The sequence below is a fragment of the Amycolatopsis sp. NPDC101161 genome, from assembly GCF_044768185.1.
Lineage (GTDB): Bacteria > Actinomycetota > Actinomycetes > Mycobacteriales > Pseudonocardiaceae > Amycolatopsis.
This window is the reverse complement of the sequence record NZ_JBIWPI010000001.1, coordinates 2,011,010-2,064,312: the sequence shown is the minus strand read 5'-3', so window position 1 is coordinate 2,064,312 and position 53,303 is coordinate 2,011,010. Positions and strand designations below refer to the sequence as shown.

Sequence of the window (53,303 nt, the reverse complement as noted above, 5' to 3'; positions counted from 1 at the left end):
GTTTCATCGGGGGGGCGGAGGGGGGGGGGGGTTTCTGGGGGGGGTGCGCGCCGGGGCTTAGTTGGTGGGGGGGGGGGGGGCGGGCCCGGGGGGGGGCCGGCCCCGCACCGCCGGTTCGCTCGTCGAGTCGTCCCGATCACCCGCTCCGTGACAGAATCGCGACTTTCGGGGGTATGGCGGTTTTGTCCCCGCCGACACACTGTGCGTGCCGGTCCGGTGACCACGGGTGCCGACCGAGCCTCCATCCGTGCGGCGTGAGGAGATCCCCGATGGCGTCAAGGTCCCTGTCCCGGCTCGCCCTCGCGGCGACCGGGGTCCTGCTCGCCTCCCTGCTCGGCGGTACCGCCACCGCGCAGGCGGCCGACACCCCGGTGTTCTGGCGCGTCCCCGCCACCGCCGCCCAGGCGCAGGCCCTCGAGGCGGCCGGGTTCGACGTCGAGGAAGGGGACGCGGGCGCCGTCCTCGTCGTCGGCGGGCAGGCCGTCGCGAACCAGCTGCGTACCCGCGGCTTCACGCCGTCCTTCCACGACACCGTCTACAAAGAACTCCCCGCGCAGCGGAATTCCTTGGCGGCGGACACCTTCTACGGCGGGTACCGCACGGTCACCGCGCACGAGAACCACCTCACCGCCGTCGCCGCCGCGCACCCCGATCTGGCCACCAAGTACACGATCGGCCAGTCGTGGAAGAAGACGAAGGGCCAGGGCGGCCACGACATCCAGGCCTCTGCCTCACCAAGAAGCAGACCGGCGACTGCACGCTCTCGACGACGTCGCCGAAGCCGAAGTTCTTCCTGATGGCCCAGATCCACGCGCGCGAGCTGTCGACCGGCGAGCTCGCCTGGCGCTGGATCGACTACCTCGCCGACGGTTACGCCACCGACGCCACCGCCAAGTCCATTTTGGACACGACCGAGGTCTGGGTGGTGCCGATCGCCAACCCCGACGGCGTCGACATCGTCGCGTCCGGCGGCAATTCCCCGAAGCTGCAACGGAAGAACGCCGACAACTCCCGTGGGAGCTGCACGGGCACGAACATCGGCGTCGACCTCAACCGCAACTCCACGTTCAAGTGGGGCGGCGACTCGAACTCCGCGTGCGCCGAGACCTACCAGGGCGTGAGCGCCGGCTCCGAGCCCGAGGTGCAGGCGCTGGAGAAGCTGGCCCGCGCGATCTTCCCGGACCAGCGCGGCACCGGGAACAACGACCCCGCGCCGTCGACGGCCAAGGGGACGATGATCACGCTGCACAGCTACGGCAACGACATCATCATCCCGTGGGGCTTCACGCAGGCCACCTCGCCGAACGACGCGCAGTACCGGCGGCTGGGCGCGAAGTACTCGGCGTCGAACGGCTACCTCGTCGGCACCAACGAGGAGACCGTCGGCTACGACACGAGCGGCACCACCGACGACTTCACCTACGGCGAGCTCGGCGTCGCCAGCGTGACGTTCGAGGTCGGCGGCTCGAGCGGGACGTGCGGCGGCTTCCTGCCGCGCTACACCTGCGTCGACAGCACGTTCTGGCCGAAGAACAAGGGCGCGCTGATCACCGCCGCGAAGGCGGCGGCGGCGCCGTACCAGCAGTGAGGTTCGGCCGACAGACGTAGTCCTTTTCGTGCGCCGGGCGGATCGTCCACTTCGGACGATCCGCCCGAACGCTCTCAGTCCTCGTCCTCCAGGCCGGCGTCGGCGAGCACCGAGTAGACGCGGCGCCGCGCGTCGGCGAGGATCTTCTTCACCTCGGCGACCTGCGCGTCCGTGCCGCTGTAGCCGACCTGGGCGGCCGCGCCGGACAGCTCGCCCAGCGCGTGCCACAGGACGGCGAAGCGGTCGGCGTTGGGCGCCTCCTCGGGTTCCGCCCAGAGGGCGGTGAACTCGTCCTCCCGCCCGGCGACGTGCTCCCGCCCGGCATCGGTCAGCTCGGCCACGCGACGGCCGCCGGTCTCGGCGGTGTGCACCAGACCTTCGTCTTCCAGCTGCTGCAGGATCGGGTAGATCGACCCGGGGCTGGGCCGCCACCGGTCGTGGGTGCGACGCCGGATTTCCTGGATGAGCTGGTAGCCGTGCATCGGTTCTTCGGCGAGCAGCGCGAGCACGGCCGGCCGCACCGGACGGCTCGGCCCGCGTCCGCGGAACTCCTGGACCCGCTGGAAGGGACCCGCCCCGCCGAACCAGTTCCCGGGCCCGCCGAAGGAGCCGGGACCGCCGGGAAAGCCGGGGAACCCGGGCCCACCCGGCGCTCCGGGCGGTCCCGGCGGCTGGGGTGGGTGCGGCGGGTGGGGCGGGAAGCCACCGCGGGCCAGGTCGGGGCCGGGGTCGAAGTCCTCGTGGCCGGGGAACCCGTGGTCGTTGTCGTGGCCGTGACCGGGGTGGCCGTGACCGGCTGGCCCGTGGCCGCCGAAGAGTCCGCCCCCGAAGCCGCCGAACATCCGGCCCGCGCCTGCGCTCATCTCCATGCCTATCTCCTTCGTTCGCCGTATCGCCGACACTACGACGATATATCGCCGTTGGATCGACGGCAACCTACGGCTTGGATCGAGACAGCCCACCGGCGGCCGCCGGCTCGGCCGGGGCGGGGATCGCCACTCGCTGCGCCTTGGCTGGCCTCACGCGGCCACTCGGCCCCGCACACCCGGCCGCCCCCCCACTCAACCCGGCCGCCTCCGCACACCCGCCCCGCCGACCTCACGCCCGCTCAACTCCCGCCGAACCCCCACATCCGACAAGCCCAGCTCCCGTCCTCAGGCGGCCCCGGACTTGACCGCCAGCGTCAGCAACTCCGCGGCCGGCCCCATCAACCGCCTCCCCGACGGCCACACCGCCCGCAGCACCCGGCCCAGCTCCACCCCCGCCACCGCCACCGGCACCAACCGCCGCCCCGCGACCTCGCGCACCACGTCCAGCTCGCTGATCACCGCCGGCCCGGCGCCCGCGATCACCGCGTTCCGCACGGCCGATGCCGACCCCAGCTCCAGCAACGGCGTCACCGGCCCCGCCCCCGCCCGGCGCAACGCCGCCTCGACCGTGTCGCGCGTCCCCGAGCCCGGCTCGCGCACCACCAACGGCGTCGCCGCGAGTTCCGCCGCGGTCAGCGGACGGCGGCGCCGCGCCCACGCGTGTCCCGCCGGGACCACGACCACCAGGCGGTCCGTCGCGACCCGGCGCGTCGCCAGGCCCGGCCACGGCCCCGGCGACTCGACGAACCCCAGGTCCACGCGCCCCCGCGCGACCAGGTCCGCGACGTGCTCGGAGTTCACCACCTCGAGCCCGACGTAGGTGTCCGGCCCGGTCCGCTTCACCTCGCCGATCCACGCCGGGACGAAGTGCTCGGCCAGCGTCATGCTCGCCGCGACCCGCAGCTTCGCGCCGCGCTGGGTCCGCAGCGCCTCCGCGCCCGTGCGCAGTCCGTCCACTTCGGTCAGGACGCGGTGCGCCCAGCCGGCGATCACCCGGCCGTCCGGGGTAAGCGCGGAGCCGCGCCGCGTCCGGTCCACCAGGGACAGTCCCAATTGTCTCTCCAAAGTGGACAACCGCTTGCTCGCCGACGGCTGGGCGATGCCGAGCGCGCCGGCCGCCTGGCCGATGCTGCCGAGGTCGTCGACGAGCACCAGCAGGCGCAGCGAGTCCAGATCCGGTCCGGTCATAGCCCCAGTCTATGACCTCCTGCCGCACTGACGGCTACCGCGCGCCCGCGAACCGCGCGACGCTGGAAGCATGGCAATGACGTCGGCGAAAACCTCGGGCCTCGCGATCACCGCACTCGGCGTCGCGGCGGCCTACGCGCTGAGCACGGCCTGGCCGGTGGCGGGCGCGCTCACCGTGGCCGTCGTGCTGGGCATCGTCGCCGGCAACACGCCCGTGCTCACCGATGAGCACCGCAAAGCCGTGGCCGGGCTCACGAGACGCCTGTTGCGCGCGGGCGTCGTCCTGCTCGGGCTGCAGCTCGCCGTCCCGGCTGTGCTCGCGCTCGGCGCCGGCACGCTCGCCGCCGTCGTGCTGACGGTCACCGTCACCTTCCTCGGCACACTCGGCCTCGGCCGGCTGGTCCGCGTCCCCCGCGGCCTCGCCCTGCTGGTCGCCACCGGGTTCTCGATCTGCGGCGCGTCGGCGATCGCGGCGATGGAAGGCGTCGTCGAGCGCGAGGACGAGGACGTCGCGACCGCCGTCGCGCTCGTCACCTGCTACGGCAGCCTCGCGCTCGGCGTGCTCCCCCTGCTGGCGCACGTCCTCGGCCTGGACGCGACCCGGACCGGCAGCTGGGCCGGGATCTCGGTGCACGAGGTCGCGCAGGTCGTCGCGGCGGCCGGGCCGGCGGGCGCCGCGGCGGTCGCGGTCGCGATCGTGGTCAAGCTGAGCCGCGTCGTCCTGCTCGCGCCGGTGGTGGCGCTCGTCGGCGCGGCCGAACGCACCCGCCGCGGCGGGCACACGCCCCTCGTCCCGCTGTTCGTCCTCGGGTTCCTCGCGATGGTCGCGGTCCGCAGCACCGGGCTCGTCCCCGCGTTCGCGCTCGACGTCGCGAAGACGGCGTCGACGCTCCTGCTCGCCGGCGCGCTGTTCGGCCTGGGCTGCGCCGTCCGCCTCGGCTCCCTGCTCCGGGGCGGCGGCCGGGCACTGCTCCTGGGTCTCCTGTCCACGCTTCTCGTGCTGGCGACCGGCTTCGGCACGTTGGCCGCGTTCACCTGATGTTTCCTGCCCGGCCATGAATAGTTCGTTATACGCCGGGTTGTACGGGTCTTGTACGGGCCGCGTCGACGCTACCGCCGAGACGTAGGACGTAGAACGAATCCGTAGGGAGCTTTCACCGTGAAGATCACCCGACTCGCCCAAGGCCTCCTGGCCGGGCTGCTGGGGTGCGCCGCCGTCGCCGTCCCGGCGGCCGTGGGCGCCGCCACCGCGTCGGCCGACGTCGCCAGCACGCTGGTGTTCACCAAGAACACCGAGGGCCACGACTGCTACCGCATCCCGACCATCGTGAAGGGCACCAACGGCGACCTGCTCGCCTTCGCCGAGGGCCGCAACGGCGGCGCCGCCACCTGCGCCGACCTCGGCGAAATCGACCTCGTCATGAAGCGGTCCACCGACGGCGGCAAGACGTGGAGCGCGCTGCAGCCCGTCATCAAGGCCAACGGCGACACCAAGGGCAACCCGGCGCCGATCGTCATCCCGGGCAGCAGCCGGATCGTGCTGCTGTCCACCATGCAGTGCTACACCAACCCGTCCTGCGGCCGGATCCCGCGCGTGTCGATCAGCGAGGACAACGGGAAGACCTGGGGCGCGCCGAGAGTCCTGACCACCGAGCTCGGGTTCGCGAGCGCGCCGGGCTGGCTGGCGACGGGCCCGTCGCACGGCATCGTGCTCACGCGCGGCGCGCACGCCGGCCGGATCGTCGCCGGGATGAGCTACACGATCGGCGGCAAGAACACCGGTTCACTGGTCTACAGCGACGACCAGGGCGCGACGTGGCACCGCGGAGCGACTGACACGTCCACTTCGGACTTGATGAACCCGCAGGAGATCAGCGTCACCGAGCTGAAGGACGGCCGCGTCTACGCCGCCGCGCGCAACGACGCCAACAACGACAACAAGTGCCTGTCGGACGGCACGCACAACCGCGCGTTCGCGATCAGTTCCGACGGCGGCGCGACGTTCAGCTCGAAGTTCGCCTTCGCGACCGACCTGGTCACCCCGACCGTCGAGGGCTCCACGGCGCGGATGAGCGCGACCGACACGGGCGGCAGGTACAACCGGATCGTGTTCGCGGCACCGTCCACTTGCGACCGTCGCAAGGAGCTGCGGATCCACTCGTCGTTCGACGAGGGCGCCAACTGGACGGGAACGGCGGGCAGCCTGCTCGTGTGGGGCCAGGACGCGGCGTACTCGGACATGGTGCAGCTGTCGCAGGCATCGGTGGGCGTGCTGTTCGAGGCGGGCCCGGAGTACCACGCGAACGACACGATCCGCTACGCGGCGGTGTCGGAAACGCAGCTGGGCGCCCCGGCGTGCGGCGGCGGCTACGACGTGATCGACCAGGCCCCGCTGGGCACGGCGGGCACGGCGTACTTGTCGTACAACGCGTCGAACGGCAAGAACTGCGTCAGCACGATGAAGAGCGCGTCGGCAGGAACGGCAACGCAGACGTCGGCGTACTTGGAGGTCCAGGGATCAACGCGGACGACGGACTCGGGAGCATTCTCGTACTTCGCGGGCCCGGTATCAGCAACGGCGGCGGCCAAGTGCGTCAAGTGGGGCGGCGCAGTGGACGGCCAGGCGTACAACAGCGGGTTCGAGCACTGCGGCTGAGTTCGACGGGGCGACTGGGCTTCCGGTCGCCCCGGCTTGACGTCAGCACGGCTAGCTCGCACGGGAAATCGAAATCGGCTCCGGCCCGTCCAAGTAGACCAGGAAACCCGCTTCTTCGTCATCCTGGAAATCCCCGACCGGGACCACGGACAGGCCCACCGTCGGCCGAGGGAGCCACCCGACATCACGCGGTGGGTCAAACTGCCGAACCGTTCGCACCACAACCTCCAGACTCGGGATCCCGACCAGGCACACATCTCCGGCGGACAAGTCTTCCGGGTCGGGTTCGAGTCGCCACGGCGTGTTCGTCCATTCAAAGTGATTCACGTCGACAGGAAAAGCGACTTGACCATTCCATGAAACCCTGGAAATAGGGTCAATCCGACGCCACGGCCACTGAAGATAAATGTATCCTGACGCAATTTTCGCAACCACGGCATCAGCCGGAGCACAGTCGAGGACTAAACGCTGTCCCGCTTGCATGCCGTCACTGAGCAAGTTCGAATCCCCTTCAGAGACCGGGTGCTTCTTTCACCCAGTAGTCTACTACCCGGCATCCGAGGGCTCCAACCAGACGCCGAACCTCACCTAATGAGAATAGGAGCGGAGTCAGCAACGATCAATCGGACCAGAGCTTGATTGATGTCGTCTCCCAGCTTCAAAACTTGGAAGGTCGTCTCGGCGTAGACCTTTCCTTCCGCCCCGACGAGGACGATGTATTCACTCAGCCACTCGCCTATCGGACACAGGCGGTCACCGACGACGCGCTCCCGATCGGCAATTCGCTCGGATTCGCCTTTCGCAGCCCACAGCGGATCGATCTTCAGTTCACATGTGCCGAACACGGCCTTGATCGACTTCGGTGGAACCACGGTCAACCCGCCTAGCAGCTCCAGAACGCAGATGCCGGCAGAATGAACCGAAAAGCCCTCGTCCCGGAGCCGATCAACCCAGCCGGAAGGGTCGAACCGGTACTCAGGCGTCCACCCGCTTTCCACCAGAGTGGCATGCACCACCGAGTTGGTCACCGCCGGAATCAAGTCGATCATTTGCCGACAACTCCCAGCTCGTCCAGCACAACCTCGCACGACCGACACGACGGGTTCAGCGTCCCATGCTGCTGCAAGTTCGTCCTCGCACGCCGCCTGAGGAGCCGCCGACACCATCGCACGACCACCGCCAACTCTTGCTGGCGACCAGCCCGAACTGGATAAGATCATGGCGAGCTGCTCGTCGCTCACGTCAGCACTCATGAACCAGGAGTTACCTCTCTCGCTCCGCCCGGACCGCCAATCGACACGGGCGACGGACTCGGGAGCGTTCGCGTACTTGGCGGGCCCGGTATCGGCGGACAAGTGCGTCGAGTGGGGCGGCGCCGTGGATGGCCAGGTGGACAACAGCGAGTTCGAGCACTGCAGCTGATTTTGGCGGGGCGGCCGGGCTTCCGGTCGCCCCGGCTCGGTGTCACTGTGGATCGTGTTCCTGTTCGAAGGCGTGCCTGATCGCGGAGATCAGCGCGATCAGCACGGCCTCGATCTCGCCGGCCGGGACGCGGACGTGCTGGAACTGCCGGTACTTGTCCCGAATTTCAGCCACAGGGCCCCGCCGCCTGATCGTCACCGCGGTGAGGTTCACCGAACCTTCGCCATCACCCAGCGCCCGCCAGGCGGCCAGTACCTGCTCGACCGGCCAGGAGGTCGTGCGGAACTGCAAGGCGAGCGTCTCGACGGCAGTCAGCAGGTTCTGGTCAGCCCGAGGAATCCTCGAAGGGACCCAGTAATCGCCAAGGGTGAACTCCCACCGCGGCGCGGCCACGTCAACCAGGTCGACCATGGTTCCGTCGTCTATTCGCTGTCGTCGAGTTGATTCAAGCGTGCGCGCAGGCGCCGAACCTCGGCCAGCAACGCAGGCACAATCTGCCGCGACTCGGCGACGAAGCGGGCGTTTTCGTCCCATTTCCCGTCCGAAATGTCGACGTACTTCGGGTGTTGGACCAGCGTGGCAGCGACCAGCTCGGACGAGTCGAATCCCGGAAATCGCCGGCCATTCTCGCCGGCGACAGTGCCCACCGCGACGAGGTTCATTGCCGCGTCGTCGTCGAACACCCGGACGTGCCATGGACCTGGCGTGGCTGACCGCACCAACTCTTCGATCTCGGCCAGTTGCGCCTCATCGAGGCTTTCTCCACTCATAGTCGGCTCGTCCCGATCGCAGTTACCACGGCAGCAACTCTCGCGCAGAGGCCCGGGCGATCCACCTCAGGTCCTCCTCGATGTGCTCAGCCGATCGGCCACGCGATCTCAAGCTCCACGAGCCACACCTTATCCGCCAAGCGGCACCCAGCTCCAAGCCGGGTCCCGAGCGAACCTCGCCAGGACCTCACCGTATTCGAGGAGTTCGCCGCAGTTCGTGTCGAGCACTCCGGGAAGCCCGTCCAGAACAGCTTGCAGCAACGACCAGACACACGCGATACCCAAGTACTCGACGAGAACCGGCTCGACCCGTCCCAAGCGCTCGGCGAGTTCTGCCTTCTCGTTCTCGTCATAGTCGTGTAGCACGTCGCCGGACAAGTCGATGCCGAACCAGCAGTCCCCCACCTCGAGACGGTCGAACACATCACCGTCCGCGTAGGTGCCCAGGCCACGCAACCGATCCTCGATCTCCCGGCGCGTATCCGGATCGCTCAACAGCACAATCGTCGGCCGCACGATCACCTTCCTCTCGACCGACCCGGCCTACCGGGCGCCGGGTTCGCTCGGCCAACGCTTACCGATGTCCGTTTCCGCGATCCAGAAACTGGCCTCTGACATCGACGTCGATACAGGTTGACCGGACACGCTCAGCGCACGAAACTGCCTCCGTAGCCGCCACAGCGAGAGCGCCCGCGCCGTCGTCCGTGACCCTCTGAGCATCCCGCCACCACGAACGGTCCTCCAGCTTGGCGAGGCCGCTTTCCACCTGATGACTGTATTCACTGTCGACCAGGTACAAGGCGTCGAACACCCGCTCACTGCAACCCGCGAGGGAATTGACATCCATCCTTTCGAGCGCATCGGCGAGAACCTCGCCCAACTCCAGCAGAAACGCGGCCAAATCAGCCTTCCCTGGCAACGCGGAACTTCCCCTTCGAGCACGGTCGCCACCACCAAGGCGTTCGATGCTGGAAATAATGTTCGCGATGTCCCGCAGAACATCACGCCCAGCCCCCTCGGTTGAAATCAGTCCGGCAAGACGCTGAGAATCGCTCATTTTCCCCGCCAGCACAGTCACCAACGGCTCAAGGCGCACCAGGGACAAGGCCAACCAGCTCAACTGAAGATCACCAGGAAGAGGCCGGATGAGGTCGCGCTTCTGCCGCATGAACGCCGGGTACCGGACCCGCGGAACGGAGCCGATCAGCCACAGCCTGGCGACCCGCTCATCGATGAAACGCCAGTGCGCGGAAGCAGCCTCGACGCGCATCGGCTCCGGCAGCGAACTGTCGTAGTCGCAGATCATCTTCAAGATCCCCGGCCGCGAAAACTCGAACTGGACCTGCATAGCGTCCAGAGAATCCTGTACGGGCAGCAACTCGAGCCCTTTCGCCAATTCCTGCGAAGGAACTTCGTCAAGCGTCCGGAGATCCCATTTCGCCCGTTCGCGGCCGCCTCCGAGGATCTCCGAGGACGGCCAGAAGACAACGCTGACCCTCGTGGACGTCGAGCCCTTCCAGTCGAAGTTCATTGTTGTCCCCTGTATGAGTGCTTACGGGGTGCGCCGCTGGCTGGATCACCCGTCGGTACGCGAATGACGCCGTCAACGCGGCCGCGCGGCTCACCACCGCCGGCCGGGTCGGCGAACTAGCTGCGGCCAGAGGGTTTCGTGCACGTAATCGCGTTCTTAAAAGGCCTAGGCGAGCTTAAGTTCACCTGGGACGTCGGCCACCCTGCCACTCAAAGCAACTCAGCGAGTTCATCCATCTCGGACTGCGGGTACGGGTGGGAAGGCCATGATTTACGGAACTCGTCTCTGCCGATTCTTTCGAGCAAGTCACGCGTCGAAAAAAATACGTTCTCGGCAAACTGCTTCAGGTCAACTTCGCTTGCTTCCCATCTTTCCTCGCCGACACCTCGACCCCATTCGGGGCGAAACGACACACGAATTTTCAATACCGAACCCTGCGACTGGAACACCCACCAAATCTCTCCGGGCTCGTTGTCGAAGGAAACATCTTGCCGAGACTCGCCGCGAAGTAGCTCGCACACTGCCGTGACCAGACTCTTCAACACATCGGTCGAGTCGCTTACGGTCGCGCGATAAGCAGCCCCGGCTCCGGCGGCGGACAATTCGAACGAGGCCCACCCGTGCCGCACCTCTCCCCACTGGAAAATGCGTTCTGACATCCCACCACCTCGTTCTATTCAACTCGTTACTTCGGGTATGCAGTCCAAATTCTGCCATCCCGGACGACGATCTCGGCGACCGAAGTCTCTTTGCCGGCTCCGTTCACCCCGATCGGCCGGCCGAAGTCAGCCTGATGCAGGTGCCCCGGACCGTTGGGGTTTCTGAGTTCCGGAGAGGTGTTGGCGCCGTCGACGAGGTTTTGCCGAAGGACGTGGTCATCACCGTTCCATATGAAGTCATCGTTGAACTCCCCAGGCAAGTCGGTCTCGCCTGCTGCTATTGCCTGGTCGCGCGCGCCGGGGCCATGACGATACTCAATATGAGCAAGTCGCTGGTCGGTCACATTGGCGTCGCCGCCGCAGTTGTGGACCAGGACCGGAGTGTCCCCGGCCAGCACATAGTACGTGTGCAGCTCGTGGATCGTCAGGTCGTACGTGACCTCCGTCGAGTGGTACGGCGTCACCTCCTCGACCGTCGCCTCGCCACCATCGGCCGTCTGCAGGCGGTCGCCCACCTGCAGGTTCACCGCTTCGACGAACTCGCCGCGCGTCACGTCGTAGAACGGGTGGTGATACGTCGTGGTCACCGTCGCCGGAGCCGCCGATGCCGTGGCCGCACCTCCTGTCACCACGGCAGCGGCCACCGCCAACCCCGCTACTGCCCGGCCCACCGCACGGCGGACCCCGCTCGGCTTCACCTTCACGTCCACGAAGTCGTGGTCCGTCTCGGTCACGATCACCCGGTCGATCCGATGCGCCTCCAACCCCGGCTTGCCCGGCTGCGAGTTCGCGACGCGCTCACCCACCCGAAGCGACGAGATCGGCTTCGAAGAACCGTCCGCCAACAGGACCTTCGTCGACGCGAGGAAGCTGTGCGGCACCGAGCACGAGGTCGGCTTCTCCTCCGAAGCACTCCGGCCCCGCGCCCGCAACCCACCGAGCGCCCCGAACGCCGCTCCCCCGGCACCACCAGCCGCGGCACCCGCGCCCGCAGCGGACAGCGCTCCGCTCACCGAACAGTCCCGGCCACAGTTCAGCCCGTAGCCGGCCAGCGCCGTCACGCCGCCGCTGACTGCTCCGGACCCCGCGCCGACCAGACCCTGGGTAGCCACCTGGGGCAGGGCACCGTCCAACGCGTCCGCCACCAGCTTGCCGCCCAGTGGGCCCGCCAGCCCGGCACCCAGCGCGCCACCCAGCGCGCCCAGCCCGACCGCTTCGACCGCGCCACCCACCGAGCAGTTGTGCGCCTTCGAGCAGTCCATCCCGTACGACACCGCGCCGCCGACCGCGCCACCCAGCGCGGCACAGCCGACCACGGCCGTCCCGGCGGTGATGGCCGTGCACGCCGCGCCGACCAGCACGCCCGCCGCGATGCCCGCGATCGTCGACGCGTGCTCCTTCACGTATGTCGCCACGTGAGACGCCGCCGATGCCGCCGCGTGGCCCACCGCCACCGCCGCCGTCGCCACCGCGTGGCCCACCGTCTTCGCCGCCGAGACCGCCGCGTGCGCCACCGCCTTGGCCGCGTGGACCACCGCGTGCGCCGCCGTCTTTACAGCCTTCGCCACGTAGTGGTACGCGGTTTTCACCGCGTGGACCGCGGCGTGGTAGACGTGCTTCACGAACCGCACCGTGCGGTGGTAGGCGTTCTTCACCAGCCGCACCGCCGCGTGGTAGCCGTCGCGGACCGCGTGGTACGTCGACACCGCGACGTGGACCAGCGGCTGCACCACGTACGTGTTGACCGCGTGCGCCGCCGGCTGGATCACCTCGTGGTACACGAACGACGCCGCGGGAGCCAGGACGTGGTCGGTGAAAGCCGACCACGCGTCGCCCAGCCAGCCGTGCCCGGACGGGTCGGTTCCCGTCATCGGGTTGCCGTCGACGTAGGCGAACTTGTTCGCCTCCATCGGGTTCGGCACCGGGCTGTTCGACACCGTGTCGCGGTTCATGAACTGGCCGACCGCCGGGTTGTACCAGCGGGCCGCCATGTTGACGTTGCCGGTCGAGCGGTCCGTCCAGCCCGACTGGTACCCCAGCTGCCCCTTCACGTTCGCCGACGCCAGCACGTTCCCGAACGGGTCGTACGCCGTCGAGCCGGCCATCGCGGACCCCGAAGCGGTGAACGTTCCGACCACGTCGGTGTGCTGGTCGACGAACGCGAACGCCCCGGTGCCACCGGAAGCGACGCCGACCAGGCCGCCGCCCGGGTCCCGGCTGTAGGTCGCCGTGCCGTCGGAGGCGATCGCGTTGCCCTGGCCCGAGAAGGAGAACGTCGTCGCCGTGCCGGACGCGATCGTCGTGTCGGTCAGGTTCCGGCCGAGCGCGTCGTAGCCGAAGGCCTGCGTGCCCTGGACCGCCATCTGCCCGAACGCGTCCGAAGAGGACACCAGCGTGCCGGTCGAGGACGCCCGTTCGCGCAACGTCCCGCGCGCGCTGTAGCTGTAGGTGTTCGAGCCGTCGGACGTCAGCTCGTCGCGCGCGTCGTAGGTGTAGGTCGACGAGCCGACCTGGGTCCGGTTGCCGGCCGCGTCGTAGCCGTAGGCCACTGTGGACGTTCCGTTGTTCCACGACGCGAGCCGGTCGGCCAGGTCGTAGGTGTAGGTGTTGGCCGCCGCCCCGGCGAAGCCCGCGGTCGTCTTCGACGTGAGGTTGCCGTTCGCGTCGTAGCCGTAGCCGACGGACGCGATCGCCGCTCCCCCGGCCGTCTTCAGCGCGTCGCTCGTCAGCCGGTGGAGCCCGTCGTAGCCGTACGTCCGCGTGTTCCCGGTGCCGTACTGGATGCCGCTGACCTGGTTGAGCGCGTTGTAGCTGAGGGTCTGCGTGCCGCCGGTGGCCGCGTCGGTGACGGTCGAGAGCCGGTCGGCGCCGTCGTAGCCGTACGACGTCGTGCCTGCCGCGTCCGTCCGCGAGCTCATCAGCCCGTCGGTGGTGTAGGCGAACGACGACGACCCCGCCGAGCCGGTCGCCGTGAGCAGCGACCCGCGGTCGTTGTAGGTGAACGTCTCGCTGGACGCGGCTTGGTGGTCGGAGTGCCCGGCCACGCCGGCCTCGCTCGTGGCGGCCGAGGTCATCCGCCCGCCCGGGTCGTAGCCGAACGTCCGGGTCGCGGTCGCCGCGTCGGCGCCGCCGCCGGACTGGCTGACGAGGTTGCCGTCGTCGTCGTAGCCCGCCGACACGGTCACCCCGCCCGGCTGCGTCTGCGTGACCGGGCGCCCCGCCGCGTCGTAGACGGACGTGAAGGTCCGGTCGGCGTCGGCGGTGTAGGCGGCCGTCGCCGGCTCGACCAGCGCGTCGGGCAGGTTCCAGGAGTTGTAGCGCGTGATCGTCGGGTTGCCGCGGCCGTCGGTGAACCGGGTCCGGTTGCCCGCCGCGTCGTAGCCGAACGTCGTGGTGATCGACGAGGTCGCCGAGACCGGCTGGATCTCGCTCGCCAGCCGGTTCGCCGCGTCGTAGGTGAACGTCCGCGCGGTGCCGCGTCCGTCCACACTGGACGTCAGGCGGCCACCGGCGTCGTAGACCGCCGACGTCTGCTGCAGCACCGCCCCGGCCGCGTCCTTGCGGGTCACCTGCACCGGCCGGCTCGACTGGTCGTAGGCCGTCGCCGTCGAGGTGTTGTCGGCGGCGGTGACCGTCGCCTTCTCCCCGAGGTAGCTGTAGCCGTACCGGGTGGTGTTCCCGGCCGCGTCGGTGACCGAAGTGGTCTCGCCGAGGGCGTTGTACCCGTAGGACGTCGTCGCGCCGGTGGGCGTCTTGGTCGAGGCCAGGTTCGCACCGCCCGGGTTGACCGGCGACGCCGCGTAGGAGTTGGTCGTCGTCGCGGTCAGCGTCGAGGGATAGCGCTCGAACACCGTCGAGGTCAGCTGCCGGGACAGGAAGTCGTAGGTCGCCTCGGTGCGGGCACCGTTCGCGTCGACGACCGAGAGCCGGTCGCCGTTCGTGTCGAAAGTGGACACCGCCTTGGCGCCGGACGGCTTGGTCACCTGGACCAAGTCGCCGAGCTGGTCGTAGGCCAGCCCGGTCACGTGGCCTAGCGGGTCCTTTTCGGACACGACCTGCCCGATCTTGTCGTACGTGCGCACGGTGGTGGCCGTGATCGGGCTACCGCCCGGCGGGGTGTAGTTCGGGTTGGTGACCGATACCGGCTGTCCCGCCGCGTCGTAGACCGTCGTGATCTGGTTGCCGTCGGGGTCGACGGCTTCGACCGGCTCGCCGAAGGTGTTGTAGCCCGTCGTGGTGACGGGGTGGACGGCCGTGGCCGGGCCGCCGTTCGTCTCCGTGTTCACCGTCGGCGCGGTGGTCACCGCGGGCTTGCCGGCCTCGTCGTAGGCGTACGTGGTGAAGTTGCCGTTCGCGTCGGTCATCGACGTCGGCAGGCCGCGCTGGTCGACCGTCCACGTCGTCGTCTCCGCCGCGGAGGAGGCTGCGGTTCCGCCGTTGCGGCCTCCGTTGTAGACGGTCGCGATGTCGGCGGCCGGCAGGGCGCGCGAGTAGGCCTGGACGCTGTCGACCTGGCCGGTGGCGTAGTTGCCGTCGGCGCCGGTGTACCAGCCGTGCCCGATCACCAGCGGCCCGCCGGCCGCCATCGGCGTCGGGTCGGTGGTGCTCCCGGCCGCCGCGCCGTTGACGTAGAGCGTCATCGAGCCGGTGCCCGAGTCGTACACCCCGGCGAGGTGGGTCCACACCCCGGCCTGCGCGTCGGCCGAAGACTCCGCGCGGTACACCGTGGCGTTCGCCGCGTCGGTGCCGAACCTCGAGAACGACCACTTGTGGGTGCTCGGGTCGTATTCGAGGTAGAGGCCGCTCATCACGGCGCCCTTCTGGACCACGTACGTCTGGAACGCCGAACCGAGCGTGGCCGGCTTGACCCAGGCGGACACGGTGTAGCTCGCCGCGGTGTTGAGCACCGGGCCGCCGGTCGCGATCTGCGAGCTGGTCCCGTCGAGCGTGGCGGCGCCGCCGGACCAGGTCACCGCCGACGCCGCGGCGGTGTTACCGGTGCCGGAGGAGTCGGTGACCGTGCTGCCGGAGGTCTGGTTCAGCTTCCACCAGCCGACCGGGTGCCCGGTGCCGTCCGCGGCGACCGACCGGGACGTGAGCACGCCCATCGGGTCGTAGGACGTGCTGACCGTGCGGCTGCGACCGGACGGGTCCGACTGCGTGCTCGTGGCGACCTTGTCGTCGGGGGTGTAGGACACCGAAGTCGAGCGCGCCGCGCCACCCGGGTCGTCGACGGTCTGCGCGACCCGGCCCGCGGCGTCCACTGTGGACGTCGAGGTGTTCGCGCCGTTGCCGGTGACCGTGCCGATGAGGTTGCCGGACGCGTCGTAGGTGTTGGATTCGGCGACGAAGGACTGCTGCCCGGTGGGATCCTTGCGGGTGACGGTCGCGGTGAGCCCGTTGTCGGTGTAGGTGTAGGCGGTGGTGTTGCCCATCGAGTCGGTTTCGGACGCCAGGCGCCCGGCCGGGTCGAAGGCGTTGGACTTCTGGGTCAGCAACGTCGCCGGCTTGGGGTCGACCGGGCTGCCGGTGTACCAGACGCCCTGGGTGAGCAGGTGGCCTTCGCCGTCGTAGGTCCAGTCGGTCTCGGTGCCGTTCGGGTCGGTCTCGCTCTTCTTGTTGCCGTAGACGTCGTAGGTGTAGGTGGTGACGTTGCCGTTCGCGTCCGTGGTCGACGCGACCTGGTCCTTGTCGTTGTAGGTGGAGCTGGTGGTGCGGGCGGCGTCGCCGCCGGTGCCGTCGGCGACGGTTTGCGAGGTGATGCTGCCGTCGGCGTTGTAGACGCTGGTCGTGACGGCCGTGTGCACCGCGCCGGTCACCCGGTCGGTCACCGCCGGGTCGGTCTGCGAGACGACCTGGTCGCTGCCGTCGTAGCCGTAGGAGGTGACCAGGCCCGCCGGGTAGCTGTCGGAGACCGCGGTCTTCGTCAGCATGCGGCCGAGCGGGTCGTAGGTGAACCGGGTGACCAGCCCGTCGGCGTTGGTGGTGCTGTCGACGTCGCCGTTGTGCCGGTAGGAGATCCGGTTGACCGCGCCGCCGGGTGAGGTCGTCTTCACCGGCAGCCCGGCGGGCACGGTGCCGGTGTCGGCCGCGGGGAAGGCCGAGGTGCCGTCGCTGTAGGCGATGGTCGTGGTGCGCCCGTTCGGGAATCCCGGGACCGGTGGCGTGGTCACCGAGGTGCGGTTGCCCGCGGTGTCGTAGCCGAACGAGGTCAGGTACGCGGGGTCGGTCGCGCTCGACGACCGGCCGTCCCGGGACGTCAGCATCAGGTCGTTGCGCGCGTCGGCCGTCGTCAGCTGCGGGGTGGTGTCGTCCGGGAAGTACGTCGAGTACGACGTCGAGCACTTCTCCGCGGCCTGGTTCTGGCAGGTGGTCTGGGAGACGACGTTGCCGCGCACGTCGTGGCCGACGGTCACCACGTTGCCGTTGGGGTCGGTGCTGGTGTGCAGGAAGCCGGACGTGTCGTAGCCGTAGGTGGTGCGGTGCCCGGCGGTGTCGGTCTCGGCGATCTTGTGGTTCCCGGCGCCCGGTTCGTACTGCTGCACGGACGTCTTGCCGGCCGGGTCGGTGATGGTGGACGTCGTGAGCGGCGCCAGTCCCTGGGAGTTGCCCGCGGCGAGGAAGTGCTGGGCGACCTGGGCGGCGGACAGGGCCGACCGGTAGTAGGCGACCTCGCCGAGGGAACCGGCGAAGTAGTTCCAGGTGTTCCCGGACGGCGCGGCCGGCCACCCGTTGCTGTTGTAGACGCCGGCGCCGGCGAAGTTCAGCGGGTCGCTGTTGAAGATCTGCGCGGACAGCGTGCCGACCTGCAGGCCGTCGAGGTAGAGCACCTGGCTGGTGTTCGCGCCGCTGAGCACGACGTGGTGCCACTTGCCGTCGTTGACCTTGCCCGGCGAGGCCATGCCCGCGACGGAGTTGTCCCAGAAGTGCCCGTGCAGCTTGCCGTCCGTGCCGACGTACAGCACGGGCATCGCGCCACCGGACGGGTTCGCGGCGCCCAGTGCCGAGTTCCCGGTCGAGAACAGCGTGCCCGCCGCGGTCGACGTGGTGGTGAACCACAACTCGACCGACGCGGTGGTCGATGCGCTCACCAAGTGATCAGGCAATGTGACGCTGGCGACTGTGCCGGGGAACTTCGCGGCGGTCGAATCGGTGAACGGGCCGGTCACGCCGAGCGTCGCGTTCGTGTAGGCCGAGGGCCGGTAGTTGACCTCGCCCGCGGGCACCGCCGTGCCCGGCGCGTCGGCGAAACGCTGGTACAGCTCGGGTTGCGAGCCGAGCACGGCACCGCGGTAGACCTGGCTCGAGCCGCTGGCGGTCAGCGGCGCGTACTTCCACGTGCCGCCGTTCTCGTCGCCGATCTGGGTGACCGCCTGGGAAACCGGGTCGTAGGACACGGTCGTGTGCACCGCCCCGGACGGGCGGGTGATCGAGGTGAGCAGGCTCGCCTGCTGCTTGCCGGCCTGGTAGAGCGGCATCTCCTGGACGCCGGGTACGGACTTGTCCCAGATGCCGACGTCGGCGATCTGGCCGTTGAAGAAGGTCGCGGTGCCGGGCTGGCCGGCGTGGGACTGGTCGGGCCACTGGTTGCCGAGGAAACCCGCGCCGATGAAGCGGTTCTGCGGGCCCATCGGCACGATCGCGCCGACCGACTGCCCGACGAACTGGCCGTCGAGGTACATGCCCTGGCTGGTCGAGGAGTGCGTGAAGACGACGTGGTGCCACGCGTTGTCGTTGACCGGGTTGGCCGTGGTGATCGTCTTGTCCGTGGCCCCGGTCCAGTACTCGCCGATCAGCTTGCCGTCGTTGCCGACGTAGAGCGCGGGCGTGTACTGCGACGCCGGGCTCGTCGCCTCGGTCAGCGGCATGGTGCTGTAGGAGAACAGGACGCCGTTGGTGGCGGCGGTCTTGAACCACATCGACACCGACATCGTGTTCGGCGCGGCCGCGTCGGCGCGCGGCAGCTGGAGGTACGACGAGGTGCCGTTGAACCCGGCGGCGGTCGCGGCGGACCCGGCGAGCGGACCGGGCTGACCGAGGGCGACGTCGTGGTAGGTCGCGGCATCGGTGCCTTCGTTGGTCAGCACCGCGCTCGCCGCGGTCGTCCCGCTCGCCTCCGACAGCGGCCAGAACGAGTGCGGGCCGACGTCGAGGACGCTGGTGCGGTACGGCGAGCCCGCCGTGTACCCGTAGCGGGTGCAGTCGGTCGTCGTGCCCGGCGGGCAGACGCTCGTGAGCTGGTCACCCGTGTACCCGTAGGTCCAGGTCAGCGGCGCGCCCGGGGTCAGGTCGTCGGTCGAGACCGAAGCGACGTGCGGGCTCGTGGCGCCGGCCGGCGTGGTCCAGGCCAGGTGCAGCGCCCGCCCGGACACCGCGGACGTCAAGGTAGCGGGGTGCCCGCCCGACACGGTGAGGTTCACGGCGCGGCCGTTGGCGTCCGCGATCGACGACAGCTGGTAGACACCCGAGCCGAGCGCCTGCGTGAAGGTGTAGACCGTGTCGTTCTTGTCGGTGAGGCTGTACCCGCCGGTGATCGCCTTGAAGGTGGCGAACCGCCCGGCCGGCGGGGAGAACGTCCCGTCGGCGTTCTTCCCGTAGCCCACTTCGGAACCGTCCGGGTAGGTCACCAGCACGCTGACGACCGTGCCCGAGCCGTCGAAGTCGTACTGCTCGGCCGCGCGCGCGTCGACGACGCTCGACCAGCCGGCGCCGAAGGCTCCGGTCGTGCGGGGATCGCGGGAGTTGTAGTCACGCACCACGGACAAGGCCGGCCCGACGCCGCGCACCTCCGCGTCGGTGGCCGAGGTCGTGTAGTTGCCGATGCTCGGCTCGACACCGTGCACGCCGGTGTTCTGCGACAGCGACGACGTCACCAGCGGCTGGTCGACCTGCACGGTGAGCGGGTTCCACGGCGGGTCGGCCGAATAGGACGAGCCGTCGTAGGCCTGCACGGCCCAGTAGTAGGTCTGGTTGTACTTGAGCTTCCCGGCCGGGACTCGCCAGGTTCCCTCGGTGACCAGGCCGGAGTCGGCGATGGTCGCGCCCGCCTGATCGGCGACCTGGTAGCGGTACTTCAGCGCGCCCGGGCCGGCGTCGATGTCGTGGGCCGTGGCGAACAGGAACGGGACCAGGCTGGTCGTCGTCCCGCCGGCGCCCGGGAAGGCGGAGTCGACGACCGGCGGCACGTTGCCGCTCGTGGTCAGCGACAGCACCGGCTGGTAGCCGGCGTTCATCAGCCAGGAGTCGAACTGCTTCCAGTGCAGGCTGTCGTTGGTAGCCGCGTACACGGCGAGGCCGTAGTCGGACGCGGATCCGTTGGCCCAGCCGGCGAAGGTCGCCGTCGACAGCGGGACGTTCACCCAGTCGCCGACGGTCCGGTCGGCCCCGCGGTTGGCGCACGCGTTCGGCACCGACGGGGTGGCGTTGCCGATGCTGGCGCCGAAGGACGGCCCCGGGTAGGCGGTCACGCCGGCCGGCGTCCACGCCTGCGTCACCGGGGCGACGTCGAAGCGTTCGGCGAGGCAGGTCGAAGCCCAGGTGTCGTACAGCTTCAGCGTGGCGGAACTGACCGTGACCTGGGAGCCGTCGAGGTCCTTGGGGAACTGGAGGAACGTGTTCGCCGAGTCCGGGCCGGAGTTGTACGACCCGATCTTGACGGTCTTCTCCATCGAGTGGTCACCGGGCGCGCCGATCTCGGCGTAGGTCGACGCCGGCGTGTCGGTGAAGGTCGGGTCGACGGTCACCGGGAACACGCGGGCCGGGTCGGCCAGCCACTTCGGGTCCAGCGTCACCTTCAGCGCCGGCTTCCCGGCGACCTGGGTCAGCTCGTAGCCGACCGCGTAGGTCGTGGCGGGGACGCCGGAGACCGGGTCGACCTTCGCGTCGAAGGCGTAGCCGCGGGGGATGCGCTGGCGGATCGCGCCCGCGCCGTCGAGCAGGCTCACCGAGCCGTCGGTCTCGATCCGCGGGGTGAGGCCGGTGAGGGACAACGGGAACACCCAGGTACTGGGTGCCGTCGCCGAGTGCAGGACGAGCGATTCCTTCAGGCCGGTCGTGGTGGGTTCGAGCGCGACGTCGGTGCCCGCGAGCGCGCCGGCGTAGGTCGCGGCGTGGCCGTCGACGCGGGGCGTGACCGCGCGGGCGCCTTGCAGCCCGTAGGAAATCGTGTGTCCATTGTCGACGGTCAGGGTGGCGAGCGCGGAGTCGGCCGCGTTGCCGGCGAAGTCGACGCCGACAGAGTTGGCGGTCTCGTGCCAGCGGCCGTCCGGCCCGCCGTGCACGGAGGTGTCGATCGCCCGCCAGCCCCACGGGCCGTCGGAGAAGTTGACCGGGCCGCGCGTGTAGTCGCGGGTGACCGAGCCGTCGGCGTTGGCGAAGTAGTTCATCGTGGCGCTCGACTTCGCGGCGTCGCGCCGGCTCGTCGCAGCGTCGAAGCCGTGCGTCGCTACGCCGCTCGGCCCCGGAGTCACCTTCCGGCCGTGGCCGCGATCCTCCGGCAGCTCACCGGGTGCGGCGCCGGGCGCCTTCCCCGCCCCGCCGCGGGCGCGGGTCGAGGCGGTGCTCGCGTCGTGACCCTTGCCGTCGGCCGTGCCCGCGGTCTGGACGGGAGTCGCGCCCCAGTGCGGGGAACCGGAAAACAGCGAACCCAGCCACGAACCGAGTTCCGCGAGCGGGAGGTGCCCGGGCGCCAGTTGCGCCGCGTCGGCCTGGCCACTGCCCAGCGAAAGCCCCAGTCCCAAAAGTATGGAGGCAGCACAAACTCTCGCGGCGCGACGACGCACGGGTCCCCCTCGATGTCCATCCCCGACGAACGGCGAGGAAGTTCACCACACCGGCGACCGTGCGGAAAAGACTGCAAATCACCGAATTCTGAGATCAACGACACCGGTAACGAAACGGAAAGCGGCCCAAATCGGACGAACGTGGATCAATCCTCAGTGCCCGGCGGCGTGCGCGGCCTGCCGGACCACCGCGGCGACGTCGTCACGGACGTGCTCGCTCACCCGCACGGGCGAGACGTTCGCCGCGGCACCGGTCGCCGGGCCGACGATCACGAACCGGATCGCGGGGTGCGCGGGCGCTTGCGCGGCGGCCACGGTGGTGCCGGGCTCCCCCGCCGTCACGACGACATCGCAGCGTCGCTGGACGAGCGAGTTCACGTAGGGCAGGTAGTTCGCCTCGGTGGCCGGCCCCGCGGCGGCGAGGTAGGAGACCTTGACACCGGTGTCGCCGGAGGCGTCCTGCAGCCCGGCCCAGACGGGGCCGGCCCCGGGGGCGGCGAGGCCTTGGGCTCCGGTGAGCAGGCAGGCGGAGAAGTCGGCGTAGACGCGCGCCCGGGCGGGCGGCAGGCCGTCATCGTGGCCGGAGGGCCACCAGATAGCCACGGCCACCCCACCCGCGACGACGACCCCGGCCGCCGCGATCACCCACCCACGCCGCACAGGTCCCCCTCGTTCCCGCGCCCGATCGCCGGGCGCACCTCGGTAGTGTGCCTCGGCTCGCTGGGTGGGAGGGCAGGAGGCTCGGATCTGTGGGCTGGTGGCTGGGATCGGGCTGCTTGGCGCGGCACTGGTTTTCGCGCGGCCGCCCAGCGCAATCCGGACGCCAACCCGCTCACCCGGCATGCGCTGCACTCCCGGCGCAGCCCGCCTTGCGCCCACTCCCCCCCAGGTGCGCGGCATCCACGCTCGGCAACCCAGCCCAGCTGGACTCCGACCCGCTCGCCCCGTATGCGCGGCGCTCCTATCGGGTTACCCGGCCTTGCGCCCGCTCGCCCGAGGTGCCTGGTGCGGCCCCTCACCCACCGCGCGCAGCGCTTCCCCACCGAGCCCGGCGCGGACCCAACCCTGCCCGGCCCGCCCAGTCCATCGCGCTCCAGGCGCCGGCCCACCCATCCGCAGTCCTTTGTAGACCTTCCCCAACCAGGCTCCCGTAACACTCCCACTGCGCCGTGTGGGTGACCCCCCTGTTGCGAAACGCGACCCCGCAGCGATGTAACCGACATGGTTTGGCCCGAGGACGATGCCCGGCACCGCGAGGTGCTGGCGGCTCTGCGTGCCTGGGCCCGGCAGATCGACGCCGTCCCCTACCCGGCCGGCCTCGACATCGATGCCCTGATGGCTCGCTACTACGACAGCCTGCGCGGGGAACCCGAGCCCGAAATGGGCATCGTCGTCACCACCACCGCCGATGCCTGCGTGCTCGCCGTGCGCGGGGACATCGACCTCGACGGCTGCCTGCGGCTGCGGGCACGGCTCGCCGAAGAGCTGCGCCTGGCCCCGCCCGTCCTGGTCCTCGACCTGTCCGGCGCCACCCACTGCACCGCCCGGGGCGTCGCCGTGCTCCTCGACGCCACCGCGGACGCCCGCGAGGCCGGCGTCCCCTTCGCGATCGCCGGCTGCGCTCCGGTCGTCCGCCGGGCGATCGAAGCCCTCGGCCTGGGCGAGACGCTCCCGTTGCACTTCACGACGGCCGAGGCGATCGAGTGGCTCCACCTCCTGGAACGGCTGAAGACGCTTCGGTGACCGCGCTCCGCGGATGGTCGAGCCATCCACCGAGGGTCCGGTACGAGCCGGTGACCTGCGCGGAGGCCGTCGCCGGCCGGGTCTACTGAGCTCCGGCCGGGGCCGTCGTCACCGCCGACTCGCCGAACCGGATTCCCTTGGCCTCCTTGCCGATCGCCGTCAGCACGGCGACCGCCACCAGGCCCGGCACGACCGTCCACACGAGAGCCGAGGAGTACCCGTGGGACTCCGCGATCGCCTGCTGGATCGGCAGGTTCAGCGCCGCCAGCAGGTTGCCCAGCTGGTAGGTGACACCCGGGTAGAAGCCGCGGATCGCGTCCGGCGACATCTCCGTCAGGTGCGCGGGGATGACGCCCCACGCGCCCTGCACCATGATCTGCATCAGGAACGAGCCCAGCGCCAGCATCCCGGCGCCGTGGTCGAACGCGAAGATCGGGATCACCGGCAGGCCCAGCACCGCGGCCGTCACGATCGTCCGGCGGCGGCCCAGCCGCTCCGACAGCGTGCCGAACGTCAGGCCGCCGATGATCGCGCCGACGTTGTACAGCACCGCGATCCACGTGCTCGTCGACGCGCTCAGCCCGGCGCCGCCGTTGTCGTGGGCCTTGAGGAAGCTCGGGTAGACGTCCTGGGTGCCGTGGCTCATCCAGTTGAACGCCGTCATCAGCAGGATCAGGTACCCGAAGCGGCGGATCACCTTCCCGTTCAGCAAGACGTCCTTGACCGACGTCCGCGTCACCTTCAGCTTCTCCCGCGTCGCTTCCCAGACCTCCGACTCGCGCACCCGCGCGCGGATCAGCAGCGTGATCAGCGCCGGGAAGATGCTCAGCACGAAGATCCAGCGCCACTCGAGGCCGAGCGCGGAGTGGAACAGCAGGTACGCGAGCGCCGCCAGCAGGTAGCCGATCGAATAGCCGACCTGCAGCAACCCGGAGAAGAACCCACGCCGGGCGACCGGGATCTTCTCCATCGCCAGCGCCGCGCCGAGGCCCCACTCGCCGCCCATGCCGATGCCGTAGACGAACCGCAGGATCAGCAGCACGGTGAAGTTCGGGGCGAACGCGCACAGCAGACCGGCCACCGAGTACAGCAGGACGTCGGCGATCAGCGGGATCCGCCGGCCGACGCGGTCGGCCCACAAGCCGAACACGAGGGCGCCGACCGGCCGCATCACCAGGGTCGCCGTGGTGATGAACGCCAGCTGCGTCGCCGTCGCGCCGAACGACTTGTCCTTCGCGATGTCCGCGAGGACGAACACGACCAGGAAGTAGTCGAACGAGTCCATGCTCCAGCCGAGCAGCGCCGCGAGGAACGCGTTGCGCTGATCGGATGTAAGCGCTTTCTTCCCTGCTGCCGGTGCCGCTTCCCGTTCCGTCACGTTCGCCCCGTCCCGTCGGTTCCCCACCGGAAGACCTCAGGGCTGGTCTAGCACTCACCGGCCCGCGCGGGCAAGGGTTACAGCGCCACGCGCGTCCGGACGCGACGGCCGACGTCGCGCGCCCACGCCTTGATCCGGTCCCAGTCGCGGAAGTCGCCCGCGCGCTGCCCCGACGCCATCAGCCGCGGGATCAGCCCGCGCACGGTCGCCGGGTCGAGCCGGCCGCCGAACGTCGCGGTGCGCTCCGCGTCGATTCGCGCCGCGAGCAGCGCCACGTTCGCCGGCAGGCTGACCTGGTGGGTGGCGGCACCCGGGCCGCACGGGCCGCTGTGGAACAGCCACACCGGGCGCTCGGACAGTGCCCGGGCGTTGCGCTCCAGCAGCCGGACGGCCTCGGGCCGCCAGCGGTGGTAGTACAGGGCGCTGCCGACGACGACCGCGGCGTAGTGGCCGACCGTGGCGACGTCGGCGGCGTCGCGCACGTCCACGCTCAGGCCGGCTTCGCCGAGCTCGGCGGCGATGACCTCGGCGATCTGCCGGGTTCCGCCGTGGCGCCCGGCGTAGGCGACGAGGACTGCGGTCATGCGTCCCATTGTCGGCCCTGTCGCGCGGTCTTGCGCCGCGGGCCGCGCACGATCCGCCATACGGGCGCTCCGACGTTGCTCTCCGTGGCCCTCCGCCCGCCGCGGCAACTCAGTCCGGTGAGAGGAACGCGGGCCGCTCCTCGGGATCGGGCGGGTCGTAGTAGCGGTGGAAGACCGGCGTCTGGCCGCCGGACAGCGGCGGGACGATCCAGCTCCAGTCGGCCGGGCACCGCCGGCCGGACCGCTCTTCGCGGTCGAGGTGGGACAGGAACCGCCGGGATTCGGTGTGGTGGTCGGCCATCGTCACGCCGGCGGCGTCGAACGAGTGCTGCACGGCGAGCGTCAGCTCGACCAGCGCCCGGTCTCGCCACAGCGTCCGCTCCGACGCCGTGTCGAGGCCCATCAGCTCGGCCACGACCGGCAGCAGGTCGTAGCGCTGCTCGTCGGCGAGGTTCCGCGCGCCGATCTCGCTGCCGAGGTACCAGCCGTTGAACGGCGCGGCGGGGTAGGTGACGCCGCCGATCTCCAGCGGCATGTTGCTGATCGCGGGCACGGCGTGCCAGCGCAGGCCGAGGCCGGCGAACCAGCGGTGGTCGGGGTGGGTCAGCGGCACCTCCAGGACGGCGTCCGCGGGGAGGGTGAACAGCCGCGGCTCGCCCGGGTCGGCCTCGACCAGCAGGGGCAGGACGTCGAAGGAGCCTCTGCGCTCGGGCGGCCGCCACCCGAGTCTTCGCACCCGCTCGGTGAACTCGGCGTAGCGCGGGTCGCCGAGGACCGAACCGTCGTCGAGGCGGTACCCGGCGTAGCGGATCAGCTGCTCGTTGTGGATGCGCGGCCCGGCCGCGGCGGGCGTGTCCGGGGCGAACACGGTGATCGTGGGCCGGATCCGGCCGCCGCGGGTGGCCTGGCGCAGGTGGGCGACGCACTCGCCGGCGATCGCGGCGGCGTCGGTGACCCGGCGCCGGTCGCGGATCCGCAGGCTGTTCCAGTACAGCCGGCCGATGCAGCGGGCGGAGTTGCGCCACGCGACGCGCGCGCCGTACGCGAGCTCGGCCGCGGTGTGCCGGTAGGTGCCCGTTTCGGCGATTTCCGCGCGGACCTCGGCCAGCCGGGTCTCGAAGCGCTCGCCGTCTTCGGCGGCGCCTTCGGCGAACATCCGGTCCAGGAATTCCTCCGCCTCCGCGGAATTGACGCTCTGCTCCTCCGAGACGCGCTGGTAGATCGGCAGCGAGGGCGTCACCCGCTCGGGTGTAACCGTCATCGCGCTTCCCCACTCTCCGGAATCGTGTTCTGCATCCCGACGCAAAGGTTCACCGTTCCTCCGATGGTCGCCGCAACGGGGCGGGCCGGAAGTCGCTGCCACCACAGCACCTCCGGCCAGGCCGGGGAGAGTACCCCACGTTTCTCCGGACGCAATCCACCGGACGTGAACGGCGTCCCACCGTGTTCCGCAATTGCGTCATGGCCAGCGGAAACGCGGGGAAAATAGCTGCTACCAAGCGTTATCCGGACATGTCGCAGCGCGTTTTCCGTCAATCGATCACAGTGGACGGTGAAACGGAGGTGATCCTTTGCCGGTGAACCGGTTTCCGCTGTTCGAGCGTATTCGCCGAATGGCCTTCACCGGCGCCGCTCCCCCGTGTATTAGCGCGCCCGCGCGCGGCGCTAGAGTCGTTTTGTGCGCAAGATCCCCGTGGTTCTCGTCGCCGGGTTCCTCGGCGCGGGCAAGACGACCCTGCTCAACCACCTGCTCGCCAACCGCGAGGGTGCCCGGGTCGGCGTGGTGGTCAACGACTTCGGCCGGGTGAACGTCGACGCGCTCGCCGTCGCCGGCCAGGTCGACACGATGGTCTCGCTCGGCAACGGGTGCCTCTGCTGCGCGGTCGACGCGAGTGGCCTGGACGCGATGCTGGGGCGGCTCTCCGCGGCCGAGGCGGGGATCGACGTCATCGTCGTCGAGGCCAGCGGCATCGCCGAGCCGCGCGACCTGATCCGGCTGATGATCGCCAGCGAGAACCCGGACATCCGCTACGGCGGGCTCGCGGAGGTGGTGGACGCGGCCGAGTTCGAGTCCGCCCGCGAGCGGCACCCCGAGCTGGCCGACCACGTGCGGCTGGCCGACCTGGTGGTGCTGAACAAGGCCGACCGGGTGCCCGCGGAGGCGCTCGCCAAGGTCACCGCCACGGTCGAGGAGCTCGCGCCGGGCCGCCCGCTGCTGGTCACCTCGCACGGGCGCGTCGACCCGCGGCTGTTCTTCGACCCCGAGCCCCGCGGCGAGCGCGTCGGCCAGCTGTCGTTCGACGACCTGCGCGAGCACGACCACGCGGAGCACCTGCACGCCGCGTACGAGACGGTGACCTTCACCGCCGGCACGCCGCTCGCGCCGAAGGCGTTCGTCGAGTGGCTCGAGCGGCGCCCGGCCGGGCTGTACCGGATGAAGGGCCAGGCCGACTTCGGCGCCGGCGCACGCTTCCGGCTGCACACGGTGGGCGGGTTCGTCCAGCTGGAGCGGTCGGCGTGGCCGCCGGGCGAGGCGCCGCGCACGGAGCTCGTGCTCATCGGCGCGGGCATCGACACCGACGCCGTGCTCGCCGAACTGACCGCGTGCGTCGCGCCGGACCCGTCGGTGATCGACGAGCGCGGGCTGCTGCACATCCTCCGGTACCTCCCCGACCAGGCCTGACGCCGCGCCACGCCGAAGATCGGGAAATGCGCCGGAGCCGCCGGAGCGGCGACGGAGACTGGCGGCCATGACGACCACCGCGGTGAGCGCACCACGCTGGTACCTGGTCGGCGTGCTGCCCGAAGAAGTGCCGCTGGCGCACTTGATGACCCGCTCCGGCGACCTGCGCTACCGGCGGTCGGCGTGCGGCGAACGGGAGTCCCGCAGCTGGAAGCCGGTGGACCTGACGACGTCGGAGGTGGCGCCCTGCCGGGCGTGCGTGGCGACGCTGCCCGCGCCGCCGGCGGGCCTTCGCGTGGCCCCGGCCGGCGATGACCTCGGCCAGCTGTCGCTCGACCTGGAGATCTAGGCGGTCAACGTCTCCGCGAGCCGCTTCGCCGTGCGGAACGGCTGCGCGGTCCGGGCGACCACGGCTGTGACCGCGGCGCCCTCCAGCAGCAGCATCACCTCGTCCGCGAGTGTTGCGGCGTCGGCGCGCCCGCCGCGTTCGAGCTGGGCCCGCAGGAAGCCGTGCAGCGCGGTTTTGTGGTGGCGGACGACTTCCCGGACCGGGTCGCCGGGGTCGGGGAACTCCGAGGTCGCGTTGAGGAAGGCGCAGCCGCGGTAGTCGTCGCGGGCCAGCCAGGCTTCGTAGGCGTCGAACACCGCCAGCACCCGCTCGCGCGGATCGGCGTGCCCGTCCGTGATCCGGTCGATCTCCTCCTGCCAGCGCCGGTCGCGTTCCCGCAGGTAGGCGACGACGAGCCGGCTCTTGGAGCCGAAGTTGCCGTAGAGCGCCGCTTTCGTCACGCCCGCCTCGGCCGCCACCGTGTCGACGCCCACGGCGTGGATCCCGTCGCGGTAGAAGAGCGTCGACGCGGCCTCGAGCACCTTTGCTCGCGCGGCGCCGGGACGGGTGCGGACCACAGCGTTCCTCCAGACAGGTCGGTATGGCTTTAACCTGCACTGATCGTACCATCGGTTGACAACAGACAGACCTGTCTGTTTGGTGGACGGCATGGCCCTCGGAACGAAACCGAAGACGACGGCCGCGTGGTGGTCGACCGCCGCGGCCGGGGCGAGCGCGATCGCCCTCTGCTACGGCTTCGCGCGCTACGCCTACGGACTGTTCGTGCCGCGGTTCAGCGAGACGTTCGGGCTCACGACGGTCGGCGCCGGCGTCCTCGGCGGCCTGTCCACCGCCGGGTACGGCCTCGGGCTGCTGGTGTCACCGGTGACGTCCCGCCGATCCGCGCACGGCACGGTCGTCCTGGCCGCCGCGTCGGCGACGCTCGGCCTCGCGCTGATGGCCGCGGCCCCCGGTGTCGTGGTGTTCGGGGCCGGGATCGTCGTCGCGGGCGCCGGCGCGGGTCTCGTGTCGCCCGGCGTCGCCCAGCTGATCGGCCGGACGGTCGCCCCGCGAGTGCGGGACCGGGCTCAGACGTGGGCCAACACCGGGACCGGGCTGGGGCTCGCGGCGTCGGCGTTCACGCCGCTGCTGGCGTTCGGCTGGCCCGTGATCTGGTCGGCGTTCGCCGCCCTCGGCGTGGCGGTGACGCTGATCGTGGGGCGGGTGCTGCCCCGGGCACCGGCCGCGCCGGAGGAGCCCGGCTCGACCCGCGGGATGGCGCCGCTGGTGGTCAACTCGGTCCTGATCGGAGTGACGAGCGCGCCGTACTGGACGTTCTCGAGTTCGCGGCTCACCGAGGCGGGTCTGGGTCCGGTCGCGGTCACGTGCTGCTGGTGCGCGATCGGTGTGGCCGGGTTGTTCGGCGGTCTGGCCGGCCGGCTGGCCGAGCGGACGGGCCTGCGCGTGGCCAACGTGGCGACGTGGACCCTGGCGGCGTGCGGGATCGGCTTGCTGGCCTGGCCCCGGCCGGGACTGCCGGGGGCGTTGGTGTCGAGCGCGCTGTTCGGTCTGACGTACATGGCGTTGACGGGCTTGTGCATCCTGTGGGCCGCGCGGCTGTTCCCCGAGCGGCCGGCGCGCGGGGTGACGTGGTCGTTCGCGGGACTGGGCGCCGGTCAGACCGCGGCGGCGCCGTTGGCGGGCGCCGCCGCTTCCGGGATCGGGCAGGCCGCGGTGTTCGGGTTGACCGGATTGGTCGCGCTGGTCGCCTGGAGCCAGCTCTCGCCTCGGCTCGCGCCGCCGTCGGCGCGTGAGGAGCCGCCCGGCTAAGCCAATTCCTTCTCGAAGCAGACCGACTCCGGATCACCCTCGTGCGGCGGGAAGTTCGGCACCCGCCGGTACCCCGCCCGCTCGTACAGCCGCATCGCCGCCGGCTGGCGGACTCCCGTCTCCAGCCTCAGCCGCACGCCGCCGTCGCTGCGGGCCAGGCGCTCGGACTCCGCCACCAGCGCCGTCGAGACGCCCGTGCCGCGCGCGTCCGGGGCGACGAACATCCGCTTCAGCTCGTACACGCCCGGCGAAACCGGCTCCACCGCGCAGCAGCCGATCGCGCGGGAACCGTCGCGGGCCAGCAGGAACCGGCTCGCCGGGGCGAGCGGCCGCGGGCGCGCGTCCGGGGGCAGGTCGTACACCACCACCAGCTCGGCCGTCATCGCCGTCAGCAGCGCGAGCAGGAACCCGTCATCGGCCCGGCATTCCGCGACCGTGGCCACCTCACGCCTTCTTCGCCCGGCTCGGCGCCACCCGCGGCGGCTCGTTCGGCATCTTCGGGTACACCGGCGGCCACGGCGCGTCCATCAGCCCGTTCGCCATGTCCACTTCGGACATTTCCAGCAGCGGCCCGATCGACTGCGGCCGCTCCCCCGCCCCGGCCCACGGGTCGCCGCGCTCGGCCACCCGGGCCGGCACCGTGCTCAGCGTGAACGAGTCCGGCTCGACGCCGTCCAGCTCGTCCCACGCGATCGGCGTGGACACCTGGCCACCTACCCGCGGCCGCACGCACCACGTGCCGAACACGGTCTTGTGCGGCGCGTTCTGGTTGAAGTCGACGAACACGCGCGAGCCGCGTTCTTCTTTCCACCACTGCGCGGTGATCTTCTCCGGGTGCCGCCGCTCGAGGGCCCGCGCGAGCGCGACGGCCGCGGCCCGCACCTGGAAGCTGTCCCAGCGCGGCTCGAGCATCACGTACAGGTGCAGCCCCCGCGACCCGGACGTCTTCAGGTGTCCTTCGATGCCGTGCTCGGCCAGGAACTCCCGGGTCAGCAGCGCGGCCTCGCGCAGCTCGTCGAACCCGATCCCGGGTGACGGGTCGAGGTCGACGCGCAGCTCGTCGGTCACCTCGGGCGTGTCGGCCAGGTACGGCCAGACGTGGAAGCCGAGGCACCCGAGGTTCACCGCCCACAGGATGTGGGCCAGGTCCTTGGCCACGAGCGCGTCGCTCGTGGTGCCGTTCGGCGTGGAGACGACCGTGGTGCTCAGCCACGGCGGCGCGCCCTTCGGAACGCGTTTTTGGAACCAGTTCTTGCCGCCCGCGCCGTCCGGGTAGCGCTCGAGCAGCAGCGGACGCCCGCCGAGCCGGGCCAGCAGCGGCCCGGAGATCGCCCGGTAGTACTCGACGAGGTCGAGCTTCGTCTGCCCCTGCTCCGGGAAGTAGACCTTGTCCGGGCTGCTGATCTTGACCTCGACGCCGTCGACGTCGAGCAGCATCGCCTCGCTCATCGCGCCTCCCCGAACAGCTTGGCGAGCTCGGCGGGCGGTGCCTCGTCGAGCTGGGCGTACGTGCACGACTCCGGCGTGCGGTCGGGCCGGAACCGGACCAGCCGCCCGCCGTGGCGGAACCGGCCGCCCTGCAGGTGCTCGTAGCGGACCTCCGCCACCCACTCGGTCCGCAGCGGCTCCCAGGACAGGTCCTTCTGCGGCGCCCACCGGCTCATCGCCCCCGGTTTGCGCCCCGGATCCGGCTCGTACTCCGCCCAGGTGCGCCACGGATGGCTCTCCAGCGCGTTCTCGCGCAGCGGCGCCAGCTCCTCGACCAGCTCCGCGCGCCGGGCCTTCGTGAAGCTGCTCGCCACGCCGACGTGGTGCAGCACGCCCTCGTCGTCGAACAGCCCGAGCAGCAGCGAGCCGACGCCCACGCCGTCCTTGTGCCACCGGAACCCGGCGACGACGCAGTCGGCGGTGCGCTCGTGCTTGACCTTCAGCATGACGCGTTTGTCCTGCTCGTACGGCAGGTCGCCGGGCTTGGCCATGACGCCGTCGAAGCCCGCGCCCTCGAAACGGGTGAACCAGTCCTCGGCCTGGGCGGGGTCTTCGCTCAGCGGCGTCAGGTGGACGCGCTGGAGGCCCTCGGCGTCCGTGCGGAGGATGCTTTCCAGCTGCTCGCGCCGCTCGCGGAAGGGCGCCTCGGTGAGGTCGGTGTCGCCGAGGGCGAGCAGGTCGAAGGCGATGAAGCTGGCCGGCGTCTCCTCGGCCAGCTTGCGCACGCGCGACGCCGCCGGGTGCAGCCGCAGCTGCAGCGTCTCGAAGTCGAGCCCGGCCGGGGTGACCAGCACGATCTCGCCGTCCACGACGCAGCGCGGCGGCAACGCGGCGGCCAGCAGCTCCACCAGCTCCGGGAAGTAGCGGGTCAGCGGGCGGTCGTTGCGGGAGCCGAGCTCGATCTCGTCGCCGTCGCGGAACACGACGCAGCGGAAGCCGTCCCACTTGGGCTCGTACAGCAACCCCGGGTCACGAGGCACCTCGTGCACGGCTTTCGCGAGCATCGGCCGCACGGGCGGCATCACGGGCAAGTCCACCGCGCGAGCTTAAAACACAGGTACGACATTTCCCGGCGTGATAGACACTCCCGCGTGACCACCGAACGCCCCGAACCACCCCTGACCGGGGGCGAGCGCGAGATGCTGCGCACGTTCCTCGACTTCCACCGCGCCACCCTCGCCATGAAGTGCGACGGCCTGTCCGACGAGGACCTCCGCCGGGCGTCGAGCCCGCCGTCGACGTTGTCCCTGCTGGGCCTGGTCCGGCACATGGCCGAAGTGGAGCGCACCTGGTTCCGGCGGGTGATCAACGCCGAGGACATCCCGCTGCGGTGGTCCCCCGAAGGGGACTTCCAGGCCGCCTACGACGCGAGCTCGTCGACCCGCGCGGAGGCCTTCGAAGCGTGGCAGGCCGAAGTGGAACAATCGCGCAAGATCGAAGAAGCCGCCGAGTCCCTGGACGTCACCGGGCACCAGGCGCGCTGGGGCGAGGACGTCTCGCTGCGGCTGGTGATGCTGCACATGATCCACGAGTACGCGCGGCACAACGGCCACGCCGACTTCCTGCGCGAAGCCATCGACGGCGTCACGGGGGCCTGATGGACCCGCTCGCCTGGTTGCGCGACTCCGATCCGGCCCTGCGCTGGCAGGTCGAGCGCGACCTGGCGGACGAACCACCCGAGGTCTGGGAAGCCACGCGGGCCCGGATCGCCACGGAAGGCTTCGGCGCCCGGCTGCTGGCCCTGCAGGACGCGGACGGCCAGTGGGCGGGCGGCGCGTTCTTCCCGGCGGGCTTCCGCGGCGGCGAGGCCCAGCCGTGGACGGCCACGACGTGGACGCTGAACTCCCTGCGCGAATGGGGCCTGGACGCCTCGGCGTTGCGGGGTACCGCCGCGCTGCTGGCCGAGAACAGCCGGTGGGAGTACGAAAACCTGCCCTACTGGGCCGGCGAGGTCGACTGCTGCATCAACGCCTGGACGCTCGCCAACGGCGTCTGGCTCGGCGCGGACGTCGCGGGGATCGCGGCGTGGTTCGTGGACCGCCGGCTGCCGGACGGCGGCTGGAACTGCGAGTGGGTCGAGGGCTCGACGCGCTCGTCCGTCCACTCGACACTGAACGCGCTGAAGGGCCTTCTGGCGTTCGAGCGGGCGACCGGCGGCACCGACGCCGTGCGCGAGGCTCGCCGCTCCGGGGAGGAGTACCTGCTGGAGCGCCGGCTCACCCGGCGGTTGTCGACGGGCGAGCCGATCGCCCCGTGGCTCGGCGAGTTCTCCTACCCGATCCGCTGGCACTACGACGTGCTCAACGCGGCTTCGTACTTCCGCGACGCGGACCGCCCCGACCCGCGCCTGGCGGAGGCGATCGAGCTGATCCGCGCGGCGAGGCAGCCGGACGGGACGTGGCTGCAGACCGAGCGGCACACCGGCCGCGTGTGGTTCGACGTGGACGTCCCGCCGGGCGAGCCGTCGAAGTGGCTGACGCTGTTCGCGACCCGCGTCCTGAACTGGTGGGACGCCCGCTAGAGCTCCGCCAGCACCAGTCCGCTGCGCGGCTTGGGCGTGAAGTACGTGGCCTTCCGCGGCATCCGCCGTCCCTCCGCGTGCACGGCGAGGACGTCCGTGTACCGCACCGGCGCCAGCAGCACGACCGCGTCCGCGCCGGCCGGCACCGGACGTCCCGCCGGCAGCGGCCGGACGCACGGCCCGTCCGGGTCCACGCCCAGCGCGTCGGCGAACAGGACCCGCTCGACGACCTCGTGGTCGATCACCGGCCACGGCCAGTCCGGGACCGGCAGCGGGATCCGCAGCACCGCCGCGCCCGCGCGGACCACCACTTCCCCCGGGACCGGCACCGCGTGCTCGTCGTACCGGACGTCGAGCCCGGCCGCGGACCAGCGCGTCACGAGGTCCTCCGGGCCGAGCCCGGTGCCCGTCAGCACCCGGTGGATCGCGCCGATCCGCAGCTGCGGCCCCGCCGTGACCAGCGCCAGCAGCGCGCCGTGGCCGGCCGCCGCGGCCGCCGCGACCCGGTGGTTGCCGTCGGCCACCAGCAGGTCGGCCGCGGCGACCGCGGCCAGCAGCCGGTTCTGCAGCGGGCCCGGCGGCACCACCCACAGGTCGTGGCGCCGGCCCGCCGCGTCCGAAGTGGACAGATCGGGCAGGCCGAGTCCGGCGCACGCGCGTTCGACCTGCTCGGTCAGCAGGTCGCCGCCGGAAGCGGGGACGAGCATCGCCGCGCTCGTCGCGCAGCCGAGCCCGGCCAGCACCGCGGCGCGTTCGGCGACGACGTCGGCGTAGACGTCCTCAGTGTGCCGGACCCGCGCGGCGCCCTCGTCGGTCACCGCCGCCGGGTCGACCAGGCAGAGCAGCCCGAGCGCCACGCCGTCCGGCCCCTCGATCCGGTAGGGCGCGACGACCTCGCGCACCGGCCGGTAGAACCGCTTGCGGAGCCGTTCGAGCACGGCTCGCGCGACCGGGACGGCATCGGCCAGGCCGAGCCCGCGCGCGAGCGCCGCCGGCGTCCGGGCCGGGTGCTGCACGGCCAGCAGGCTGTCGGCGGCGCCGGGCGCGGCCAGCGCCGCGACCACGCGGTCGGGTTCGGCGAACTCGTCGACGTCGGGGCCGGGCACCGCGTCGCGCACCACCCACCCCTGCCCGATCGGGCGGATCCAGTCGCTCATCCCACCCATCTTCCGGGATGCGCTGTGTGACGGAAATTCACTGGGGTCCGCCGCCCCCGGATGGAATGCTTAGGTCAGCAAAGTAGTTGACCCCGGTCATGACCCTCCCGAGGAGCAGCCCGCCGATGACGACCGACGCCGCCACCAGCGCGAAGGGGGTCGGTTTCCGGTCGGAGCGCGGCCCGGTGCTGATCGCGGTCATGCTCAGCACGGCGCTCGTCGCGCTGGACAGCACGATCATCGCGACCGCCGTCCCGTCGGTGGTGCGCGACCTCGGCGGGTTTTCGCAGTTCCCGTGGCTGTTCTCGATCTACCTGCTCACCCAGGCGGTCACCGTCCCGCTCTACGGCAAGTTCGCCGACGTCCTCGGCCGCCGCCCGGTGATGTTCTTCGGCATCGCGGCGTTCCTGGTCGGCTCGGTGCTGTGCGGCGCCGCGTGGAGCATGCCGGTGCTGATCGCGGCGCGTGCGGTGCAGGGCATCGGCGCCGGCGCGATCCAGCCGATGTCGATGACGGTCATCGGCGACCTCTACACGGTGGAGGAACGCGCCCGGGTGCAGGGCTACGTCGCGAGCGTCTGGGGCATCGCGTCGGTCGTCGGCCCGACGCTGGGCGGCCTGTTCGCGGAGTACCTCGACTGGCGCTGGATCTTCTTCATCAACCTCCCGCTGGGCGCGATCGCCGCGCTGATGCTGCACCGCAACTTCGCCGAGAAGGTGGAGCGCAAGGCCCACAAGGTCGACTACCCGGGCGCGGCGCTGCTGACGATCGGCTGCTCGCTGGTGATCCTGGGCCTGCTCGAAGGCGGCGTCGCGTGGGCGTGGGGGTCGCTGCCGAGCGTGGCGATCTTCGTCGTGGGCGCGGTGCTGCTCGTGGCGTTCGTGCTGGTGGAGAAGCGCGCCGCCGAGCCGGTGCTGCCGCTGTGGGTGTTCACCCGGCGGATCCTGGTGGGCGGCAACCTGCTGGCCGTGGTGGTCGGCGCGGTGTTGATGGGGCTGACGTCCTACCTGCCGACGTACGCCCAGGGCGTCCTCGGCGCGGGCGCGCTGGTCGCCGGGTTCGCGGTGGCCGCCCTGACGGTCGGCTGGCCGATCTCGGCGTCCCTGGCCGGCAAGATCTACCTGCGCATCGGCTTCCGCGACACGGCCCTGATCGGCACGGTGTTCGTCGTCGGCGGCGGTGTTCTGGTGGCGCTGCTGGACGCGTCGTCGTCGCTGTGGGCGGCGGCGCTGGCGGCGTTCGTCCTGGGGCTGGGCCTGGGCATGACGTCGAGCCCGACCCTGGTGGCGGTCCAGTCGGTGGTCGGCTGGGACCGCCGCGGCGTGGTGACGGCGACGAACCTGTTCAGCCGCTCCCTGGGCAGCGCGGTGGGAGCGGCGGTCTTCGGCGCGATCGCCAACGCGACGCTGGCCTCGCGGTTCGCGTCGCCGCCGGCGGAGGTGGCGGGCAAGCTGCCGCCGTCGGTGGACGCGACGAGCCTGGTCCTGGGCAGTCATTCGGATTCGCCGGTGGCGACGTTCGTGCGAGGTGCTTTGGCGGAGGCGACGCACTACGTGTTCGTCGGGCTGCTGGTGGTGGCCTCGGTGTCCGTGGTGGCGCTGCTGCTCATGCCGCGGAAGACCGAACAGCTGGAGTTCTAGGCGCTCCGGACGGCCAGCGAACGCAGCTCCGGCGGCACCGGGCCCGGGTGCACGACGCCGAGTCCGCGGGTGGCCCGCGTCATCGCCACGTAGAGGTCGGCCGGATTGGCCGCGAGGATGGCCGCCGGATCCGCGATCACCACCTCGTCGAACTCCAGGCCCTTCGCCTCGGCCGGGGTCAGCAGCACGACGTCGTCGGTGAGGTCCGGCGGCACCGGCAGGGACAGCGCGGCCGCCAGCTCATCGGTCCGCGGCGCGATGATCGCCAGCTTGCCCCCGGTGTGCGCGCCGGCCAGCGCGGCGAGCGTGCCGGGCAGGTCCGCGGTCCGCACGCGCCACGGCACTTCCCCGCTCTCGCGCACCGACCGCGGCGGGCGCACCGCCGGGTGGTGCGCGGCGAGCAGCTCGCCCGCGACCGCCATGATCTCGGCCGGGGTGCGGTAGTTGACGGTCAGCTCGGCGAGCCGGTGCGGCCGCGGCACGCGGTCCCACGACGTCGCGCCCGCCGCCGTCCCGGTCTGCGCCAGGTCGCCGACGACGGTCATCGACCGGGACGGGCAGCGGCGCGCGAGCATCCGCCAGTCCATTTCGGACAGTTCCTGCGCCTCGTCGACCACCACGTGCCCGAACACCGGGACGCTCGCGCCGACCAGGGCGGCGGCTTCGTCGAGCAACGGGACGTCCGCGGCGCTCCACGGCCCCGCGACGACGTCCGCCGGAGTCAGCGGCGGCCACAGCTCGTCGAGCACGTCCCGGACGCCGGCGTCGCCGAGGAGCGCCGTCCGTACGGCTTCCCGGTCCTCGTCGTCCAGCAGCAGGCGGGGCCCGTCGTCGTCCTCGGGGCCCAGCACTACGCCCGCGCCGGCGAGGGCCCGCAGGTCGGCTTCGCTCAGCCGGCCGTCGGCGCTGCCGCCGTCGAGCGCCTCGCCGGTCTCGGTGAACACGACCGCCTCCATGCGGTCGGCCAGTTCCCCTGCGAGCGTGCCCACGACCTCCCGGTGGAACACCAGCCGCGCCGGGTTGTGCGGCAGCCCGGCTTCCCGCGCCTTCCGGACAGCCCGGCGGACCACCGCCGGCTCCAGGCGCAGGACCTGCTGCTCGAACTCGACGTCGACCGGCTCGTCGGGTACCCGGACCGTCGCGCGCACCAGCGCGGCCAGCTCGGCCGCCATGTCCGCGCGGCCCTTGCGGACGGCTTCGCCGGCCGAGTCCACTTCGCTCACGACGATGCCGGGCACGAGGTCGGGCACGGTCGCCGTGACCACCCGGTCCTCGCCGAGCCCCGGCAGCACCTGGCCGATGTAGTCGAGGAACACGCGGCTGGGGCCCAGGACGAGCACGCCGCGGGTCCGCAGGTGCTCGTGGGTGTAGAGCAGGTAGGCGACGCGGTGCAGGGCGACGGCCGTCTTGCCGGTGCCCGGTCCGCCCTGCACGACGAGCACACCGCGGGCGTCGTCCCGGACGATCCGGTCCTGCTCGGCCCGCAGGGTCGTGACGACGTCCCGCATGCGCCCGGTCCGCTCGGCCGTCACCGCGGCGAGCAGCGCCGCTTCGCCCACGAGCCCGTCACCCGGTGCGTCGAGGTCGAGCAGTTCGTCGTCCAGCGCGACGACGGTCCGCCCGCGCGTGGTGATCCGCCGCCGGCGCACGACGTCGCCGGGTTGGGCGGCGGTGGCGGTGTAGAACGGCCGGGCGGCGGGCGCGCGCCAGTCGACCAGCAGCGCCTCGTCGTCTTCGAACAGCCCGAGCCGTCCGATGTGGACCCGCCGGCCGCCGGTCAGGTCGAGCCGCCCGAAGCAGAGCCCGTCTTCGACCGCCGTCAGCCGCGCCAGCTCGGCCTGCCACACGTCCGCCGCGTGCCCGCGGGCGAGTGCGGCGGCCGCTTCCTCGCGCAAGGCGTCCAGGCGGGCGTAGAGGGTGTCCAGGTGGTCCTGCTCGACGGCGAGTTCACGCATGCCGACGAGGGTGCCCGCGAACTCGCGAGAAGTGCAGTCTTGTTCTTCTTGACAGCCTCAGCCGTCAGTTCTGGAGCGGCACCAGCTCGGTCTGGAACTTCTCCAGGAAGTCGTCGAAATCCCCGTGTCCAGGCCGGATCACGAACTTCGACAGCCCGGCCTCGATGTGCTGCTCGACGAGCCTTCGCGCCTCGGCCCAGCTCGTCGCCACCAGGTCGGTCACCGGCACGCCCGGGTTCCGCCGGGCCGCCGCGGCCGACAATTCGGCGGACAGACCGTGCTCCGCCACTGCCAGGCTCAGCCCGAAGTGGTCTTCCTCGATTTCGCGCCCGGCCTCGGCCGCGGCCTCCTGGATCGCCAGCCGGGCGTCGCGCGCCTGGGCCGGGGTGAGGAAGCTGCCCAGCCACCCATCGGCCAGGCGGCCCGTACGACGCAGAGCCGCCGGGGCGGAGCCGCCCAGCCAGACGTCCAGGCGCTTCGCCGGACGCGGTCCCAGACGGACTTCGGAAACCTGGAAGAACTCGCCGTCGAAGGACACTTCGTCCTCTTCGAGGAGGCGGCGCAACAAGGTCAGGGACTCGTCGAACACCGCCGCGCGCCGGCCCGGCGGCACCGGGAACAGGTCGTGCTCCGCTGCGCGCGCCGGACGCAGCCCGAACACCGGCAGCACCCGCTTCGGCGCCAGGCCGGCCAGCGTCAGCAGCTGCTTGGCCACCAGCACCGGGTGCCGGCCGGGCAGGATCGCGACACCGGTGCCGACCTTGAGCTTCGACGTCCGCGCGAGCGCGTGCGCCATGCCGATCATCGGGTCGACCTCGGGCGAGTACACCAGCTCGGACAGCCACAGCGAGTCGACGCCGGCGTCCTCCAGCCGCTCGGCCAGCCCGGCGAACTCCGCCGGCCCGGTCCCCGCCCCCGGCGCGACGCCCAGCCTGATCTTCAGCACACTGTGCTCAACCCGGCCCGGCGGCGGGGCATTCCTCAGGCGGTGGCGTCGATGACCCGGGTCAGCACGCCGTGGAGCGCCTCCAGCTCGGCGACGTCCATCCCGAGCGTCTCGACCACCTTGTACGGGATCTTCTCCGCCTCGGCACGCAGCGCGCGCCCCTTGGCGGTCAGCTCGACCGTCAGCTGCCGCTCGTCCTCGCGGCTGCGCGTGCGCGTGACGTACCCGAGCGCTTCGAGCCGCTTGAGCAGCGGGGACAGCGTCGCCGGCTCGTGGCGCAGCGTCGTCCCGAGGTCCTTCACCGACCGCGGCGACCGCTCCCACAGCGCCAGCATCACCAGGTACTGCGGATGGGTCAGGCCGTAGGGCTCCAGCAGCGGCCGGTAGATCGCGATCACGCTGCGCGAAGCCACCGACAGCGCGAAGCACACTTGCCGGTCCAGCTTCAGCGGGTCTTCACCCAGGTCGATCATGGCGCGATCCTAACGTGGCCCACGAGACAATTAGTACACTAACTATTAGTGTACAGTAGTCCTCATGGAACGACCTGGTTTGCTCCGCTGGTTCGGCTACGCGGTCGGGGTCAAGCTGCCGGCCCGCTACAACGACTGGGCGCTGCACGACGCGACGTCGAAGCACTGGCGGGCCCGGTACGTGCTGCAGCGTTCGGTCGGCATCGTGCCGCTGTGCGCGGTGTGGCTGCTGCTGCCCGGCTCGATCTGGCTGCGGCTCTCGCTGGTCCTCATGGCCGCGCTCGTGGCGTACTTCTACTCCTGCGCGTACATGGAGGAGAGCGTCGAGCACCGGCTGGGCCGGCAGGGCTTCCCGCACCACACCGGACGCCGCATCCGCGCCGAGGCCGCCGAAGCGAAGAACGCCGAGGCGACCGCCCGCTACGTCGCGCGCTACCGGACGCCGTCGGAGGGTTAGCTACAGTCGGGGGACGATGAGACGCAAGCTCCGGCCCCCGATCCCGCCCCGCCACGGGCTCGAGCCCGCCCGGCTGAAACTGCCCGACGGCGAGTGGCCGACGCTGCTGGCGCACCTCGTCGACCGGCTGCCGAGGGTGACGCCGGACCGCATCGAGCAGATGTTGCGCGAAGAACGCATCCACGGCTCCGACGGCCCGCTGGGCGTCGACACCCCGTACGCGCCCGGCTCGTTCATCTGGTTCCACCGCGACCTGCCGGACGAGGTGCCGGTGCCGTTCGAGATCCGCGTCGTGCACCGCGACGAGCACCTGCTGGTCGTCGACAAGCCGCACTTCCTGGCCACCATCCCGCGCGGGCAGCACATCCTCGAGACGGCGCTCGTGCGGCTGCGCCGGGACCTCGACCTGCCGCACCTCTCCCCCGCCCACCGCCTCGACCGCGTCACCGCGGGGCTGGTGATGTTCGTGATCACACCGGAGCTGCGCGGGAAGTACCAGACGCTCTTCCGCGACCGGAAGGTCCACAAGGAGTACGAGGCGATCGCGCCGTTCGACGCCGCTTTGGAGCTGCCGCGGACCGTCCGGAGCCGGATCGTCAAGGAACGCGGGGTGCTCGCGGCGCAGGAGGTGCCGGGCGAGCCGAACGCCGAGACGCACGTCGAGCTGGCCGAGCACCGCGGCGGCCTGGGCCGCTACCGGCTGACGCCTTCGACCGGCCGCACGCACCAGCTGCGCGTCCACCTGAGCGGCCTGGGCATCCCGATCCTCGGCGACGACTTCTACCCGACGCTGCGCGAAAAGCCCCTGGGGGACTTCACGAAGCCGCTGCAGCTGCTGGCGCGGGTCGTCGCGTTCGACGACCCGGTCACCGGGACGCCCCGCCGGTTCACCAGCGGGTTGCGTCTGACCGCCTGGGAAGACCTCGACGCGTGGGCGGCGCCCCCGGCGTGAACCGGGAACGCCGCGGCCAGTCCTCATTGGACGGTCCTCGAGATGGACCGGAACGCCCCTGCTTCCGGTCAGGACACTGCCGACCCAAAGTCGTATGAGCGTGGGCCGCGTGCTTATGGCCGCCCACGCGGCCCGGCGATACCGTCGCAGAAGTGATCGACATCCTCGCCGCGAACGCCGAGCAGACCGAACTTCGGAATCGGCCCACCGCGGCCAGCCTGGAGGCCGCCCGCTCCCTCGGTGCCTTCGCCCTGCTCACTCCGGCCGCGTACGGTGGCTCCGCCGAGAGCGTGAGCGACATCGTGCGCCTGATCGCCGGCCTCGCTCGCGGCTGCCCCTCGACGGCCTGGGTCGCGAGCACCTCCATGACCGCCAAGAACATGCTCGCCTTCGGCGACTTCGGCGACTCGGCGATGAAGGAGGTGTTCGCCGACCCCGACGCCGTGTTCTGCGGGGTCGGCGAGCCGGCCCACGGGAGTGTGCGCCGACCTGACGGCGTACTGCTGAACGGCCGCTGGAAGGTCGTCTCGGGATGTGAGGACGCGACGTGGGGCTCGTTCGGCGCCATCGTGGACGGTGAGTTTTCGCTCGTGGTCCTGCCGATGGCCGAGCTGATCATCGAGCGGACCTGGGACGTGGCCGGGATGCGTGGCACGGGCAGTCACTCGGTGGTGGCCGACAACGTGCTCGTCCCCGCGGAACGCGTGGCGTCCGGCCCGACGCTGCACTACCCGCCGGACGCGAGAACCCTGCAGCTGTGGGGGCTCAGCGCGCTGGCACCCGTCGTGGGCGCGACGTTCGGCGCCTTGGCGGTGATCGAGATGATGTTCGCGTCCGACCGCAAGCCGTTCTTCACGGCGTATGCGCGGATGAGTGACTCCCCTGGCGCGCGGCACTGGCTCGCCGAGGCCACCACCTTGGCCCGGCGCGCCGAGCGGACCATGCTGGAGCTGGCCGCGAGGGTCGACGAGGACGCCGAGATCACCGCCCTGGACAGCAGCCGCATGCAGCAGGACCGGGCCGTCGCGGCGGCTGACTGCCGCGCGGCGATCGAGCGCATGCTCGACCTGCACGGCGCGAGCGGGTTCAAGACGGCCAACCCGCTGCAGCGCTTCTGGCGCGACGTCGCGGTGGCGGGCCGTCACCCGCAGCTCAACCCCTACCTCGCGGTCGAAGGGTACGGCCGGGCACTGACCGGCGGCTGACGCGCGACGGCGCCGGCCGCCGAGTCGCGGCGGAAGCGACCCGGCGGCAGCCCGTACTCGCGGCGGAACGCCTCGGAGAAGGCGAACTCCGTCGAGTAGCCGACCTCGCGCGCGATGGTGGCCAGCGGCGCTTCGGTCGTCTGGAGCAGCCGGGCACCGCGATCCATCCGCCAGCTGATCAAGTACCTGATCGGTGACTGACCGACCAGCGCGGTGAACCGCCTCGTGAAGGTCCTGCGGGACATCCCCACGGACTCGCTCAGCCCGCCGACCGTCCACTGCCGCGACGGGTCTTCGTGGATCCTCCGGAGAGCGGCGGCGACCGCCGGATCGCCGGCCACCGGCCATCCGGTGTCGGTGTGCTGTTCGTGCCACTGACGCAGGACGTGGACCAGCACCAGGTCCAGCAGCGCCGACAGCGTCGCCTCGCGGCCCATCGCCCGACCGGACACGTCCGCGCGGAGGAGATCGACCAGGGTGCGCACCTCGGGATGGCGGGCGTAGTCCAGCGACAGGACCGCGAGGTCGGGAAGCGCGCGCAAGTACTGCGGTGCTCGACCACGTTCGAGCACGTAGCAGCAAGTCAGGAACTCGAAAGCGGCGGGTTCCGCGGCCGGCGGCAGCGGCTTCAGGTCCACCGGTGCCAAGTTTTCGAGCGCCTGGGGGATGTGACTGAGGCCGTGCTCGCCACCGGACGAGCTGAGCACGACGTCACCCGGCGCCAGCGCCACCGGCTCCTCGCCCTCCGTGATCAACCAGCAGGTGCCGCGCACGACGACGTGCACGCCGATCCCGGAGATGGCGGGAAGCCGCAGCCCCGCGGAACCGGACTGCCTGATCAGCCGGCCGTAGGCGCTGCCGGCCCGTACCGTGCGGATCACCTCGCTCATCAGATCAGCCACGGATCTCACCTCCCGCCCACCGCCTCCGACCACTCCCCAGCGTAGGCGTGACGACCTGCTGGCCGGCGCGTGCGGGCTACGCCGCCTTCCGCGACCACAGCGTGGTGGTCTCGCGGATGTGGAGCCGAGCTTCGAAACGGGTTTTGACCAGCGCGGCCTGGGGGTGGGAGATCCGGGCGAGGAGAGCCTTGACGGCCTGCTCGCCGAGCCGGCCCGGGAAGGTGGCGACGGTCGTCAGCGTCGGGTGGTGCACGGACGCGGCGTCGATGTCGTCGAAACCGACAACGGCCACGTCCTGACCGGGCCGGACCCCTTGCCGCTGCAGCTCGGCGATGACACCGAGCGCGACGCTGTCGGCGTAGGCGACGATGGCATCCGGTGGTTGCCCGCCCGCGAGCAGGTTCCGAGTCGCCTGCGAGCCGCCGGCCTGCTCGAGGTCGACATCCACGTACGACGCCGCGTCGAGGTCGAGGCCATGCTCTTCGAGCCCCAGCCGCAGCCCTTCTTCCCGTTCCGCGCGGACGACACAGTCGGGCGGCCCCCCGACGTAGGCAACCCGGCGGACCCCGAGCGAGACCAGGTGATCGGCCACCTCCACCGCGGCAGAGACGTTGTCGACGCCGATGAAGTCGGATCGGTGGTACGGCAGCCAGCGGTCGATCACGACGTGCGGGGCGGTCCGGCCGCCGACGATCTCCGCCAGACCACGACCGCGGCTCTGGCTGGCCGGCAGCAGGACGACGCCGTCGACGCGCTGCTCGACCATGGTCGCGAGCAGGCGGTTCTCCCGCTCGGGCTGATCTCTGCTGTACCCCGTGAGCAGGGTGCACCCGGCGGCCTCGGCCTGTTCCTCGATCGCCATCGTCAGGTCGGCGAACCAGGGATCGCGCACTCCGGGCAGGATCAGGCCCATGGTCATGGTGCGCTGGGTGCGCAGGTTCGCGGCTTGCCTGTTGTAGACGTAACCGAGGCGCATCATGGTGGCGCGCACTCGCTCCGTCGTCTGCGGCGAGATCTTGCTGCTTCCGCGCACCACCAGCGACACCGTCGCCCTCGAGACGCCGCTGGCGTCGGCGACGTCGCTGATCGTCACGCGTTCCACAGGCAGAGAATAGCCCCGTTGGATCGATCTACCAGCTGGAGCTTGACCGCGCGGTCGCGGCCGCACTGTTCCGTTCGGCTTGCTCGGGGTGGCACCGGCCTTGACAACCTCCAGCTGCGAAGAGACGCTTCAACGAAGAGTTAGATCGATCTACCATGGTGGTGCTTCCGTGCGCGTGACCGTGTTCGCCCCGCATCCCGACGACGAGCTGATCGGCTGCGGCGGCAGCGTCCTCAACTGGGTACGGGCCGGAGCGGAGGTGTCGGTCGTCTACCTGACCAGCGGTGACGCCCCGGTCGACGGCAAGTCCCGCGACGAGCTCGCCGCCCTGCGCGAGGGCGAGGCGACCGCCGGCGCGAAGCTGCTGAACGTCACCGAGCTGTCGTTTCTGCGGGAGCCCGACGGCTGCCTCACCGACGGACCGCAGGTGATCGCCAAGCTCGTCGGCCAGCTCCGGCACCGACGTCCGAACCTCGTCTACGTCCCGCACGCGCTCGACGACCACCCGGACCACATGGCGACCCACCGGCTTCTGAAGCGGGCCGTGAACGACGCCGCGGGCCCGTGGTGGGTCGAAGCCGGTCTGGAACCCTGGCGGGTCGAGACGACGCTCGCCTACGAGGTGTGGACCCCGATACCACGACCGACCTACCTCGAAGACACCACCGACGCCATCGACGAGCAGCTCGAAGCGCTGGCCCAGCACCGGTCCCAGCTGAGCCAGGTCCCGTACGACTCCTTCGTGCGAGGCCTCGGCGCGTACCGCGGCGCGCGGCTCGGCCACGGCCGCTACGCGGAAGCCTTCGAAGTGCTCGGCATTCAGCACCTCCCCGGAAGGGCACCGTGACCGCGCGCGACATCGGCCGACGCCGTCATCAATGGCCGTCGCCCCTTCTCGGTAACCACCGCGAAAGGACAGGACCAGCGCCCATGCCTGACCCGTTCAACGTCACTGCCGACGGCTTCCTGTTCGACATGGACGGAACGCTGGTCGACTCGACCGCCGTCGTCGAAGCCGTCTGGACCCGGTTCGCGGCGCGGTACGGCCTCGACGCGGAGGCGATCATCCGTTACTCCCACGGGCGCCCCTCGATGGCCACCCTCGCGGAGTTCCTGCCCGACCACACCCTAGGAGAACGCGAAGCCATCGCTGCCGACCTCGCCGAGCAGGAACTCGCCGATACCGACGGCATCGCGGAGATCCCCGGCGCCGGCGCGGTGATGACAATCCTCCGGGAAGCGGGGGCTCCACTGGCTGTCGTCACGAGCGCACCGCGCGATCTCGCGTTGCTCCGCATGAAGGCCGCAGCCGTTCCCGTGCCGGACGTGCTCATCTCCGCCGACGACATCACCCACGGCAAGCCCGACCCTCAAGGCTTCCTCCAGGCAGCCGGCCGCCTCGGCATCCCCCCGGCCCGGTGCGCCGCCTTCGAAGACTCCGAAGCCGGTCTGCTGGCCGCACGCGCGGCGGGCACGACGACAATTGTGGTCGGCGCGCACACCTCCGCGACTGCGGCCGACCTGCCGCGCATCCCGAACTACGTCGACCTCACCGCCACCGTCGACGGGAGCCGGTACTCCCTGCACGCTTGAAAGGGCGGTGGCGACGACGTCCTCCGGCCGGCGCAGCTTCCGGGCGGTCAGCACCCCCGCGTCCGGTCCCATCTCGGCTGCCGCAGGAGCTGCTGGGCCTCGGGCAGAAAGGCCGCGCCCGCGGCGGTGAGCCGGCCGCCCTGCGGAGTCCGTTCCGGCAGGCGCACGCCGAGAGCGTTCCGGCCCAGCGGCAGATCCAGATCGGGAAGCGCGAAACCCGGCGTACCCGTGATGCGGGTGCGGCATGGCCAGGTGCGAAACAGGTCTTGGACGGTTCGCCTCCGCCGCTGCTGTCCTTAAGTCCATGACCATCGTCTTCGTCAATGGCGTTCCCGTGACCCCCGCGGTGTGGACTCCCCTGCTCGGCGAGCTGCCCCGGACCCGGAGTCAGGAGGTGGTCACGCTCGCGCCTCCCGGCTTCGGCGCACCGCTGCCGCCCGGTTTCGGAGCCACCTACTTCGACTACCGGACCTGGCTCATCGACGAGCTGGCCCGGATCGACGCGCCGGTGGACCTCGTCGGTCACAGTCTCGCCGGTGGGTACGTCCTGGAGGTGGCGATGACCCGGCCGGACCTGCTCCGCAGCTGGGTCAGCGACACCGTCGGAGGGTACGAGCCGGACTAAACCTGGCACGAGATCGCGATGCTCTGGCAGACACCCGGCGCGGGCGAGCACCACGTGGCGGAACTGTTCTCGGGAGGCCACCGGGAGCGGGCAGCGCGCATGGTCGAGTGGGGCATCCCCGAGCCGACGGCCGGCGAGGTGGCATCCGCTCAGGGCCCGGAGATGGGAAAAGCCATCCTCGCCCTGTACCGGTCGATCCCCCCGGCGGTCCTGCTGGAGCGCGGCACCGACCTTCCGGCGGCGGCCGCCAAGCCGGGGCTGGTCCCCGTCGCCACCGAGGACGTCACCACCGGCAGTGTCGCTCTCCGCCACCGCGCCGCCCGGCGCGCCGGCGCTCGCGCTGTCGATCTGGACGGCCTCGGCCACTGGTGGATGCTGGAAGACCCGGCACGGTCGGCACGCTTGCTGGTGGATTTCTGGGACGGTGTATAGAAATTCTCGGCCGCGGCTGTTTCTCGACCGCTGAGCTGCGCCCGGCCGACGTCGGCGAGCGCGCGGGCCGGGCGACCGGTGCGGCTCGCCACGGGCGATCGGCTCCCGCAGCTCGCCGGACGATCTCGTGTGCCGGAACGCGAGCGACCTGCGATCCGGATCAGCTCGCCGCGCCGCTCGCGGGTTCGCCGTCGGCCGCGGGCAGGCCGAAGCTGGAGAGGATTTGCGCTGTCCGGGTCACGTGCGCTTCGAACCGTGCTACGGCCAGGTCGGCGTCGCGCGCGAGCGCGGCCTCGAGCAGTCCCCGGTGCTCGGCGGCGACATCGCGGTGCACGTGCCGGGTTCCGGTGGCCGACCACGCCCGGTAGAGCTCGGCGGTGTCGGTCAACCGCGAGCAGATGTCGAGCAGGATCGGGTTGCCGCAGGCCTTGATCAGGGCGTGGTGGAAGTCGATGTGCGCCTGGGCCCACTCGTCGTTGCGCGGTGGCGGGTCGCCGGGCAGGAACAACGGCCGGCTGGCCAGCCGGTGGTGCGCGGCCAGGACTTCGGACTCCCAGCTGACGTCGCCCCGCTGCACCGACAGCCGCACCGCCGCGCCTTCGTTGATCAGCCGGGCCTCGGTCAAGTCCGCCAGCGTCTCCTCGGTCAGCGGGGTGACGTGGAAGCCGCGGTTGCGGTCGATGCGCACGAGTCCCTTGGCGCCCAGCATTCCGAGCGCCTCCCGGACGACGCTCAGGCTCACGCCGTAGCGACCGCTGAGGTCCGCGGGCTTCAGCCGCTGCCCCGGGAGGAGTTCGCCGCTGTTGAGGATCGCGGATCGCACCTGCTCGTACACGGCCACGGCCAGGCTCTCTCCACCCGCACGCTTCACCATGTCCGCAACGATACCACACTCTGATCAATAGAATCGATTCTCTAGTTGACGATCGAGAGTTTGTGATGGAGTATGAAATCTTCAGAGGTCGTCACCCATCCGAGCAAGGAGGCCATCGATGGGGCTGCACCGCCTGACCGACATCACCATCGGCGTGCCGAACGTCGAGGAAACCGCCGGCTACTACCGGGAATTCGGGCTCACCCCCTCCGGCGAGGGCAACGGGCACCGGTTCGCCACCACGGACGGAGGCGAACAACTGCACATCAGGCACAGTCCGCGCCGGCGGCTGCTGACCCTCGGCGTCGGCGTCGACGACCCGGACGACCTGGAGCGCATCAAGGCGTCCTTGAACCGGCTCGAGTTCGATGCCCGGCGCGAAGGCGACGCCCTCCGCGCCGCCGACCCGGTCACCGGCCTCGAGGTCGTGGTGTCGGTAGCACCTCGGCTGCAGCAGACGCCGACGCCCGCTCCCCCGTACAACACACCCGGCGCGGTCACCCGGCCCGACGTGCGGGCACCCGGCATCGGCCGGGAAGAGCCGGTCCGGCCCCGGAAGCTCGGTCACGTGGTTTTCGGGTCGACCGACCAGGCCGCGACCCAGCGGTTCTTCACCGAAGGCCTCGGCTTCAAGGTCAGCGACGAAGCCCCGGGACTCGCGTCGTTCATGCGCTGCTCCACCGACCACCACAACGTCCTCGTCCAGCAGGCGCCCGTCAGCTTCCTGCACCACACGTCGTGGGAGGTCGACGACGTCGACGAGGTCGGCCGCGGCGCGACCACGATGCTGGAAGGCCACCCGGAGCGGCACACCTGGGGGCTGGGCCGGCACTACATCGGCTCGAACTTCTTCTGGTACCTGCGCGACCCGGCGGGCAACTTCTCCGAGTACTACTCCGACCTCGACTGCATCGTCGACGACCAGCTCTGGAAACCCGGCGTCGTCGCCGGCGAGAAGAGCCTCTACGCCTGGGGACCGCCGCCCCCGCCGTCGTTCCTCAAACCCGAGGACCTCGCGGAACTGATGACCGACTCGCACGAGAAAGCCTGATCGACCATGCGTATCGCCAATGTGGCAGGACGCTTGAACCTCCTCGTCGCCGGCCGTGCCATCGACGTAGCCAGTGCCAGCGGGGGCCGCTTCGCCGCGGATCCCCAAGCCGTGTACGAGGTCTTCGACGACTTCAAGCAGTGGGCAGCCACGCAGGACGACCACCGTGACGCGACCGAGCCGGCCCCGGCGTCGCTCGGCTCGCCCGCGCCGGCACCCCGGCAGGTCTTCGCGATCGGTCTCAACTACGCGGACCACGCCGCCGAGGGCGGTGTCACCCAGCTCCCGGAGGAGCCGACGGTCTTCACCAAGTTCGTGAGCTCCTTCTCCGGGCCGGTCAGCGTGGTGCGCCTGCCGACCGCGGCCGTCGATTGGGAGGTGGAGCTCGTCGCGGTGATCTCCCGGACGGCCCGCGACGTCGACCTCGAGTCCGCCTGGAGCCACGTGGCCGGGCTGACCGTGGGCCAAGACCTTTCGGAGCGCCGGTCGCAGCTGCGCGGACCGGTCCCGCAGTTCAGCCTGGCCAAGTCCCACGCCGGGTTCTCCCCCACCGGCCCGGTCCTCGTGACGCCGGACGAGCTGCCCGACCCCGACGACCTGGAGATCGGGTGCACGGTCAACGGCGAGGAAGTGCAGAAGGCCCGGACGGCCGACATGATCTTCTCCGTCCCGGAGCTGATCGCACACCTGTCGTCGGTCGTCACCCTGTACCCCGGCGACGTGATCTTCACCGGTACTCCGGCCGGCGTGGGCATGGGCCGGAAGCCCGAGCGGTACCTGCGGCCCGGAGACGAGCTCCGCAGCTGGGTCGAGGGAATCGGCGAGCTGCGGCAGCAGTTCGTGGAGCGCTGATGAACATCCCGCAACGCACTCTCGCGCGGATCGAAAGCAAGACGCACCTGGGGCCGGACGCTCAAGTGGACGACCGGTACCTCGTCATGAGCCCGGCACGTCCGGAGCTGACCGATCCTTTCCTCGTCCTGAGCGAAGACTGGTTCTCTTCTCCCGGCTTCGAATGGCACCCGCACCGCGGCGTGGAAACCGTGACCCTGGTCGTCGACGGCGTCCTCGAGCACGGAGACAGTGCCGGCAACAGCGGCGCGCTGACCACCGGTGACGTGCAGTGGATGACCGCGGGCCACGGCATCATCCACCGCGAGCTCGCCTTCCGCGACGAACGGGCACACACCCTCCAGCTGTGGGTGAACCTTCCCGCCGACCGAAAGCTGACCGGTCCGCGCTACCAGGACCTGCTCGCCGGGCAACGCCCTGTCGTCGAGCAGGACGGCACCCGGATCGACGTGATCTCGGGCCGGGTGGGCGAGCTCAGCGGACCCGCCGTCAACGAGTGGCCCATCTCCGGCGCGATTCTCACGCTGGAACCCGGTCATCGGCTCGACCACCTCCTGCCCGGCCGCGACCGCGCGTTCCTCTACGTCCTCGCCGGCCTGGCGTCGATCGCCGGACACGCCGTCGAACCGGTCAGATCGCCTGGTCCGACCCCGCACCACCGGCACCCGTCTCCTCGATCGCCGTGGAGGCGCGAGGAGACACACCCGTCGTCGTCATGGCCTACAGCGGAGAACCGATCAGGGAGCCCGTCGCCGTCGGCGGCCCGTTCGTGATGAACACCGAGGACGAGATCGCCCAGGCCTTCCGTGACTTCCACCGCGGCGGCTTCGGTGACGTCCCCCGCCAAGCCCGCCTCCAGTACCGCTGACCGAACAGGGGAACCATGCGCCTGGTCACCTACGTCGCCCCCGGCGAGCTGCCGCGGGTGGGCATCCAGCACGGCGACTTCGTCGTCGACCCCGATCGCGCGCTGCGGAGTGCCGCACGCGACGCACCACGCGTTCCCACCGAGATGGTGGCTTTCTTCGGAGAAGGTGCGCGCGGGCTCGACCTCGGCGCGCACGCACTGCTCCTCGCCGACGAGCACGGACCCGAGCTGAGCGCGCCGGACGGGACACCGGCGGTCTTGCCCATCGACGACGTGCGGTTGCTGGCACCGGTCCCCCGCCCGCGCCGCATCCGCGACTACCTGACCTACACCGACCACGCGGCAGGATCCGGGCTACCGGTTCCACCGGCCTTCACCGCCATGCCGATCTGCTACCAGGGCAACGCCGAGACGGTCGTCGGACCCGGTGATCCGCTGTTGTGGCCGTCCTACACCGGACAGCTCGACTTCGAACTCGAGCTGGGCTTCTTCACTTCGGGCGGCGGGGTCAACCTCACTCCCGACGAGGCGGGCCGCCTGATCGCCGGCGTGACGATCTTCAACGACGTGAGCGCGCGGGACATCCAGTTCTTCGAGATGAGCCTGACCATCGGGCCGTCCAAGGGAAAGCACTTCTGCACCGCGATGGGGCCGAGCGTGCTCACCATGGACGAAGTCGACGAATGGGCGATCGGGCTGACGGCCCGGGTCAACGGCGAAACCTGGGCGAGCGGAACCACGGCCGACCGGCAGTTCTCGTTCGCCGAGGTGCTGGCTTGGGCCTCCCTCGACGAACCCGTCCATCCTGGAGAGTTCTTCGCGCTCGGCACCGTCGGCGGCGGCTCCGGTCTCGAACTGGGCCGCTGGATCCAGCCCGGTGACGTCGTCGAGCTGGAAGCGTCCGGCGTCGGCGTGCTGCGCAACCCGGTCGGCGCCCGGCAGATCCCACCGCCCGGCGCCGGGCTGCCCAGCTACACCGGCGCGCCGCGCGCCGCCCCCGCGTCTTCCTAGCCCACCGAACCAGTCATGAAGGAGTACAGCCATGCCTGAGAACCCCGCCACCGCCCCGCTCGACACCGGCCGTCCGGGTCGGCGCTACCTCATCCGCGGCGGAGCCGTCATGTCCATGGACCCGGACGTGGGCGACTTCGAGATCGCCGACGTCCTCGTCGACGGGGCCAAGATCGCCGCCGTCGCCCCCACGATCGAGGCACCCGGGGTCGACGTCGTCGACGCACGCGGGCGCATCGTCATGCCCGGCTTCATCGACACCCACCACCACTTGTTCGAGACCGCGCTGCGCTCGTTCCTCGCCAACGGCCTGCTGGTCGACGACGGATCCGGCACGCCGAGCGCGGACCCCACGTACGTCGGCCACGTCCTGCAGCGGTTCGCGCCGGTGTACCGGCCCGAGGACGTCTACATCAACACGCTCTTCGGCGGGCTCGCTCAGCTCGACGCCGGCGTCACCACCGTGCTCGACGTCTCCCAGATCCACCACTCCCCCGAGCACACCGACGCCGCGATCGAAGCTTTGGCCGACGCCGGCCGTCGCGCGGCCTTCGGCTACTTCGAAGGCGACGGCCGCGCCGAAGCCCGCTACCCCCAGGATGCCTACCGCATCCGCAAGCAGTGGTTCTCCTCCGACGACCAGCTGGTGACCATGGTCATGGGTGGCGAGTTCTACCTCGGCGAAGAGCTGTATTCGAACGCCTGGGGCATCGCCCGCGAGCTGGACCTGCAGATCGCCGCCCACGCCGTCGGAGCGTTCGGCATGCGGCCGCTCCTCGACGACATCGCCCACGGACGCGGCGGGACGGGGAAGGACATCGGCTTCGGCCCGGACGTGCTCCTCATCCACATGACCGGCATGTCGGACTTCGCGTGGGAGCGCGTCCGCGACGCCGGTGTCCACGTCTCGGTGTCCACACCGATCGAGATGACCATGCGCCACGGCACCCCTCCGCTGCTGAAGCTGCAGCAGCTGGGCTTGGAGCCTTCCCTCAGCTCCGACGTCGAGACCACCATGGCTCCCGACGCCTTCACGCTCATGCGCTCCACGATGACCATGCAGCGCATGCTGGTCAACGAAAGCGTCCTCGCCCAGGGAGGCTTCACCCCGCCGGACCACTACCCGACTCCCGCGCCAGGTACTCCGCAGCTCTTCACCGTCCGCGATGTCCTGCGGTTCGCCACCATC

Annotated in this window: 48 protein-coding genes (1 of these 48 cut by a window edge); 24 read left to right on the top strand and 24 right to left on the bottom strand. The window is 70.9% G+C overall.

The features are described 5' to 3' along the window. Positions 1-269 precede the first annotated feature (269 nt). A complete protein-coding gene (locus ACIRSS_RS10105) occupies positions 270-797 on the top strand; it encodes a hypothetical protein (RefSeq protein ID WP_400892901.1) in 528 nt (175 codons plus the stop codon). After that, positions 797-1,588 (top strand): M14 family zinc carboxypeptidase, encoded by a 792-nt coding sequence (locus ACIRSS_RS10100; RefSeq protein ID WP_400892898.1) that lies wholly within the window; start codon positions 797-799, stop codon positions 1,586-1,588. The genes ACIRSS_RS10105 and ACIRSS_RS10100 overlap by 1 nt, the downstream gene beginning before the upstream one ends. A gap of 74 nt (positions 1,589-1,662) precedes the next feature. On the opposite strand, the gene ACIRSS_RS10095 is transcribed toward ACIRSS_RS10100, so the two are convergent. After that, a complete protein-coding gene (locus ACIRSS_RS10095) occupies positions 1,663-2,457 on the bottom strand; it encodes a PadR family transcriptional regulator (RefSeq protein ID WP_400892896.1) in 795 nt (264 codons plus the stop codon). Positions 2,458-2,742: 285 nt separating this feature from the next. Continuing rightward, positions 2,743-3,645, bottom strand: a complete 903-nt coding sequence (locus tag ACIRSS_RS10090; RefSeq protein ID WP_400892895.1) for a LysR family transcriptional regulator — start codon at positions 3,643-3,645, stop codon at positions 2,743-2,745. Between the two features lie 70 nt (positions 3,646-3,715). Between ACIRSS_RS10090 and ACIRSS_RS10085 the strand changes: the two genes are divergently transcribed. Together ACIRSS_RS10085 and ACIRSS_RS10080 are read left to right on the top strand one after the other, a co-directional pair. After that, on the top strand, positions 3,716-4,684 hold the full coding sequence (locus ACIRSS_RS10085) for a YeiH family protein (RefSeq protein WP_400892893.1): 969 nt from the start codon (positions 3,716-3,718) through the stop codon (positions 4,682-4,684). Between the two features lie 120 nt (positions 4,685-4,804). Continuing rightward, entirely contained in the window at positions 4,805-6,301 is a 1,497-nt protein-coding gene (locus tag ACIRSS_RS10080; RefSeq protein ID WP_400892891.1) for an exo-alpha-sialidase, read from the top strand. A 584-nt stretch (positions 6,302-6,885) separates the two neighbouring features. On the opposite strand, the gene ACIRSS_RS10075 is transcribed toward ACIRSS_RS10080, so the two are convergent. The 8 genes from ACIRSS_RS10075 to ACIRSS_RS10040 form a co-directional block, all read right to left on the bottom strand. Beyond that, a complete protein-coding gene (locus ACIRSS_RS10075; RefSeq protein WP_400892889.1) occupies positions 6,886-7,542 on the bottom strand; it encodes an SUKH-3 domain-containing protein in 657 nt (218 codons plus the stop codon). Positions 7,543-7,765: 223 nt separating this feature from the next. Further along, positions 7,766-8,134, bottom strand: a complete 369-nt coding sequence (locus ACIRSS_RS10070) for a hypothetical protein (protein ID WP_400892887.1) — start codon at positions 8,132-8,134, stop codon at positions 7,766-7,768. 11 nt (positions 8,135-8,145) lie between these two features. Then, positions 8,146-8,493 carry a hypothetical protein gene (locus ACIRSS_RS10065; protein ID WP_400892885.1) on the bottom strand — a complete coding sequence of 116 codons (348 nt, stop codon included), beginning with the start codon at positions 8,491-8,493 and terminating at the stop codon, positions 8,146-8,148. 129 nt (positions 8,494-8,622) lie between these two features. After that, positions 8,623-9,015 carry a hypothetical protein gene (locus tag ACIRSS_RS10060; protein WP_400892883.1) on the bottom strand — a complete coding sequence of 131 codons (393 nt, stop codon included), beginning with the start codon at positions 9,013-9,015 and terminating at the stop codon, positions 8,623-8,625. Positions 9,016-9,067: 52 nt separating this feature from the next. After that, positions 9,068-10,024 (bottom strand): hypothetical protein, encoded by a 957-nt coding sequence (locus ACIRSS_RS10055; protein WP_400892880.1) that lies wholly within the window; start codon positions 10,022-10,024, stop codon positions 9,068-9,070. A gap of 209 nt (positions 10,025-10,233) precedes the next feature. Beyond that, on the bottom strand, positions 10,234-10,683 hold the full coding sequence (locus ACIRSS_RS10050; RefSeq protein WP_400892877.1) for a hypothetical protein: 450 nt from the start codon (positions 10,681-10,683) through the stop codon (positions 10,234-10,236). A 26-nt stretch (positions 10,684-10,709) separates the two neighbouring features. Continuing rightward, a complete protein-coding gene (locus tag ACIRSS_RS10045) occupies positions 10,710-21,422 on the bottom strand; it encodes a LamG-like jellyroll fold domain-containing protein (RefSeq protein ID WP_400892875.1) in 10,713 nt (3,570 codons plus the stop codon). A gap of 195 nt (positions 21,423-21,617) precedes the next feature. Next, positions 21,618-22,124: a hypothetical protein gene (locus ACIRSS_RS10040; protein WP_400892873.1), complete on the bottom strand. Its 507-nt coding sequence runs from the start codon at positions 22,122-22,124 to the stop codon at positions 21,618-21,620. Between the two features lie 561 nt (positions 22,125-22,685). On the opposite strand from ACIRSS_RS10040, the gene ACIRSS_RS10035 reads away from it, so the two are divergent. Beyond that, a complete protein-coding gene (locus tag ACIRSS_RS10035) occupies positions 22,686-23,207 on the top strand; it encodes an STAS domain-containing protein (protein WP_400892871.1) in 522 nt (173 codons plus the stop codon). Between the two features lie 82 nt (positions 23,208-23,289). Here the strand turns inward: ACIRSS_RS10035 and ACIRSS_RS10030 are convergent, their stop codons facing one another. From ACIRSS_RS10030 to ACIRSS_RS10020, 3 genes are all read right to left on the bottom strand, one after another. Continuing rightward, positions 23,290-24,585 (bottom strand): MFS transporter, encoded by a 1,296-nt coding sequence (locus ACIRSS_RS10030; protein WP_400892869.1) that lies wholly within the window; start codon positions 24,583-24,585, stop codon positions 23,290-23,292. A 77-nt stretch (positions 24,586-24,662) separates the two neighbouring features. Next, positions 24,663-25,169 (bottom strand): flavodoxin domain-containing protein, encoded by a 507-nt coding sequence (locus ACIRSS_RS10025; protein ID WP_400892866.1) that lies wholly within the window; start codon positions 25,167-25,169, stop codon positions 24,663-24,665. A gap of 109 nt (positions 25,170-25,278) precedes the next feature. Beyond that, a complete protein-coding gene (locus tag ACIRSS_RS10020; RefSeq protein WP_400892864.1) occupies positions 25,279-26,430 on the bottom strand; it encodes a nitric oxide synthase oxygenase in 1,152 nt (383 codons plus the stop codon). A gap of 417 nt (positions 26,431-26,847) precedes the next feature. Here ACIRSS_RS10020 and ACIRSS_RS10015 point away from each other — a divergent pair, with 417 nt between their 5' ends. Both ACIRSS_RS10015 and ACIRSS_RS10010 read left to right on the top strand, forming a co-directional pair. Continuing rightward, complete coding sequence (locus tag ACIRSS_RS10015) at positions 26,848-27,852, top strand: CobW family GTP-binding protein (RefSeq protein ID WP_400892862.1); 1,005 nt, start codon at positions 26,848-26,850, stop codon at positions 27,850-27,852. Between the two features lie 67 nt (positions 27,853-27,919). Continuing rightward, entirely contained in the window at positions 27,920-28,201 is a 282-nt protein-coding gene (locus ACIRSS_RS10010) for a hypothetical protein (RefSeq protein ID WP_400892859.1), read from the top strand. On the opposite strand, the gene ACIRSS_RS10005 is transcribed toward ACIRSS_RS10010, so the two are convergent. Continuing rightward, positions 28,198-28,758 (bottom strand): TetR/AcrR family transcriptional regulator, encoded by a 561-nt coding sequence (locus tag ACIRSS_RS10005; RefSeq protein ID WP_400892857.1) that lies wholly within the window; start codon positions 28,756-28,758, stop codon positions 28,198-28,200. The genes ACIRSS_RS10010 and ACIRSS_RS10005 overlap by 4 nt on opposite strands. 91 nt (positions 28,759-28,849) lie before the next feature. On the opposite strand from ACIRSS_RS10005, the gene ACIRSS_RS10000 reads away from it, so the two are divergent. Continuing rightward, positions 28,850-30,010: an MFS transporter gene (locus ACIRSS_RS10000; protein ID WP_400892855.1), complete on the top strand. Its 1,161-nt coding sequence runs from the start codon at positions 28,850-28,852 to the stop codon at positions 30,008-30,010. Here ACIRSS_RS10000 and ACIRSS_RS09995 read toward each other — a convergent pair. Genes ACIRSS_RS09995 through ACIRSS_RS09985 form a run of 3 tightly spaced genes read right to left on the bottom strand, consistent with a single transcriptional unit; the run spans position 30,007 to position 32,535 of the window. Next, positions 30,007-30,453: a GNAT family N-acetyltransferase gene (locus ACIRSS_RS09995; protein WP_400892853.1), complete on the bottom strand. Its 447-nt coding sequence runs from the start codon at positions 30,451-30,453 to the stop codon at positions 30,007-30,009. The two genes, ACIRSS_RS10000 and ACIRSS_RS09995, sit on opposite strands and share 4 nt — an antisense overlap. Position 30,454: 1 nt before the next feature. Next, positions 30,455-31,459, bottom strand: coding sequence for a non-homologous end-joining DNA ligase (ligD, locus tag ACIRSS_RS09990; protein ID WP_400892851.1), 1,005 nt, complete (start codon positions 31,457-31,459; stop codon positions 30,455-30,457). Then, on the bottom strand, positions 31,456-32,535 hold the full coding sequence (locus tag ACIRSS_RS09985; protein WP_400892848.1) for an ATP-dependent DNA ligase: 1,080 nt from the start codon (positions 32,533-32,535) through the stop codon (positions 31,456-31,458). Before ACIRSS_RS09985 ends, ligD begins: the two co-directional genes overlap by 4 nt. 54 nt (positions 32,536-32,589) lie before the next feature. Between ACIRSS_RS09985 and ACIRSS_RS09980 the strand changes: the two genes are divergently transcribed. Both ACIRSS_RS09980 and ACIRSS_RS09975 read left to right on the top strand, forming a co-directional pair. Continuing rightward, on the top strand, positions 32,590-33,096 hold the full coding sequence (locus ACIRSS_RS09980) for a DinB family protein (protein WP_400892846.1): 507 nt from the start codon (positions 32,590-32,592) through the stop codon (positions 33,094-33,096). Continuing rightward, complete coding sequence (locus tag ACIRSS_RS09975; RefSeq protein ID WP_400892843.1) at positions 33,096-34,019, top strand: squalene cyclase; 924 nt, start codon at positions 33,096-33,098, stop codon at positions 34,017-34,019. The genes ACIRSS_RS09980 and ACIRSS_RS09975 overlap by 1 nt, the downstream gene beginning before the upstream one ends. Here the strand turns inward: ACIRSS_RS09975 and ACIRSS_RS09970 are convergent. Beyond that, positions 34,016-35,176, bottom strand: a complete 1,161-nt coding sequence (locus ACIRSS_RS09970; protein WP_400892841.1) for a DUF1015 family protein — start codon at positions 35,174-35,176, stop codon at positions 34,016-34,018. The two genes, ACIRSS_RS09975 and ACIRSS_RS09970, sit on opposite strands and share 4 nt — an antisense overlap. Before the next feature lie 125 nt (positions 35,177-35,301). Here ACIRSS_RS09970 and ACIRSS_RS09965 point away from each other — a divergent pair, with 125 nt between their 5' ends. Next, complete coding sequence (locus ACIRSS_RS09965; RefSeq protein WP_400892838.1) at positions 35,302-36,816, top strand: MDR family MFS transporter; 1,515 nt, start codon at positions 35,302-35,304, stop codon at positions 36,814-36,816. On the opposite strand, the gene ACIRSS_RS09960 is transcribed toward ACIRSS_RS09965, so the two are convergent. The 3 genes from ACIRSS_RS09960 to ACIRSS_RS09950 form a co-directional block, all read right to left on the bottom strand. Then, positions 36,813-38,771 carry a HelD family protein gene (locus ACIRSS_RS09960; RefSeq protein WP_400892835.1) on the bottom strand — a complete coding sequence of 653 codons (1,959 nt, stop codon included), beginning with the start codon at positions 38,769-38,771 and terminating at the stop codon, positions 36,813-36,815. The genes ACIRSS_RS09965 and ACIRSS_RS09960 overlap by 4 nt on opposite strands. 64 nt (positions 38,772-38,835) lie before the next feature. Continuing rightward, positions 38,836-39,717, bottom strand: coding sequence for a TIGR03854 family LLM class F420-dependent oxidoreductase (locus ACIRSS_RS09955; RefSeq protein WP_400892832.1), 882 nt, complete (start codon positions 39,715-39,717; stop codon positions 38,836-38,838). A gap of 35 nt (positions 39,718-39,752) precedes the next feature. Beyond that, positions 39,753-40,190 carry a MarR family winged helix-turn-helix transcriptional regulator gene (locus ACIRSS_RS09950; RefSeq protein WP_400892828.1) on the bottom strand — a complete coding sequence of 146 codons (438 nt, stop codon included), beginning with the start codon at positions 40,188-40,190 and terminating at the stop codon, positions 39,753-39,755. A 79-nt stretch (positions 40,191-40,269) separates the two neighbouring features. Here ACIRSS_RS09950 and ACIRSS_RS09945 point away from each other — a divergent pair, with 79 nt between their 5' ends. The 3 genes from ACIRSS_RS09945 (at position 40,270) to ACIRSS_RS09935 (ending at position 42,804) form a co-directional block, all read left to right on the top strand. Further along, entirely contained in the window at positions 40,270-40,647 is a 378-nt protein-coding gene (locus ACIRSS_RS09945) for a DUF5313 domain-containing protein (protein WP_400875908.1), read from the top strand. A 16-nt stretch (positions 40,648-40,663) separates the two neighbouring features. Then, positions 40,664-41,599, top strand: coding sequence for an RluA family pseudouridine synthase (locus ACIRSS_RS09940; protein WP_400892825.1), 936 nt, complete (start codon positions 40,664-40,666; stop codon positions 41,597-41,599). Positions 41,600-41,751: 152 nt separating this feature from the next. Then, positions 41,752-42,804: an acyl-CoA dehydrogenase family protein gene (locus ACIRSS_RS09935; protein ID WP_400892823.1), complete on the top strand. Its 1,053-nt coding sequence runs from the start codon at positions 41,752-41,754 to the stop codon at positions 42,802-42,804. Here the strand turns inward: ACIRSS_RS09935 and ACIRSS_RS09930 are convergent. Further along, positions 42,759-43,706 (bottom strand): cupin domain-containing protein, encoded by a 948-nt coding sequence (locus tag ACIRSS_RS09930; protein ID WP_400892821.1) that lies wholly within the window; start codon positions 43,704-43,706, stop codon positions 42,759-42,761. The two genes, ACIRSS_RS09935 and ACIRSS_RS09930, sit on opposite strands and share 46 nt — an antisense overlap. Positions 43,707-43,782: 76 nt before the next feature. Continuing rightward, on the bottom strand, positions 43,783-44,808 hold the full coding sequence (locus ACIRSS_RS09925) for a LacI family DNA-binding transcriptional regulator (protein WP_400892818.1): 1,026 nt from the start codon (positions 44,806-44,808) through the stop codon (positions 43,783-43,785). 169 nt (positions 44,809-44,977) lie between these two features. Here ACIRSS_RS09925 and ACIRSS_RS09920 point away from each other — a divergent pair, with 169 nt between their 5' ends. The 4 genes from ACIRSS_RS09920 to ACIRSS_RS09905 all read left to right on the top strand — a co-directional run bounded on the left by ACIRSS_RS09920 (position 44,978) and on the right by ACIRSS_RS09905 (position 47,458). Then, positions 44,978-45,655, top strand: coding sequence for a PIG-L deacetylase family protein (locus ACIRSS_RS09920; RefSeq protein ID WP_400892815.1), 678 nt, complete (start codon positions 44,978-44,980; stop codon positions 45,653-45,655). Then, positions 45,652-46,401, top strand: a complete 750-nt coding sequence (locus tag ACIRSS_RS09915) for an HAD-IA family hydrolase (RefSeq protein ID WP_400892812.1) — start codon at positions 45,652-45,654, stop codon at positions 46,399-46,401. The genes ACIRSS_RS09920 and ACIRSS_RS09915 overlap by 4 nt, the downstream gene beginning before the upstream one ends. A 304-nt stretch (positions 46,402-46,705) precedes the next feature. Further along, complete coding sequence (locus tag ACIRSS_RS09910; RefSeq protein ID WP_400892810.1) at positions 46,706-47,026, top strand: alpha/beta fold hydrolase; 321 nt, start codon at positions 46,706-46,708, stop codon at positions 47,024-47,026. Between the two features lie 18 nt (positions 47,027-47,044). Continuing rightward, on the top strand, positions 47,045-47,458 hold the full coding sequence (locus tag ACIRSS_RS09905; RefSeq protein WP_400892807.1) for a hypothetical protein: 414 nt from the start codon (positions 47,045-47,047) through the stop codon (positions 47,456-47,458). Positions 47,459-47,618: 160 nt separating this feature from the next. On the opposite strand, the gene ACIRSS_RS09900 is transcribed toward ACIRSS_RS09905, so the two are convergent. After that, the gene (locus ACIRSS_RS09900) at positions 47,619-48,332 is read right to left on the bottom strand and encodes a GntR family transcriptional regulator (protein ID WP_400892805.1); all 714 of its coding nucleotides are present in this window, start codon (positions 48,330-48,332) and stop codon (positions 47,619-47,621) included. Between the two features lie 118 nt (positions 48,333-48,450). On the opposite strand from ACIRSS_RS09900, the gene ACIRSS_RS09895 reads away from it, so the two are divergent. The 6 genes in view from ACIRSS_RS09895 to ACIRSS_RS09870 are tightly spaced (at most 33 nt apart) and all read left to right on the top strand, a layout consistent with a single transcriptional unit that may run on beyond the window. Further along, positions 48,451-49,383, top strand: coding sequence for a VOC family protein (locus ACIRSS_RS09895; RefSeq protein WP_400892802.1), 933 nt, complete (start codon positions 48,451-48,453; stop codon positions 49,381-49,383). Positions 49,384-49,416: 33 nt separating this feature from the next. After that, positions 49,417-50,235, top strand: a complete 819-nt coding sequence (locus ACIRSS_RS09890; protein WP_400892800.1) for a fumarylacetoacetate hydrolase family protein — start codon at positions 49,417-49,419, stop codon at positions 50,233-50,235. Beyond that, on the top strand, positions 50,235-51,008 hold the full coding sequence (locus ACIRSS_RS09885; RefSeq protein WP_400892797.1) for a pirin family protein: 774 nt from the start codon (positions 50,235-50,237) through the stop codon (positions 51,006-51,008). Before ACIRSS_RS09890 ends, ACIRSS_RS09885 begins: the two co-directional genes overlap by 1 nt. After that, positions 50,951-51,103: a pirin-like C-terminal cupin domain-containing protein gene (locus ACIRSS_RS09880; protein WP_400892795.1), complete on the top strand. Its 153-nt coding sequence runs from the start codon at positions 50,951-50,953 to the stop codon at positions 51,101-51,103. The genes ACIRSS_RS09885 and ACIRSS_RS09880 overlap by 58 nt, the downstream gene beginning before the upstream one ends. A gap of 15 nt (positions 51,104-51,118) precedes the next feature. Beyond that, complete coding sequence (locus ACIRSS_RS09875) at positions 51,119-52,114, top strand: fumarylacetoacetate hydrolase family protein (protein WP_400892792.1); 996 nt, start codon at positions 51,119-51,121, stop codon at positions 52,112-52,114. 31 nt (positions 52,115-52,145) lie between these two features. Then, positions 52,146-53,303 carry the 5' portion of an amidohydrolase family protein gene (locus ACIRSS_RS09870; RefSeq protein WP_400892789.1) on the top strand. Its footprint extends 306 nt past the window's final position, so 1,158 of the gene's 1,464 nt are visible here — the first part of the coding sequence; its start codon is at positions 52,146-52,148; its stop codon lies beyond the right edge, outside the window.

Coding starts and splice junctions, on each gene's coding strand:
- ACIRSS_RS10035 (WP_400892871.1), top strand. CDS start 22,686: ATGGTTTGGCCCGAGGACGATGCCCGGCACCGCGAGGTGCTGGCGGCT.
- ACIRSS_RS10050 (WP_400892877.1), bottom strand. CDS start 10,683: ATGTCAGAACGCATTTTCCAGTGGGGAGAGGTGCGGCACGGGTGGGCC.
- ACIRSS_RS10065 (WP_400892885.1), bottom strand. CDS start 8,493: ATGAGTGGAGAAAGCCTCGATGAGGCGCAACTGGCCGAGATCGAAGAG.
- ACIRSS_RS09965 (WP_400892838.1), top strand. CDS start 35,302: ATGACGACCGACGCCGCCACCAGCGCGAAGGGGGTCGGTTTCCGGTCG.
- ACIRSS_RS09885 (WP_400892797.1), top strand. CDS start 50,235: ATGAACATCCCGCAACGCACTCTCGCGCGGATCGAAAGCAAGACGCAC.
- ACIRSS_RS09905 (WP_400892807.1), top strand. CDS start 47,045: ATGCTCTGGCAGACACCCGGCGCGGGCGAGCACCACGTGGCGGAACTG.
- ACIRSS_RS10105 (WP_400892901.1), top strand. CDS start 270: ATGGCGTCAAGGTCCCTGTCCCGGCTCGCCCTCGCGGCGACCGGGGTC.
- ACIRSS_RS10020 (WP_400892864.1), bottom strand. CDS start 26,430: ATGACGGTTACACCCGAGCGGGTGACGCCCTCGCTGCCGATCTACCAG.
- ACIRSS_RS10010 (WP_400892859.1), top strand. CDS start 27,920: ATGACGACCACCGCGGTGAGCGCACCACGCTGGTACCTGGTCGGCGTG.
- ACIRSS_RS09950 (WP_400892828.1), bottom strand. CDS start 40,190: ATGATCGACCTGGGTGAAGACCCGCTGAAGCTGGACCGGCAAGTGTGC.
- ACIRSS_RS09900 (WP_400892805.1), bottom strand. CDS start 48,332: ATGGTGAAGCGTGCGGGTGGAGAGAGCCTGGCCGTGGCCGTGTACGAG.
- ACIRSS_RS09875 (WP_400892792.1), top strand. CDS start 51,119: ATGCGCCTGGTCACCTACGTCGCCCCCGGCGAGCTGCCGCGGGTGGGC.
- ACIRSS_RS09970 (WP_400892841.1), bottom strand. CDS start 35,176: ATGAGCGACTGGATCCGCCCGATCGGGCAGGGGTGGGTGGTGCGCGAC.
- ligD (WP_400892851.1), bottom strand. CDS start 31,459: ATGAGCGAGGCGATGCTGCTCGACGTCGACGGCGTCGAGGTCAAGATC.
- ACIRSS_RS09895 (WP_400892802.1), top strand. CDS start 48,451: ATGGGGCTGCACCGCCTGACCGACATCACCATCGGCGTGCCGAACGTC.
- ACIRSS_RS10100 (WP_400892898.1), top strand. CDS start 797: ATGGCCCAGATCCACGCGCGCGAGCTGTCGACCGGCGAGCTCGCCTGG.
- ACIRSS_RS10090 (WP_400892895.1), bottom strand. CDS start 3,645: ATGACCGGACCGGATCTGGACTCGCTGCGCCTGCTGGTGCTCGTCGAC.
- ACIRSS_RS09880 (WP_400892795.1), top strand. CDS start 50,951: ATGGCCTACAGCGGAGAACCGATCAGGGAGCCCGTCGCCGTCGGCGGC.
- ACIRSS_RS10055 (WP_400892880.1), bottom strand. CDS start 10,024: ATGAACTTCGACTGGAAGGGCTCGACGTCCACGAGGGTCAGCGTTGTC.
- ACIRSS_RS10025 (WP_400892866.1), bottom strand. CDS start 25,169: ATGACCGCAGTCCTCGTCGCCTACGCCGGGCGCCACGGCGGAACCCGG.
- ACIRSS_RS09940 (WP_400892825.1), top strand. CDS start 40,664: ATGAGACGCAAGCTCCGGCCCCCGATCCCGCCCCGCCACGGGCTCGAG.
- ACIRSS_RS10095 (WP_400892896.1), bottom strand. CDS start 2,457: ATGGAGATGAGCGCAGGCGCGGGCCGGATGTTCGGCGGCTTCGGGGGC.
- ACIRSS_RS09910 (WP_400892810.1), top strand. CDS start 46,706: ATGACCATCGTCTTCGTCAATGGCGTTCCCGTGACCCCCGCGGTGTGG.
- ACIRSS_RS09975 (WP_400892843.1), top strand. CDS start 33,096: ATGGACCCGCTCGCCTGGTTGCGCGACTCCGATCCGGCCCTGCGCTGG.
- ACIRSS_RS09960 (WP_400892835.1), bottom strand. CDS start 38,771: ATGCGTGAACTCGCCGTCGAGCAGGACCACCTGGACACCCTCTACGCC.
- ACIRSS_RS10070 (WP_400892887.1), bottom strand. CDS start 8,134: ATGGTCGACCTGGTTGACGTGGCCGCGCCGCGGTGGGAGTTCACCCTT.
- ACIRSS_RS10085 (WP_400892893.1), top strand. CDS start 3,716: ATGGCAATGACGTCGGCGAAAACCTCGGGCCTCGCGATCACCGCACTC.
- ACIRSS_RS10000 (WP_400892855.1), top strand. CDS start 28,850: ATGGCCCTCGGAACGAAACCGAAGACGACGGCCGCGTGGTGGTCGACC.